49 protein-coding genes (1 of these 49 cut by a window edge) are annotated in these 56,698 nt (G+C 73.6%); 24 read left to right on the forward strand and 25 right to left on the reverse strand.

The features are described 5' to 3' along the window. Positions 1-125: 125 nt before the first annotated feature. Genes ACFWIA_RS06660 through speB form a run of 4 tightly spaced genes read right to left on the reverse strand, consistent with a single transcriptional unit; the run spans position 126 to position 4,428 of the window. Positions 126-1,088: a carbon-nitrogen hydrolase family protein gene (locus tag ACFWIA_RS06660; RefSeq protein ID WP_387001046.1), complete on the reverse strand. Its 963-nt coding sequence runs from the start codon at positions 1,086-1,088 to the stop codon at positions 126-128. Then, on the reverse strand, positions 1,085-1,990 hold the full coding sequence (locus tag ACFWIA_RS06665; protein WP_387001048.1) for a nitrilase-related carbon-nitrogen hydrolase: 906 nt from the start codon (positions 1,988-1,990) through the stop codon (positions 1,085-1,087). The genes ACFWIA_RS06660 and ACFWIA_RS06665 overlap by 4 nt, the downstream gene beginning before the upstream one ends. Beyond that, complete coding sequence (locus ACFWIA_RS06670; RefSeq protein ID WP_387001050.1) at positions 1,987-3,435, reverse strand: purine-cytosine permease family protein; 1,449 nt, start codon at positions 3,433-3,435, stop codon at positions 1,987-1,989. The genes ACFWIA_RS06665 and ACFWIA_RS06670 overlap by 4 nt, the downstream gene beginning before the upstream one ends. A gap of 9 nt (positions 3,436-3,444) precedes the next feature. Further along, on the reverse strand, positions 3,445-4,428 hold the full coding sequence (gene speB, locus ACFWIA_RS06675) for an agmatinase (protein WP_387001052.1): 984 nt from the start codon (positions 4,426-4,428) through the stop codon (positions 3,445-3,447). A 147-nt stretch (positions 4,429-4,575) separates the two neighbouring features. Between speB and ACFWIA_RS06680 the strand changes: the two genes are divergently transcribed. From ACFWIA_RS06680 to ACFWIA_RS06705, 6 genes are all read left to right on the forward strand, one after another. Further along, on the forward strand, positions 4,576-5,160 hold the full coding sequence (locus ACFWIA_RS06680) for a helix-turn-helix domain-containing protein (RefSeq protein WP_385492914.1): 585 nt from the start codon (positions 4,576-4,578) through the stop codon (positions 5,158-5,160). A 109-nt stretch (positions 5,161-5,269) separates the two neighbouring features. Next, complete coding sequence (locus ACFWIA_RS06685; protein ID WP_387001054.1) at positions 5,270-6,298, forward strand: 3-oxoacyl-ACP synthase III family protein; 1,029 nt, start codon at positions 5,270-5,272, stop codon at positions 6,296-6,298. Further along, positions 6,295-7,035, forward strand: coding sequence for a glycosyltransferase family 2 protein (locus ACFWIA_RS06690; protein ID WP_387001056.1), 741 nt, complete (start codon positions 6,295-6,297; stop codon positions 7,033-7,035). Before ACFWIA_RS06685 ends, ACFWIA_RS06690 begins: the two co-directional genes overlap by 4 nt. Then, positions 7,035-8,510 (forward strand): class I adenylate-forming enzyme family protein, encoded by a 1,476-nt coding sequence (locus ACFWIA_RS06695; RefSeq protein ID WP_387001058.1) that lies wholly within the window; start codon positions 7,035-7,037, stop codon positions 8,508-8,510. The genes ACFWIA_RS06690 and ACFWIA_RS06695 overlap by 1 nt, the downstream gene beginning before the upstream one ends. 74 nt (positions 8,511-8,584) lie before the next feature. Next, positions 8,585-9,742, forward strand: a complete 1,158-nt coding sequence (locus ACFWIA_RS06700; protein WP_387001060.1) for a cytochrome P450 — start codon at positions 8,585-8,587, stop codon at positions 9,740-9,742. Continuing rightward, positions 9,739-10,653 (forward strand): NAD-dependent epimerase/dehydratase family protein, encoded by a 915-nt coding sequence (locus ACFWIA_RS06705; protein WP_387001062.1) that lies wholly within the window; start codon positions 9,739-9,741, stop codon positions 10,651-10,653. Before ACFWIA_RS06700 ends, ACFWIA_RS06705 begins: the two co-directional genes overlap by 4 nt. Here the strand turns inward: ACFWIA_RS06705 and ACFWIA_RS06710 are convergent. Both ACFWIA_RS06710 and ACFWIA_RS06715 read right to left on the reverse strand, forming a co-directional pair. Continuing rightward, positions 10,626-13,400 carry a cation-translocating P-type ATPase gene (locus tag ACFWIA_RS06710; protein WP_387001064.1) on the reverse strand — a complete coding sequence of 925 codons (2,775 nt, stop codon included), beginning with the start codon at positions 13,398-13,400 and terminating at the stop codon, positions 10,626-10,628. The genes ACFWIA_RS06705 and ACFWIA_RS06710 overlap by 28 nt on opposite strands. Before the next feature lie 2 nt (positions 13,401-13,402). Further along, on the reverse strand, positions 13,403-14,362 hold the full coding sequence (locus tag ACFWIA_RS06715) for a polyphosphate kinase 2 family protein (RefSeq protein ID WP_387001066.1): 960 nt from the start codon (positions 14,360-14,362) through the stop codon (positions 13,403-13,405). Positions 14,363-15,056: 694 nt separating this feature from the next. Here ACFWIA_RS06715 and ACFWIA_RS06720 point away from each other — a divergent pair. The 3 genes from ACFWIA_RS06720 to ACFWIA_RS06730 all read left to right on the forward strand — a co-directional run bounded on the left by ACFWIA_RS06720 (position 15,057) and on the right by ACFWIA_RS06730 (position 19,749). Then, a complete protein-coding gene (locus ACFWIA_RS06720; protein WP_387001069.1) occupies positions 15,057-16,865 on the forward strand; it encodes an ABC transporter ATP-binding protein in 1,809 nt (602 codons plus the stop codon). Next, positions 16,865-18,730: an ABC transporter ATP-binding protein gene (locus tag ACFWIA_RS06725; RefSeq protein ID WP_387001071.1), complete on the forward strand. Its 1,866-nt coding sequence runs from the start codon at positions 16,865-16,867 to the stop codon at positions 18,728-18,730. Before ACFWIA_RS06720 ends, ACFWIA_RS06725 begins: the two co-directional genes overlap by 1 nt. Positions 18,731-18,846: 116 nt before the next feature. Next, positions 18,847-19,749, forward strand: coding sequence for an RNA polymerase sigma factor SigF (locus ACFWIA_RS06730; protein WP_387001073.1), 903 nt, complete (start codon positions 18,847-18,849; stop codon positions 19,747-19,749). An 87-nt stretch (positions 19,750-19,836) separates the two neighbouring features. On the opposite strand, the gene ACFWIA_RS06735 is transcribed toward ACFWIA_RS06730, so the two are convergent. The 3 genes from ACFWIA_RS06735 to ACFWIA_RS06745 all read right to left on the reverse strand — a co-directional run bounded on the left by ACFWIA_RS06735 (position 19,837) and on the right by ACFWIA_RS06745 (position 22,466). Continuing rightward, complete coding sequence (locus tag ACFWIA_RS06735) at positions 19,837-20,211, reverse strand: peptidase inhibitor family I36 protein (protein ID WP_387001075.1); 375 nt, start codon at positions 20,209-20,211, stop codon at positions 19,837-19,839. Positions 20,212-20,455: 244 nt separating this feature from the next. After that, complete coding sequence (locus ACFWIA_RS06740) at positions 20,456-21,457, reverse strand: hypothetical protein (RefSeq protein ID WP_387001077.1); 1,002 nt, start codon at positions 21,455-21,457, stop codon at positions 20,456-20,458. A gap of 337 nt (positions 21,458-21,794) precedes the next feature. Continuing rightward, positions 21,795-22,466, reverse strand: coding sequence for a TetR/AcrR family transcriptional regulator (locus ACFWIA_RS06745; protein WP_387001078.1), 672 nt, complete (start codon positions 22,464-22,466; stop codon positions 21,795-21,797). A 57-nt stretch (positions 22,467-22,523) separates the two neighbouring features. On the opposite strand from ACFWIA_RS06745, the gene ACFWIA_RS06750 reads away from it, so the two are divergent. Further along, a complete protein-coding gene (locus ACFWIA_RS06750; protein WP_387001080.1) occupies positions 22,524-23,273 on the forward strand; it encodes a 2-oxoglutarate/malate transporter in 750 nt (249 codons plus the stop codon). Positions 23,274-23,388: 115 nt separating this feature from the next. After that, entirely contained in the window at positions 23,389-24,282 is an 894-nt protein-coding gene (locus ACFWIA_RS06755; protein ID WP_387001082.1) for an aminoglycoside phosphotransferase family protein, read from the forward strand. A 59-nt stretch (positions 24,283-24,341) separates the two neighbouring features. Here ACFWIA_RS06755 and ACFWIA_RS06760 read toward each other — a convergent pair whose 3' ends face one another. Both ACFWIA_RS06760 and ACFWIA_RS06765 read right to left on the reverse strand, forming a co-directional pair. Next, positions 24,342-24,929, reverse strand: coding sequence for a hypothetical protein (locus tag ACFWIA_RS06760; protein WP_387001084.1), 588 nt, complete (start codon positions 24,927-24,929; stop codon positions 24,342-24,344). 330 nt (positions 24,930-25,259) lie between these two features. Continuing rightward, positions 25,260-25,880, reverse strand: coding sequence for a DJ-1/PfpI family protein (locus ACFWIA_RS06765; protein WP_387001086.1), 621 nt, complete (start codon positions 25,878-25,880; stop codon positions 25,260-25,262). Positions 25,881-26,016: 136 nt separating this feature from the next. On the opposite strand from ACFWIA_RS06765, the gene ACFWIA_RS06770 reads away from it, so the two are divergent. The 5 genes from ACFWIA_RS06770 to ACFWIA_RS06790 are packed head-to-tail and all read left to right on the forward strand — an operon-like array spanning position 26,017 to position 30,452. Continuing rightward, positions 26,017-26,610, forward strand: a complete 594-nt coding sequence (locus ACFWIA_RS06770) for an RNA polymerase sigma factor (RefSeq protein ID WP_387001088.1) — start codon at positions 26,017-26,019, stop codon at positions 26,608-26,610. Further along, entirely contained in the window at positions 26,607-27,569 is a 963-nt protein-coding gene (locus tag ACFWIA_RS06775; RefSeq protein ID WP_387001090.1) for a zf-HC2 domain-containing protein, read from the forward strand. Before ACFWIA_RS06770 ends, ACFWIA_RS06775 begins: the two co-directional genes overlap by 4 nt. Beyond that, entirely contained in the window at positions 27,566-28,471 is a 906-nt protein-coding gene (locus tag ACFWIA_RS06780) for an ABC transporter ATP-binding protein (RefSeq protein ID WP_387001092.1), read from the forward strand. Before ACFWIA_RS06775 ends, ACFWIA_RS06780 begins: the two co-directional genes overlap by 4 nt. Beyond that, positions 28,468-29,829, forward strand: coding sequence for a hypothetical protein (locus tag ACFWIA_RS06785; RefSeq protein ID WP_387001094.1), 1,362 nt, complete (start codon positions 28,468-28,470; stop codon positions 29,827-29,829). The genes ACFWIA_RS06780 and ACFWIA_RS06785 overlap by 4 nt, the downstream gene beginning before the upstream one ends. After that, the gene (locus ACFWIA_RS06790) at positions 29,826-30,452 is read left to right on the forward strand and encodes a hypothetical protein (RefSeq protein WP_387001096.1); all 627 of its coding nucleotides are present in this window, start codon (positions 29,826-29,828) and stop codon (positions 30,450-30,452) included. The genes ACFWIA_RS06785 and ACFWIA_RS06790 overlap by 4 nt, the downstream gene beginning before the upstream one ends. Before the next feature lie 37 nt (positions 30,453-30,489). On the opposite strand, the gene ACFWIA_RS06795 is transcribed toward ACFWIA_RS06790, so the two are convergent. Then, positions 30,490-30,885: a PPOX class F420-dependent oxidoreductase gene (locus ACFWIA_RS06795; RefSeq protein WP_387001098.1), complete on the reverse strand. Its 396-nt coding sequence runs from the start codon at positions 30,883-30,885 to the stop codon at positions 30,490-30,492. A 215-nt stretch (positions 30,886-31,100) separates the two neighbouring features. Next, entirely contained in the window at positions 31,101-31,550 is a 450-nt protein-coding gene (locus tag ACFWIA_RS06800) for a hypothetical protein (protein ID WP_387001100.1), read from the reverse strand. Positions 31,551-31,831: 281 nt separating this feature from the next. Here ACFWIA_RS06800 and ACFWIA_RS06805 point away from each other — a divergent pair, with 281 nt between their 5' ends. Next, on the forward strand, positions 31,832-32,908 hold the full coding sequence (locus tag ACFWIA_RS06805) for a methyltransferase (RefSeq protein WP_387001102.1): 1,077 nt from the start codon (positions 31,832-31,834) through the stop codon (positions 32,906-32,908). Positions 32,909-32,972: 64 nt separating this feature from the next. Here ACFWIA_RS06805 and ACFWIA_RS06810 read toward each other — a convergent pair whose 3' ends face one another. Together ACFWIA_RS06810 and ACFWIA_RS06815 are read right to left on the reverse strand one after the other, a co-directional pair. Next, a complete protein-coding gene (locus ACFWIA_RS06810; RefSeq protein WP_387001105.1) occupies positions 32,973-33,452 on the reverse strand; it encodes a hypothetical protein in 480 nt (159 codons plus the stop codon). Between the two features lie 122 nt (positions 33,453-33,574). Further along, positions 33,575-34,171, reverse strand: a complete 597-nt coding sequence (locus ACFWIA_RS06815; protein ID WP_387001106.1) for a copper resistance protein CopC — start codon at positions 34,169-34,171, stop codon at positions 33,575-33,577. 395 nt (positions 34,172-34,566) lie between these two features. Here ACFWIA_RS06815 and ACFWIA_RS06820 point away from each other — a divergent pair, with 395 nt between their 5' ends. The 4 genes from ACFWIA_RS06820 (at position 34,567) to ACFWIA_RS06835 (ending at position 39,046) form a co-directional block, all read left to right on the forward strand. Continuing rightward, entirely contained in the window at positions 34,567-35,883 is a 1,317-nt protein-coding gene (locus ACFWIA_RS06820) for a DUF1266 domain-containing protein (protein WP_387001108.1), read from the forward strand. A gap of 368 nt (positions 35,884-36,251) precedes the next feature. Then, entirely contained in the window at positions 36,252-36,869 is a 618-nt protein-coding gene (locus ACFWIA_RS06825) for a DUF4956 domain-containing protein (RefSeq protein ID WP_387001110.1), read from the forward strand. Next, the gene (locus ACFWIA_RS06830; protein ID WP_387001112.1) at positions 36,866-37,864 is read left to right on the forward strand and encodes a polyphosphate polymerase domain-containing protein; all 999 of its coding nucleotides are present in this window, start codon (positions 36,866-36,868) and stop codon (positions 37,862-37,864) included. The genes ACFWIA_RS06825 and ACFWIA_RS06830 overlap by 4 nt, the downstream gene beginning before the upstream one ends. A 573-nt stretch (positions 37,865-38,437) precedes the next feature. Then, positions 38,438-39,046: a LuxR C-terminal-related transcriptional regulator gene (locus ACFWIA_RS06835; protein WP_385492951.1), complete on the forward strand. Its 609-nt coding sequence runs from the start codon at positions 38,438-38,440 to the stop codon at positions 39,044-39,046. A 110-nt stretch (positions 39,047-39,156) separates the two neighbouring features. Here ACFWIA_RS06835 and ACFWIA_RS06840 read toward each other — a convergent pair whose 3' ends face one another. The 4 genes from ACFWIA_RS06840 to lanKC all read right to left on the reverse strand — a co-directional run bounded on the left by ACFWIA_RS06840 (position 39,157) and on the right by lanKC (position 45,742). Further along, positions 39,157-40,950 (reverse strand): ATP-binding cassette domain-containing protein, encoded by a 1,794-nt coding sequence (locus ACFWIA_RS06840; RefSeq protein ID WP_387001114.1) that lies wholly within the window; start codon positions 40,948-40,950, stop codon positions 39,157-39,159. Further along, positions 40,947-42,716: an ABC transporter ATP-binding protein gene (locus ACFWIA_RS06845; RefSeq protein WP_387001116.1), complete on the reverse strand. Its 1,770-nt coding sequence runs from the start codon at positions 42,714-42,716 to the stop codon at positions 40,947-40,949. Before ACFWIA_RS06845 ends, ACFWIA_RS06840 begins: the two co-directional genes overlap by 4 nt. 231 nt (positions 42,717-42,947) lie before the next feature. Further along, positions 42,948-43,076, reverse strand: a complete 129-nt coding sequence (locus tag ACFWIA_RS06850) for a SapB/AmfS family lanthipeptide (RefSeq protein ID WP_387001118.1) — start codon at positions 43,074-43,076, stop codon at positions 42,948-42,950. Between the two features lie 29 nt (positions 43,077-43,105). Continuing rightward, the gene (gene lanKC, locus ACFWIA_RS06855; RefSeq protein ID WP_387001120.1) at positions 43,106-45,742 is read right to left on the reverse strand and encodes a class III lanthionine synthetase LanKC; all 2,637 of its coding nucleotides are present in this window, start codon (positions 45,740-45,742) and stop codon (positions 43,106-43,108) included. A gap of 338 nt (positions 45,743-46,080) precedes the next feature. Between lanKC and ACFWIA_RS06860 the strand changes: the two genes are divergently transcribed. Next, entirely contained in the window at positions 46,081-46,929 is an 849-nt protein-coding gene (locus tag ACFWIA_RS06860; protein ID WP_387001122.1) for an alpha/beta fold hydrolase, read from the forward strand. A 99-nt stretch (positions 46,930-47,028) separates the two neighbouring features. On the opposite strand, the gene ACFWIA_RS06865 is transcribed toward ACFWIA_RS06860, so the two are convergent. The 6 genes from ACFWIA_RS06865 to ACFWIA_RS06890 all read right to left on the reverse strand — a co-directional run bounded on the left by ACFWIA_RS06865 (position 47,029) and on the right by ACFWIA_RS06890 (position 54,571). Next, positions 47,029-47,280, reverse strand: coding sequence for a hypothetical protein (locus ACFWIA_RS06865; RefSeq protein ID WP_387001124.1), 252 nt, complete (start codon positions 47,278-47,280; stop codon positions 47,029-47,031). Positions 47,281-47,506: 226 nt separating this feature from the next. Further along, a complete protein-coding gene (locus tag ACFWIA_RS06870) occupies positions 47,507-48,139 on the reverse strand; it encodes an isochorismatase family protein (protein ID WP_387001126.1) in 633 nt (210 codons plus the stop codon). Between the two features lie 141 nt (positions 48,140-48,280). After that, on the reverse strand, positions 48,281-49,540 hold the full coding sequence (gene dhbC / locus ACFWIA_RS06875; RefSeq protein ID WP_387001127.1) for an isochorismate synthase DhbC: 1,260 nt from the start codon (positions 49,538-49,540) through the stop codon (positions 48,281-48,283). Positions 49,541-49,605: 65 nt separating this feature from the next. Next, positions 49,606-50,442, reverse strand: a complete 837-nt coding sequence (locus ACFWIA_RS06880; protein WP_387001129.1) for a 2,3-dihydro-2,3-dihydroxybenzoate dehydrogenase — start codon at positions 50,440-50,442, stop codon at positions 49,606-49,608. Between the two features lie 309 nt (positions 50,443-50,751). Then, positions 50,752-50,970 (reverse strand): MbtH family NRPS accessory protein, encoded by a 219-nt coding sequence (locus tag ACFWIA_RS06885; RefSeq protein WP_387001131.1) that lies wholly within the window; start codon positions 50,968-50,970, stop codon positions 50,752-50,754. A 7-nt stretch (positions 50,971-50,977) separates the two neighbouring features. Further along, positions 50,978-54,571, reverse strand: a complete 3,594-nt coding sequence (locus ACFWIA_RS06890) for an AMP-binding protein (RefSeq protein WP_387001133.1) — start codon at positions 54,569-54,571, stop codon at positions 50,978-50,980. 640 nt (positions 54,572-55,211) lie between these two features. Here ACFWIA_RS06890 and ACFWIA_RS06895 point away from each other — a divergent pair. Further along, complete coding sequence (locus ACFWIA_RS06895; RefSeq protein ID WP_387001135.1) at positions 55,212-55,730, forward strand: GNAT family N-acetyltransferase; 519 nt, start codon at positions 55,212-55,214, stop codon at positions 55,728-55,730. A 482-nt stretch (positions 55,731-56,212) separates the two neighbouring features. Next, a protein-coding gene (locus ACFWIA_RS06900) for an MFS transporter (RefSeq protein WP_387001137.1) crosses the window boundary here: on the forward strand, positions 56,213-56,698 show its 5' end (the start). It continues 1,149 nt past the right edge of the window; 486 of the gene's 1,635 nt are visible here — the first part of the coding sequence; its start codon is at positions 56,213-56,215; the stop codon falls past the right edge of the window.

The following is a 56,698-nucleotide window of genomic DNA, read 5'->3' on the forward strand; positions in this document are numbered from 1 at the left end:
TACCCACCCCCCCACCCCCCCGGCCCGATCTTTTTTTTAAAACCCCCCCCCTCCCGCGCGGGGGGGGGGGGGGGGGCGCCCCCCCCCCCCCCCCCCCCCGCCCGCCCGTTCCGTCAAGCCGGGTGTCACTCCGTGAAGTCGACCCCGCTGCCGCGCCGGGACCGGTCGACGGAGAGCGTGAACACGTCGGGCCGGCCGTAGTGACCGGCCACGTCCAGGTCGAGGGCCTCCTCGTAGCGGCGCCCCGTGTCCAGGGTGGCCGTGATGAGGCGGGCCTCGTCGTAGACCGGTTCGACGATCCAGGAACCGTCCGGTCCCACGATGCTCGAACCGCCGGTGAAGAGCGGTCCGTCGGCCGGGGCGTCCGGGCCGACGCCCGCCCGGTAGGCGTCCAGCAGGTCGGCCGGCACGTCGTCGGTGGAGAGCACCAGCCCGGCCGAGACCACGAAGCAGCGGCCCTCCAGCGCGTAGGAACGCGCGGCGATCACATGGCTCTCCGGCATGTCGGGCCAGGCGGCGACGTGGATCTCCTCGTTCTGTGCGTGCAGCGCGTGCCGGGCCAGGGGGTGGAAGTGCTCCCAGCACACCAGGGACCCCACCCGTCCGGCCGGGGTGTCCACCACCCGCAGTCCCGCCCCGTCGCCCGCCGCCCAGACGATGCGTTCGGTGTGCGTCGGGGTGAGCTTGCGGTGCACGTTGAGCGTGCCGCCGTCGGGGCCGATGGTGACCAGGGAGTTGTAGAGGGAGCCGGAGGACCGGGCGGCCCGCTCGTTGAGTCCCAGGACGACGGTCACCCCGTGCTCCCGGGCCGCCGTCCGGACGGGCGCGAGCGCGTCGTCCCCGCCCTCGTGGTCCAGGACGGGGCTCTGTTCGAGCAGCCGTGCGTGCCAGTGCCGCGCTTCGGCGTCCCGCCAGCCCGCGAGGCCGAACACCCACGCCGGATAGCAGGTGAGCCAGGTCTCGGGGAAGACGACGAGGTCCGCACCGGCCTGCGCGGCCTCCGTCACATGGGCCGTGGCGCGGCGCAGGGACGTGTCGAGGTCCAGCAGGGCCGGCGGCTGTTGGACGATGGCGACCGTGGTGCTCATGGCTGCTCCTGTGCTCCGGGTCCCGGCGTTCCGGGGCGTCCGGGGGGTGGGGCGTACAGCGCGGGCCGACGGTCCGCGTGGACGTCGTTGCGTTCGCTGATGGCCTTGTTCCTGGCCTCGGCGAGGTCGAGCGTCGCGGTGACGACCGCTTCCTCGCCCAGGCGCAGCGGGGCCACCGGGTAGCCGTCGGCGTCGATGATCGCGCTGCCGCCGAGCCAGTCCTGTCCCCGTTCGGTGCCGGTGCGGTCGGCGACCGCGACGAACATCCGGTTGACGGCGGCGTCGGCCTGGACGCGGACGACCTCCCCGGGTCGTTCGCCTTCCGGGCGCGGGTACAGCGGCCAGTTGACGGGTCCGCAGAGCAGTTCGGCGCCGGCCAGGGCCGCCAGCCGCACCCACTCGGGGAACTCCAGGTCGTAGCAGACCATGAAGCCGATCCGGCCGTGGGCGGTGTCGACCACGGGCGGGGGCGCGTCCCCGGGGGTGAAGCCCCAGCTCTTCTCGCCGTTCCACAGGTGGGCCTTGCGGTAGGTGGCGCGCAGCCCGGTGGCGTCGACGAGGACGGCCGCGTTGTAGGCCCGGCCGTCCTCCCCCAGTTCCGCGAATCCGCTGACGATGACCAGGTCCCGGCGGGCCGCGAGCGCCTCCCACTCCCGGAGGGTGGGGCCGTCCAGCGGTTCGGCCGCCGCGAGCAGTTCGGCCGCGTCGGTGAAGACGTAGCCGGTGTTGGCCAGCTCCGGCAGGACCACGATGCGCGCACCCCGGTCCGCGGCCTCCTCGACGGCCTCGCGGATGCGTCGCCGGTTGCCTTCGGCGTCACCGACCTGCGGGGCGATCTGGCAGACGGCGACCGTGACCGCCGTGCGCTCGGGCGCGGCGGACCGGGGTGGGTGCTGGGTCATCGGGCGGGTCCCTCCAGTTCGGCTTCGCTGGCCACCCGGGCGGCGGCCTCGGCGTCACGGTCCAGGTTCCGCGAGAACAGCAGGTACAGCACGCCGGAGACGGTCAGACCGACGACGAACGAGAAGTCCGCGCCGCCGAGCGCGTCCGCGACCGGGCCGACGTAGAAGGTGGTGGAGAAGAACGGGATCATCGCGACGAACCCGAGGACGTAGGCGGTGACGCCCCGCCAGGCCCAGCGGCCGTAGATCCCGTCCGGCTTGAGGATCTCGGCGATGGCGTACTTGCCGCGGCGCACGAAGTAGAAGTCGACCAGGTTCACCGCGGTCCACGGGACGAGGAAGTACAGCATCATCAGCACGAAGTTGTTGAAGCTGCCGATGTAGTCGTCCGGGATCAGCAGGGCCACCACCAGCGACACGAGGCCGACGACCACCAGTCCGACGATCCTCAGCCGCACCGTCGGGCGGACCTTGCGGAAGCCATCGAGCGCGCTGGCTCCGGTGAGCATCGCCCCGTAGGCGTTGACGCCCATGATGGAGATCAGTGCGAGCACCGAGGTCATCACGACGATCAGGCCGAAGCCGGGGAAGAGCAGGTCGCCCACCTCGCGCAGGGCGAGGATCGGGTCCGGGTCGGGGAGGTAGCTGGCGAGGATCGCGCCGAGCGACATCAGCCAGACGGCGGAGAACGCGGCGCCCGCGTAGACGGCGGTGATCAGCTTGCGCGCGGGGGCGTTCGCCGGGAGGTAGCGGGTGTAGTCGGAGACGTAGACCGAGTAGCTGATGTTGTAGCCGGCGGCGAGGGAGAACTGGACCAGGAAGGCCGTCAGGTCCCAGCCCGCCGTGGCGGCGGGCACGTCCGCGCCCACGGGGTTGCCGCCGAAGTGGACGATCGCCACGACCGTGAGGATCGCGAACACCACGACCAGCAGGTACGTCAGCCAGCGCTGCACGAAGTGCAGCAGGTCGTGGCCGACCACGGCGATGACGATGGAGACCGCGATCAGCACCGGGTACCAGAAGAGCTTGCCGTCCGGCAGCAGCAGGCCGAGGCCCTGCTCGGCGAGGACCGTGTCGAAGACCAGGAAGCCGACGTAGACGAACACGGTGGCGGCGAACGGCACGGTGGAGCCGCGGCTGCCGAACTGGGCCCGCGACTGGATCATCTGCGGCAGGCCCATCCGCGGGCCCTGGTTGGCGTGGAAGGCCATGAAGAACGTGCCGGCACCGACGCCGAGCACGATGGCCAGCACGCTGTACCAGACGCTCAGCCCCATCGAGGCGCCGACGAAACCGGCGACCATCGTGGGGAGGACGAAGTTCCCGGTGAACCAGAACGGTCCCTGGTGCCACACCTTGCCGTGCCGCTCGGAGTGGGGCACGTAGTCGATCGAGTGCTGCTCGATCGCGGATTCGCGCTGGGTCGCGGTTTCCGAGGAGGACATCGCCATCCCCTATCGCTCGTGGTGCCGGGCGTCCGGCGGGGGCAGGTGGTCGGGCGTCATCGCGGAGAGGATCTCGTACGCGGCGTGGGCCGCGGCGACGGCGGTGAGCTGGGCGTGGTCGTAGGCGGGGGCCACCTCGACGACGTCCGCGCCGACCAGCCGCACGGCGCGCAGGGCACGGATCATCGCGAGGAGTTCACGGCTGGTCATGCCGCCGGCCTCGGGGGTGCCGGTACCGGGGGCGTGTGCCGGGTCGAGGACGTCGATGTCGATGGACAGGTAGACGGGGCGGTCGCCCAGGCGGTCCAGCATGCGTGCGATCGCGCGGGCCAGGCCCTCGGCCTCGATCTCGGGGCTGGAGATGACGGCGAAACCGAGGCGCTCGTCGTCCCGGAGGTCCTGGCGGGAGTACAGGGGTCCGCGGGTGCCCACGTGGAGGCTCGCGGTGAGGTCGATGAGCCCTTCCTCGGACGCGCGGCGGAAGGGCGTGCCGTGCGTGACCGGGGCGCCGAAGTAGGTGTCCCAGGTGTCGAGGTGCGCGTCGAAGTGGAGCACGGCGACCGGGCCGTGCCGTTCGGCGACGGCGCGCAGCAGCGGGAGCGCGATGGTGTGGTCGCCGCCGAGGGTGAGCAGGCGGGTGCCGTCCGCGGTCAGTTCCCGGGCGGCGGTGTGGATCTGGGTGACCGCCTCGTCGAGGCTGAACGGGTTGGCGGCGATGTCGCCCGCGTCGGCGATCTGCTGGGCGGCGAAGGGTTCCACGTCCTGCGCCGGGTTGTACGGCCGCAGCAGCCTGGACGCCTCACGGATGTGGGACGGCCCGAAGCGCGCGCCCGGTCGGTAGCTGACGCCGCTGTCGAACGGGACACCGACCACGGCGATGTCCGCGCGCGGTACGTCTTCGAGGCGGGGGAGCCGCGCGAAGGTCGCGAGGCCCGCGTACCGGGGGCTGGCACTCGCGTCCGGGGGGCCGATCGGGGGTTCGACGGAGTTCATCGGGATCTCTGATCTGTTCCAGGAGGGAAGTTACCTATACACAACAAAGAATGCTTATTAGGCAACTTGTATTCCGGGTAGTGTTGCCCTGGGTCACCACCCTGTCAAGGGTCGTCCGTGAGTCGTCCGAGCGACGCGAGGAGTTCGATGAGAGCGCTGCACCCGACGCCGTCCGGCGATCCGGTCCGCGTGGGGGCGCGTCTGCGGGCGTCCCGCAAGGCCCAGGGCCTCACCATCGAGCAGGTTGCCGCCGCCACCGGCCTGACCAGGGGTTTCCTCAGCCGGGTCGAGCGCGACGAGACCTCGCCGAGCGTCACCACCCTGGTCACCCTGTGTCAGGTGCTGTCACTGCCGGTCGGTTCGCTCTTCGAGGACGCCGACACCGAGGTCGTCCGACTGGCGGATGCCCCGCACCTCAACATGGGCGGCCAGGGCGTCGTCGACCGCATGGTCACGCCCCGCGCCCAGTCGAAGATCCAGATCCTGCGTTCCCGGCTCGAACCCGGCGCGCACGGCGGCGAACGGCTGTACACGATCAACTGTGACGTCGAGGTGCTGCACATCGTCAGCGGCGAGGTCGCGGTGCAGTTCACGGACCGCACGGAGACCCTGGCGGCCGGCGACACCCTGACCTTCTCCGGTCGCGAACCGCACACCTGGCGCAACGCGGGCCCGGGTCCCGCCGAGGTCACCTGGACCTTCGTGCCGGCCCCCTGGAGCGGCTCCCGCTGATCCGGCTCCCCACCGCCCCGGCCCCCAGGCGGACTACCGGATTCCCCCAGGGCCGATTGAGTACGACAGCTCACGCGCCCCGCCGCGGACGCTCCGTAGCGTTCCCGCCATGAACAGACCGAACGCCCACCGGGTCGGCGCACCGCGCGTGGGCATCACCTCCGTGGGCGCCTTCCTCCCGCACCGGGTCGTGGAATCCGAGGAGTTGCGGCACCGGGTGGCCGCGGCCAGTGGACTGCCGCTGCCCCACGGGGTCTTCACCCGGGCCACCGGGATCGCGACCCGCAGGGCCGCGGGCCCCGACGAGTTCGCCTCCACCCTGGCCTCGGCCGCCGCGCGGGTCGCCCTGCGCCGGGCCGCCCTGGACCCCGCGGACATCGACCTGTTGTTGTTCGCCTCCGCCTCGCGCGACGTGGCCGAGCCCGCCACCGCGCACATCGTGCAGGACGAACTGGGCTCCCGCGCCCACGCGCTGGACCTCACCAACGCCTGCAACAGCTTCGTCAACGGCATCGACACCGCCCGCGCGATGATCCTCGCCGGGCGGGCCCGGCGCGCCCTGGTGGTGACCGGCGAGACGCCCAGCCGCGCCGTGCGCCACGACCCCGCCGACCTGGCCGGGTTCCGGGACGCGTTCGCCGGCTACACCTTCGGGGACGCCGGTGCGGCGGTCGTCCTGGAGGAGGTGGCCTCGGGCGGCATCCTCGACGTGGACGCCGTCACCCACTCCGCGCACTGGCGGGTCGGCGGCATACCGGGCGGCGGCTCACGCCACCCGAGGGGCGACGAACACACCTACTTCCGCGGGGAGGGGAGCGCGTTGCGGGAGGTGTTCGAGGACGTCGGCACCGAGGTGCTGGACCGGATGCGGGCCCGGACCGGACTGGAGTGGACGGACTTCCGGCACGTCCTGGTCCACCAGGTCACCGCGCCCTACCTGGAGCGCTTCGCGGAGTTGACCGGGGTCCCCCGGGACCGGCTGGTGGTCACCGTCGGCGAACTCGGCAATCTGGCCAGCGCCACCCTCGGCGTGCAACTCGACCGCGTGCACGACGGGTTGTCGCCCGGCGACCGGGTGCTGTTCGTGGGCCTGGGCGGCGGCGTCAGCATCATGACGATGGTCTGGGAGAAGACGTGAGCGACCTGTGGGTGGTGGTGCCCGCCTACCGCGAGGCCGCGACGCTCGGCGGCACCCTGGAGGCGCTGGCCGCCCAACACGACCGGGACTTCGCCCTCGTGGTGGTGGACAACGCCTCCGGGGACGACACCGCCGTGATCGCCCGCGCCTTCGCCCGGCGCGCGCCGTTCGCCGTGCACGTGCTCCACGAGGCCGACAAGGGCGTGGGGTGCGCGGTGGACACCGGTTTCCGGTTCGCCATCGAGCGCGGGGCCCGGCTCCTCGCCCGCACCGACGCCGACTGTCTGCCGCAGCCCGGCTGGACGGCCGCCGCCCGGGCGGCGGCGGACCGCGGAGCGGGTCTGGTCTGCGGCCGGATCGTGGCCCGGCGCGACGAACACGGACCGCTCGGCCGGACCGCGTTCCGCGCGCTGGTCCTCGCGGCCGCGTTCTTCGGCCGGGTGCGTCCCGCGCACCGCCGCAGCCACGGCTACCGCTGCGCCTACCGGATGCACGCGGGCAACAACATGGCCGTCACGGCCGGACTGTACGAGGCGGTCGGCGGAATGCCCCGGCGACCCTCCCCCACGGACCGGCTCTTCCTCAACCGGGTGCGGCGCCACACCACGGCCATCGTGCACGCCCGCGACATGGTGGTGGAGAACTCCACCCGACGGCTGCGCGCCTACGGCGTCCTCGGCACCGCGCGCTGGTACCTCGACCGGGGTCCCGGCCGTCACGGAGAGGACCCGCGCTGATGCTCGACCGACTCGACCACGCACTGCGGGCCGCCCCGGACCGCCCCGCCGTGCTCGGCACCACCCGCCGCGGCACGGTCCGGACCCGGATCACCCGGGGTGACCTGGCGGACCTCGCCGACCGGTACGCCGCGGGCCTGGGGGCCCGGGGCGTCGGGCGGGACGGCACGATCGGGGTCGCCGTGCGCCCCGGGCCGAGGGCCCTGGCCGTGCTGCTGGCCGCGCACCGCGTCGGCGCGCGCGTCGCCGTGCTCGATCCGGGCGCCGGTCCGGACGTACTGCGGGCCCGGCTCGCCCTGGCCCGCCCGGACCTCGTCCTGGCCGATGCCGTCGCCCAGGCCGCCGCCGGGTGGGGCAGGGCCCTGGCCCGCCGGGCCCGTCTCGTCCTGCCGGAGCTGACCCAGTGGGGTCCGGTGGCCACGGTCGGCCTCCGCCTACCGGGCTGCGCCCCCGCCCTGGGCGGGGCGTCCGGCAGCAGCAGACCGCCCCGGCACGACGGGGGAGACGGGGACGCCGTGATCGTCTTCACCTCCGGCACCACCGACCGTCCGCGGGCCGTGGTGCACACCCGGTCCTCGTTGGCCGCGGGCATGGCGGCGGTCACGGACCTGGTGCGCCCCGCGCCCGGCACCCCGGTGCTCGGCGGGACGTTCTTCGTCCTCGTACCGTCCCTGGCCGCCGGCGCACCGGTCGCGCTGCCCGTCCGCGGGCCCCGGGCGCTGGCCCGACAACTGCGCCGGCTGGACCCCCAGGCCACCTATCTGACGCCGCCCCACCTGCGGGCCGCGCTCGCGGCCGGAGCCCGCTTCGGCGGGCGCGTGTGGACCGGTTCCGCCCCGGCCAGCGAGGATCTGCTCACCCGGGTCAAGGCCGCCGGGGCCGACCAGGCGTGGGGGGTGTACGCGCTCACCGAGCTGTTCCCCGCAGCGGCCGTGGAACAGGCGGACAAGGCCGCCTTCACGGGCTCCGGCGACCTGGTGGGCGCGCCGCTGCCCGGCGTGTCGGCCACCGTCGCGGCCGACGGGGAACTGCTGTTGGCCGGCCCCGCCGCACGCCACCGCTACCTCGGCGCCGAGCCCGACCCGCGGGTGGCGACCGGGGACCGGGCCCGCATGGAAGGCGGACGGATCGTGTTGGCGGGACGCTGCAAGGACATGGTGCTGCGCCGGGCGGAGAACATCTACCCCGGTCTGTACGAGCCCGCCCTGCACGTCCCGGGCGTCGAACTCGCCCTCCTCGTCGGCGTTCCGGCGGGGGACGGTGACGAACGTCTGGTCGCCGTCGTGCAGCCCGGTCGGGGAGCCGACCCGCGCCGGGTGCGCACCGCGCTCGCCGAGGTGTTCGACCGGATGGGAACCGCCCGCCCGGACGCGTTGCTGCTCACCGAGGTCCCGCTGTCCGGCCGCTCCCGCAAGCCCGACCGGGCGGCCACCGCCCGGCTCGCCGCCGACCACCGCGGGGTGCCCGTCCGATGACGGCGCCGGCACCCCGACCGTCCGCCCCGCGGGGGCCGGACGCTTCCCACCGACCCGTACGAGACGGACGTCCGATGACCACTTTCCCGACCGCCGCTCCCCCGGCTACCGCTCCCCCGGGAACCCGCGCCGCCCGACGACGCGACCGGCGCGTCTACACCCGTTCCCGTCCGGTGCTGTTCGCGCTGTTGGCCGCCACCCGTGGCCGCCCGGTCACCCGCCTGGGCCGTGCGGTCCTCGTCCAGGACGAGGACCGCTACCGGGAGGCGCTGACGCGCGTCCCCCTGGACCGGACCGCCGCCGGCACCACGGGCGGCGCCGCACGTGCACTCTCCGGCGGCGGCACGCTGTTCGACCAGACGGGGACGGAACACCGGGGGGCCCGCCGGGCCGTCGCAGCGGATCTCGGCGCGGCCGGGGTGGAGCAACTGCGGCCCGTGTGGCGACGGTTGCTGGAACAGGAGCTGGCCCCGCTCGGCGCCGGCGGGGCCGTGGACCTGGTGGACGTGGCGCGGGTCCTGTCCGGGGCGACGGTGTGCGCCCTGCTGGGGAGCACCGCCGACCCGCGGGACCTGGCCGCGGCGGCGACGGCCGCAGCCGCCGCCGCGGTCCGCGATCACCTCCCCGGCCCCCGGTTCCCCCACCGGACGCGGGCCGCCGCCGAGGCCGCCGCCCGGCTGGAGTCCCTGCTCCACCCGGGGGGCCACCGGTCGGACGCCGCGCTCCGGTCGGTGCTCGCCGTGGCCGCCGTCACCACCACCGTCGCCGCACTGCCCCGGGCGGCGGCGTGGTGCGCGGACGCCCGGCTGTGGGACCAGGCGGCCGACGACCGGCTGCGGCCCGCCCTGGTCACCGAACTGCTCCGGGTCACCGCGCCCTCCCCCGTGCTGCCGCGCGTGGCGGCGGCCGACGCCCGGTTGGACGGCCGGCCGGTACGAGCCGGGGACCGGCTGCTCCTGGTGGCCCGGCACGCGGTGCGCGCCCACAGCGCCCCGCCCGATGCCCACCGCCCGGTCGAACCCGCCGTGGCGCAGCTGGTGTTCGGGGCCGGACCGCACGCCTGCCCGGGCGCCCGGCTGGCCCGGACCCAACTCGACGACGTGCTCGCCGCGCTCGCCGTGCACCGGCCCGTCGTGGTGCGGACCCGGGTGGACCGGCGGGCCGCGCTGCCCGGCTGGCGCTCGCTCACCGTCCGGGCCGGCGCCCCCGACGGGCCCGGGGAGCAGCGGTGACGGTGGTCGCCGTGACCGGCGCGAGCGGGTTCTGCGGCTCCCACGTCGCCGTCGCCGCCGCGGCGCGGGGGATGGCGGTGCGGTGCGTGGGGCGCCGCCCGGGGCCGGTCGGTCGGCACCTCCCCTGGGACGCCACCCGCGGGGTTCCCGACCTCGGCGACGCGGAGCTCGTCGTCCACTGTGCGGCGGCGGTCGGCGACCCGGTGCCCGGCTCGCCCGCGGAGCGGCTGATGCGCGCGGTGAACGTCGACGGCACGGCCCGGCTGCTGGAGGCCGCCGCGGGACGCACGGTGGTCTGGGTGAGCAGCGCCAGCGTGTACGAACCGCGGGCCACCCGGTCCCCGATCACGGAGGACCACCCGGTGCGCGGGCAGCTCAACGCGTACGGGCGCACCAAGGCGGCCGGTGAGGCCCTGGCTCTCGCCGCGGGGGCGGTGGTGCTGCGCCCGCGCGCGGTCTACGGGGACGGGGACCCGCATCTGGTGCCCCGGCTGTTGGCCCGGGTCCGGCGCGGTCTGCTGCTGTTGCCGGGGGACGACGTACCGCTCAGCCTGACCGCGGTGGAGAACCTGGCCGAGGCGTGTGTGGTGGCGGCCGGGTGGCCGCCGGGCGCCTACAACATCGCCGACCCGGTGGCGTACCGGCGGGACGAGGCGGTGGCGACGGTGCTGCGCGCGCAGGGCGTGCGGGCGCGGATCGGCCGGGTTCCGCTGCCCCTGGCGCACGCCGCGGCGCTGGCGGGCGAGGCGCTGTCCCGGGTGCGTCGGGACACCGCGCCGCCGCTGACCCGGTACGCGGTGGACCAGCTCGCCCGGTCGGTGGTGCTCGACGTCCAGAAGGCGCAGCGCCAGGGGTGGACGGCCCTTCGGACCCTGGGCGACACCTACGGTCCGGTGGCGGCACCGCGCTGAGCGGGGCGGTCGGTGGGCCCGGGGCGGGAGGGGCGGCGGACTGCGCGCGCGATGAGCTTGCCCGTCTCCCAGGTCACGAACAGGACGAGTGCGGCCAGCAACGCCCAGCCGAACTGCCCCAGATCGAGCCGGGTGGTGCCGAGGAGCCGGCGGAAGCCGTCCATCTGGGTCACCAGCACGGCGAGCGCGAACTCGGCCAGGGCCGCCCAGTTCATCTGCTTGCTGTCGAAGGTGGAGGCGCGCAGCACCGACGCGGTCTCGCTGCGGCATTCGAAGGCGGCGACGATCAGGCACAGGGCGAACGCCGTGAACGCCATCGAACTGCCGGTCGCGACGCTGTCGAACCGGTGCTCGCCCAGCTTGATCAGGGCGAGCAGCAGGACGGTCACGACCAGCCCGGCGAGGGAGACGGTGACGAGCAGCGGCCGGGTCAGCACCGATTCGCCGCGGGGGCGCGGGAGCCTGCGCATCAGTCCGGGGCTCTCCCGGTCGAAGCCCAGGGCGAAGCCGAACGGGGCGTTGACGATGAAGTGGATCCACAACACCTGTGCGGGGGTGAAGGGTTGGCCGGCGGCGATGTTGAGGACGGTCGCACCGAGGAAGGTGAGCACGAACGCGACCAGCAGCAGGAGGACGAAGCGGATGTACTTGGTGAGGTTGTCGTAGAGCTTGCGGCCCTCCTCCACGGCGAACACGATCGTGGCGAAGTTGTCGTCGGAGAGGATCATCCGGCCGGCGTTCTTCGCGACGTCGGTGCCGCTGCCCATCGCGATGCCGATGTCGGCGGCCTTGATGGCGGGCGCGTCGTTGACGCCGTCGCCGGTCATCGCCACCACGTCGCCCTTCTTCTTCAGCGTTTCGGCGAGCAGCACCTTGTGTTCGGGGGCCACCCGCCCCACGACGCCGATGGATTCGATGCGGGCGAGCCGCTGTTCCTCGGGGAGGGCAGCGAAGTCCGCGCCGAGGACCGCCTCACCGGGGATGCCGAGCTGCCGGGCGATCGCGGCGCCCGTGGTGACGTCGTCGCCGGTCACCATGCGGACCCGGACGTGGGCGTCCTGGGCGCTGGCGACCGCCGCCCTGGATTCGGCGCGCGGCGGGTCGACCATGCCGACCAGGGCCGTCATCCGCAGGTCGGTGACGTTGTCCAGGAGGTCGCCCCCGGGGTCGAAGGCGGTGGGGTCGAGGTCACGGGTGGCGGCGGCCATCACTCGGTGGCCCTCGCCCCCCATGCGGCGGGTCTCCTCCTGGGCGCGCCGGTCGAGCCCCTCGTCCCACGGCACGTCCGGTCCGCCGGTGACCATCGCGCTGGCCGCCCGCGCGGTCACGGCCGGCGCGGCGCCCTTGACGAAGCAGCGCACCACCGGGCGGCCGGTGTCGTCGACCGCCGAGTTGAAGGTGGCCATCAGTTTGTAGTCCGGATCGAACGGCAGGGTCGCCAGCCGGGGGAACCGCGCGCGGGTGTCGTCGATCGTGAGCCCGGCCTTGTGTCCCAGGACGAGCAGGGCGCCCTCGGTGGGGTCGCCCACCACCGTGCCGTCGACGAGTTGCGCGTCGCTCGCGATCAGGAACGGGAGGATCGCGTCGTCGATGGTCGCGGTGGAACCGGCGGCGTGGTGGACCTTGCCCTCCAGTCCGTAGCCGGTGCCCGACACGGTGTACCGGTCGGTCGGGGTCACCACCTCCACGGCGGTCATCTGGTTCATGGTCAGGGTGCCGGTCTTGTCGGAGTTGATCGCCGAGGTGAACCCCAGGGTCTCGACCGAGGGCAGTTCCTTGACGATGGCGTGCCGTCGGGCCAGGTTGAGGCCGCCGACGGAGAGGATCACCTGGGTCACCGTGGGCAGCGCCTCGGGGATGGCCGCGATGGCGAGGGAGACCGCGCTGACGAACAGCGTGTCCCACGCCTGTCCCCGGGCGCGTCCGAGGGCGAACATCACGATCATGGTGAGGCCGGCCGCCGCGGCGATCCACAGGGTCAGGTTGTTCAGTTGCCGGGTGAGCGGCGAGTCCTCCGTCCGGGTGGCGGAGAGCATCCCGGAGATCTTGCCCAGTTCGGTGTCCGCGCCGGTGCCGGTGATGACCAGAACGCCGCTGCCGTGGGTGACGGGGGTGTTCATGAAGGCCATGTTGGACTGTTCGCCCGGCCCCGGGCTGCCTGCGGGGAGGGTGCCGGCGTCCTTGGTGGCGGGCACGCTCTCCCCGGTGAGGGCGGACTCGTCGATCTGGAGCGAGTTCGCCGTGAGGATGCGTCCGTCGGCCGGCACCTGGTCCCCGGCGGCGATGAGCACGATGTCGCCGGCGACGAGCTGTTCGGCGGGGATCTCCGACTCGGTGGCGTCGCGCCGCACCCGGGCGGTCGCCTTCATCATCGACTTGAGCGCGTTCATCGCGCTCTCCGCCTTGCCCTCCTGCCGCAGGCCGACCACCGCGTTGAGCAGGGTCAGCAGCACCAGCAGGATCGCGGTGCTCCACTGGGCGATCGCGAAGGACACGGCCGCGGCCACCACCAGGATGATCTGCATGTAACTGCGGTACTGGTCGAGGAACCGTCGCCAGGCCGGCGGCGGATGCTCCTCCGGCAGGGCGTTGGGCCCGTTCGCCGTCAGGAGCCCGGCGGCCCGGGCGGCGGTGAGCCCGACCGCGGGGTCCACGTCGAACGCCGCGACCACCTCCTGCGGGGAGCGCGCGTACCAGCCCGACGCGGTGACGGGGTGCGCGCCGACGGGTTCCGGCCGTGCGTCCATCGTCACTCCTCCGTCCGGGCGCGCCGGTCGCGTTCGGCGGCGTACGGGTCCGCCGGGGCCCCCTCGGGCGCCTGCTCCTCCAGCTCGCGGCGGGCGGTGCGCAGGTCCGCACGGGCCCGCTCACCGATCACCGGGTACTGGGGGTCGATCTCCATCAGGGTGTGCACGAGCACCGCCGATGCGCAGATCCGGGCGAACCACTTGCGGTCCGCGGGGACCACGTACCAGGGCGCCCGCTTGGTGCTGGTGGCCGACAGCATCTCCGAGAACGCCCGCTGGTAGTCGTCCCAGTAGCGGCGTTCGCGGACGTCGGCCGCGGAGAACTTCCAGTTCTTCTCCGGCAGGTCGATGCGTTTGAGGAAGCGGGTGCGCTGCTCCTCCCGGGACAGGTTGAGGAAGATCTTCACCACGGCGAACCCGTTGTCCGTGAGGTGGCGCTCCCAGTCGTTGATCTCGCGGTAGCGCCGCTTCCAGATGCCCTTGCCGCGCGCCTTCGGCGGCAGCTGCTGCCGGTCCAGGACGTCGGGGTGCACCCGGACGACGAGGACCTCCTCGTAGTGCGAGCGGTTGAACACCGCGATGTCCCCGCGGGCGGGCAGCCGCCGCGCGTACCGCCACAGGTAGTCGTGGTCCAGCTCCTCGGCGGAGGGCACCTTGAAGCTGCTGACGTGGACGCCCTGCGGGTTGATCCCGCTCATCACATGGCGGATGGTGCCGTCCTTGCCGCCGGCGTCGAGCGCCTGGAGGCAGAACAGGACGCCGTACGTGTCCTGGGCCGCCAACCGCGCCTGGTACTCGGCCAGGAGTTCCACCCCGACTGCCAGCAGTTCCCTGCCCTCGCGCTTCTTCAGGTGGGCCTTGTAGCGGGGGTCGTAGTCCCTGGCCAGGTCCACCTCGGTGCCCGGCGGCACCCGCAGGGGTGCGATGAGTCGCGCGATGCGTTCGGCCCGCTTGTCCGCCATTGCCGACCAGCCCTTCCGCCCACGCAGGGGGCATTCGCCACGATCCGGCGGGGCGCGGGGCGCGTCAAAGGGCGGGGAGCCGTTCGGGTGAGGGGGCGTGCGCGGGCAGGGGCCCCGGCCGGATCGCACCCAGCCGTCCGGCGGGCCGGTGACGTCCCGTCGGCTCGGCCGGTCGGCGGGCTCGGCCGACGGCTCACGGCATTGATTGAATTCACCTCCGGATTCACCATCGGGTTCGGCTTTTGTTTTTCGCTGAAAACAAGTACTTTCCCTAGGGCGACGACCCATCCGCCCGTCGCGTCCGCGGAGCATTTCGGCACGCCGACCCCTGACCCAGGAGACCACGCAGCCCCTTTCGCTCCAGCCCGCCGCCATACTGTCGGGACCACGAACTCGCTGGTCAGGCTGCCCGATGGCGCGGGCCGCGCCCGCTCACCGACCTGAGCGCCGGCGCCCACCCCGGCATGCCGTGAACACCGAACCGAATTCAATCGGGTCGACTCGCCTCACTTTCCCGAACCCTTTTTCGTGCTGTCGGGAATTTCGATGGCGCGGCCGAAAAGGAAATCGATGGACCATGACCGATGATCGATGCACCTCGACCGACGAAAACGTTTTCCCGACCCCGTCGTTAACCTCCCCGTACCGCGTCGGCCCCGACCCGGCCGGCGATCCTCCCGGCCGCCGGGACGGAGTGGCCCGCTGGCTCCTCGCCCGGGCACGGCCCTTCCGCGGGTTCATCGCCGTGCACCTCACGGGCAGTCTGCTCTGGCAGTCCCTCACCGCGGCGATCCCCGTCACGACCGGTCTGGCCTTCGACGCGGTCGTACCGCCCGACCGGGCGGGGACCGGACCCGGTGACGACCTGACCACCGTCGTCTGGGTGCTCCTGGCCCTCGTGGTGGTGCGGGGCGTCGCGGGCATCGCGTCCACCTACGCCCTGGAGTCCTTCGCCAGCGGCCTCGAACGTGCCGCGCGCGCCCAGGTCTTCGGCAGTCTGCTCCGCAAGGGGCAGGGTTACTTCAACCGGCGGCGGGTCGGCGACCTGTCGGCGCGGGCCACCTCGGACGCCGAGTCGCTGAACCTGATGGTGTCGCCCGGCTGGGACCTGGCCGTCGACCTGGCGCTGAACATCCTCCTGCCGATCGTCTTCATCGGCCTGATCGACCCGCGTCTGCTGTGGTCCCCGGTCACGTTCGTCGTCCTGTTCGCCCTCTCCGTGGTCGCCCACGGGCGGCGTCTGGGGCCCGTCTCCGATGCGGCCCGCGCGTCCTTCGGCGCGCTGACCGCGCAGGCCACCGAGAGCATCGCCGGGATCGAGGTGGTCGAGTCGACGGGCGGCGCCGACCGGGAACGGGCCCGGTTCGCCGAACTGGCCGCGCACCACCGCAGCGCCACGGTCCGCCAGGCGCGCGCCCAAGCGCTGTCCCTGCCGCCGCTGTTGCTGACCCTCGCCACCGCGGGCGTCCTGCTGCACTCCGTGACGCTGCTGCGCGCGGGCACCCTCAGCCTCGGTGAACTCGTCGCCGTACTGGGCCTGATGGGCACCCTGCGGGACCCGAGCCAACTCGCCTCGTTCAGCCTGGGCCTCCTGCACCTGGGCGCCGCGGGAGCCCACCGCATCCTGGAGGTCGTCAACGACCCCGGCGACCACGACGAACGGGGTGGTGCGCACACCGCACCGGTCGTCGGCGCACTCGCCCTGGAGGACGTCAGCTTCGGCTACGACCCCGACCGGCCGGTACTGCGCCGGGTGTCCTTCCGCGTGCCGCCCGGCGCGACCGTGGCCGTCGTCGGCGCCACGGGGAGCGGCAAGTCCACCCTGCTGCACCTGCTGAACCGCACCTACCTACCCGACTCCGGGCGGGTCCTGGTCGACGGGGTGAGCACCGCCGACTGGGACACCACCTCACTGCGCGCCCAGGTCGCCGTCGTCGAACAGGACGTGGTGCTCTTCTCCCGCAGCATCGCCGAGAACATCGGCATCGGGGTGGCGTGCGAGGTCGACCGGGACCGTCTGGAATCGGCCGCGCGGGCGGCCCGCGCCCATGACTTCGTCATGGCCACCGAGAACGGTTACGACACCGTCCTCGGGGAGCGCGGGGGCACCCTGTCCGGAGGGCAACGCCAACGCCTCGCCCTGGCCCGCGCCCTGCTGACCGATCCACGGGTCCTCGCGGTGGACGACGCGACGAGCGCCGTCGACAGCACCACCGCACACGAGCTCCAGCGCGCGCTGCGCCACGCCTCGGCGGGGCGCACCACCGTTCTGGTCACCCCCGGGCTGTCCCAGATCCGCGCGGCCGATCACGTCCTCGTGCTGGACGCGGGCCGGATCGTCAGCCAGGGCACCCCCGACCGGTTGATCCGGGAGTGCCCGTACTACCGGCGGATCTTCGCGCCGTACCGCGAGGAACCCGGCTGGTCGCGCACCGCGCACGACCCGGGCGTCCCGGCGCCGAGCGACCCGCGCGCCGCCCGCACGACGGAGGAGACCCCCTGATGGCCCATCTGCTGGACGGCCTCGACGCCCCTGAGGACATCCGTGCCGGCCGGGAACGTGCCGACGCGCCGGGCGATCGGCGGACCGGCGACGAGGAACGGCGCTACGGCGATCGGGAACTGGTGCGCCGCATCGCCCCGTACTTCCGCGGGGAGGGCCCCGCGGTGGTGTTCGTGACGCTCGCCGTGGTCGCCGCCGCGATCACGGGGAGCGCCCTGCCCGTCCTGTTGGCGCGCGCTGTGGACGCGGCCTGGACGGACGGCGGCAACGGGACCGTCGGTCTGCTGGTGGGGGCGCTGCTCGGCGCGGGGGGTGTGTCCTGGCTGTGCACGTTCCTCCAGGAACGCCGGACCGCGGTCGTGGTCGGCGCGGTGGTGCTGCGGCTGCGGGAGCACGCGTTCGCCGCGGCGCTGCGCCAGGGCATGGCCTTCCACGACGCCCGTCCCACGGGTGCGGTGGTCAGCCGGGTCGTCAACGACACGCAGGCGTTCGCGCTGCTCACCACCCTGGTCCTCGGGACCCTAGGGCAGGTGTTGATGGTCCTGTTGCTGATGGGCGCGCTGTTCGTCATCCATGTGCCGCTCGCCCTGGTCACGACCGCGGTGGCCACGCTGATCGTGGTGGTGAGCCTGGCCTTCCGGCGAGCCGCCCGCGATGCCTCCCGCCGCCAGCAGCAGGCCCTGGCCGATGTCCAGGGCTTCGTGCAGGAGACACTGCGGGGGGTCACCGTGGCACGGAACTTCCGGCAGCAGCAGGCCGCCGAGGCCGGGCTGCGCGTGGTGGACGCACGGTGGTTCCGTGCCAGCGTACGACTGAACCGGCTGTTCAGCGGGGTGTTCCCGCTGCTCATCTCCCTCACCGGGCTGGGCACGGTCGCCGTGGTGCTGGTGGGGGGCCGGTTGGTGGGCCGGGGCGGGGTGACGGTCGGTGAGTGGGTGCTGTTCCTGGAGGCCCTGGCACTCTTCTGGGCACCGCTCACCGGCATCACGGCCAGTTGGAGTCAGCTCCAGCAGGGGTTGGCCGCGGGCGAGCGGCTGTTCGCCCTCCTCGACCGGACCCCGACGGTGCACCGGACCAGTCGCGCGCCCGTGCCCCGGCTGCGGGGGGAGATCGTGCTGCGTGACGTCCACTTCGGGTACGACCGCACGCGTCCCGTCCTCAAGGGGGTCGACCTCACCGTGCGGGCCGGGGAGACGGTGGCCCTGGTCGGCCACTCGGGTGCCGGGAAGTCCAGCCTGGTCCGGCTGATCACCCGCGCCTACGAGTTCCAGCGGGGCAGCCTCACCGTCGACGGCCGGGACGTGCGCGATTTCGATCCGGTGGAGTACCGGCGTCACCTCGGTGTGGTCACCCAGACGCCGTTCCTGTTCACGGGGAGCGTCGCGGACAACATCGCCCGGGGTCGGCCCGGGGCCGGGCGGGGCGCGGTCGAGGCGGCGGCCCGGGCGGTGGCCGGCGGTGACTGGGTGGCCCAACTGCCCGCGGGGCTGGACACGTCCGTCGACGAGGGCGGGCGGAACCTGTCGGCCGGTCAACGCCAACTCGTGGGGCTGGCCCGGGTCTTCCTCCAGGACGCGCCGGTGCTGGTCCTCGACGAGGCCACGGCCAGCATCGACCCGCTGACCGGGGCACTCGTCCAGGAGGGGTTGGACGCGCTCGCGGCGCACCGCACCACCCTTGTCGTCGCGCACCGGCTCCCCACGGTCCGCAAGGCCGATCGGATCGTCGTCGTGGAGGACGGCCGGGTCGTCGAGGACGGCGACCACGTGACGCTGCTGGCGAACGGTGGGGCGTACCACCGCCTGTACGAGCGGTACTTCCGGTTCCAGCGGCCCGACGCGGACCCCGCTGACGCTTCGTCCTGAGGGCGGACCGGGGTGCCGGTGCTGTGAACCGTGCCATACGGAGGTGTGCGTTCGGGGTACGGGGGCAGGCGCAGCCTCACGTCCGGCCCGCCGACTTCCGCGAAGGGATCCACAAGATGCCGAGCAGCACCCCGACCGCGCACCGTGCCACCGACCGGTTCGCCACTACGGACGGGACGGCTCCGGAGCAGACGCAGGAGTTGCCGTACGTCCCCGACCCGGCCCGGGTGGCACCGAGGGACGCGAAGCAGTTGTCGAAGGTCTTCTTCGACCGGCTCGCGGTCCTGGAGGAGGGGACCCACGAGTACCAGTACGCGCGCAACACCCTCATCGAGATGAACCTCTCCCTGGTCCGCTACGCGGCAGGCCGCTTCCGCAACCGGGGCGGCGGGGAGATGGAGGACATCGTCCAGGTCGGCATGATCGGCCTGATCAAGGCGATCGACCGTTTCGACCTGAGCCGCGAGGTGGAGTTCACCTCGTTCGCGATCCCCTACATCGTCGGGGAGATCAAGCGGTTCTTCCGGGACACCAGTTGGGCCGTCCACGTTCCGCGCCGGCTCCAGGAACGGCGTACGGAGATCGCCCGGGCCAGGGACGAACTCGCCGGCGTCCTCGACCGGGAACCGACGGTGCAGGAGCTGGCGGGTGCGCTCGACCTCGACGAGGAGGAGGTCGTCGAGGGGTTGGTGGCCGCGAACGGGTACACGGCCAGCTCCCTCGACACGCCGCGGACCGAGACGGAGGACGGCCCCGGGGGCGGCAAGGAGACCCGCTCCTACGCCGATGTCCTCGGGGACACCGATCCGGCGATGGAGCTGGTGGAGGACCTCCGGGCACTCGCTCCGCTCCTGGAGCAGCTCGGGGACCGGGACCGTCTGATCCTCGAAATGCGCTTCGGCTGCGAGATGACGCAGGCCGCCATCGGGGAACGGCTCGGCATCTCGCAGATGCACGTCTCCCGGCTGCTCTCGCGCACCCTCAAGGAGCTCCGCTCCGGCATGCTCACCGAGCGCTGAGCGGCCGTCGTCCCGCCGGACGGGTACGACCGGACGCGCCCGGGGCGTCAACGGCAGGACCGTTGACGCCCCGCGTTGCCGGCCCCGTCAGCAGTGGACGGAGGACGCGGTGTCGTTCTCGGCGGCGCGGACGTTGACGCGGTAGCCGTGGTACATGAGGTGCGGGACGCCGCGCTGGTGCGCGTCCGACCACCAGGTGCAGGTGGCTCCGCTGTCGTTGGACCAGGAGGACATCCGGTCGTTGACGCCGTGCTCCCCGAGGAAGCCGATGTGGTCCCCGGCCCGGATGGCGATGCCACCGCCGCTGAAGTCGTGGTCGCGGTAGAGGCAGAGGCTCTTCGAGGGACAGTGGGAGCCGGTGAAGTGGCTGAGGGCCGTCGGCGCGGCGGACGCGGGGGCCGGCATTGCGGCCAACCCCGAGGTCAGCGCGGCAGCGGCGGCGAGGCGCGCGATTCGACGCATGGTGGTGCCTCCTGCGGAGAGTGGGGGACCGGGCTTCCCGGCCCGCAGGACACCATGGCGTGGCCCCGGTCGTCGCGGCCGAAGGCTCGCCCGGTCCGACGGGGGCGCGCAGGGGCTCGACGGCGAGCGACACACGGACGGCCCTGCCCGGCCGGACGACCGGCGTCCGCCCCGACCGCTGCGCGCCCGCCCGGTGACCGCGGACACCGGGCGGGTCACCAGGGGCGGGCTCGACCGTGCGCGGTCAGGCGTCCAGCGGAAGCGTGTCGAGTTCCGGCATCATGGCCTTCTGCAGTTCGGCCAGGTCCAGCTCGGTGGCGCCGGACGGGGCCGTCGGCGTCTCGCCCTCGCCGAGGCGCAGCACCAGTCCGAGCTTCTCGCCCTTGAGCTTCTTGTCGAGCTGGGTGAGGTCGAAGGACACCTCGGTCAGGTCGCCGTTCTTCAGGGTGAAGTCGGCGGAACCCTTCTTCTGGGGGAGTTCCTTGAGTTCCTTGGCCGTCGGCAGTTCGAAGCCCGCCGGGAACTCCTTCGCCAACGGGCGGATCTCGTCGATCAGCGAGGTGGCGAGGGTGCGGAGGGAGGCCGTGGCGGTGATGCGCTCGGCGCCGTCCTTGCCGTCCGCGGTGGTGAAGTCCACCTCGTGGGAGATGACGTCGCCCACGGCCTTGAGCAGCTTCTTCTGGGTCGAGGCGTCGAAGGTGGGCAGGTCGGTGGGGCGACCGGAGTCGGGGACACCGCCGGTGTCGGGCCCGCCGCCGAAGAGGCCGGCCTCCTTGAACTCCTTGGTGGAGATCTTGACCCAGTCCCCGTTGAAGAACTTCTCCAGGTCCTCGGCGCCCTTGGGCAGCTCGTCGCCGGGGGACAGCATCTCCACGGACGGCATCGAGGAGCCCGCCAGCTGGCCGAACTGCTCAAAATCGGCGCGGCCGTACACGTAGTCGCCGATCATGCGGTACTCCAGCAGGGTGCTGTCAGGACCGCTGACCTCCATGGCGAAGCCCTTGAGGTCCTTCTCGCCGGACTCGGCGAGCGGCTTCTTCGACTCCACGGAGACGGAGATCCGCCCCCCGCTGATCAGCTCGGCGATCTCGTCGGGTATCCGGTCCTCCGGCGCGGTGTCGGCGGCGTCGAGCCCCTTGAGCGTGGCGGCGTCGGTGTCGAGGTCGAGCTCGAAGGACAGCGAGTTCTCCTTGCCGATCCGGTCGAAGGCGCGGTCGAGCTTCTGACCTGCCGACAGGTTCTCCATGGTGCCGCAGGCGGCGGACCCGACGAGAACGAGGGGGACGACGGCGGTGGCGGCGAGGGTCTTGCGGACGGTGCTGATGACGGTCTCCTCGTGTACGTGATCACCGTGTGATCACTGAGGAGACGCACGGGGCCCTCGGATGGTTGTACGCCCCCCACGGTTCGCAGCGCGCGGACGTCGAGGTCGGCGCCCTCCGTCGAGCAACCGCCGTGCGGTGCGGGCGAGTCGTACGCGGAGGGCTGCCACGGTGGGAGGAGGGACGGGGGCGGGCCGGGTGCCCGGCGTACAGCGGATGAACCCCGGGGGGGGACGGGCCCCGGTGCGCGGGGCGCCGCCGTCATCCCCCGGTGGCCGCCGGCGCGTCCGGGGACTGCGCCAACAACTCGCGGGCGAGGGTCCCGGTCCACCACTGCTCGACGCGTTCGGCGCTCCAGCCGCGCTCGACGGTGAGCGTGCGGTACACGTCGACGGTGCACAGCGCCGCATAGACGTCGGCCGCGGTCCGCGGGTCGACCCCGGGCCGGAGGACCCCGGGCGGCCAGGAGGTGAACACACCCGTGCGGGTCTCGTCGGCACGTCGGCGCCCGTCGGCGTAGAACGTGGCCAACTCGGGCTCGCTGCGGCCCGCTTCGCGGACCAACACGATCACCTCGCCGGCCCGTTCGAAGAGTCGCCGGTCGAAGGCCGCCATCGCGGCGAGTTGGCCCGCCGGTTCGACGCCCGGCGCCTCCAGCGCGGCGAGGAGACGGCCCGGTTCCGCCGAGAGGTCCGCCGCATCGGCCAGGGCGCGGGCGAGCCCGGTCTTGTTCCCGTAGACCGCGTAGACCGTCGGGACGGAGACGCCGGCCTCGCGTGCGACGTCGCGCACGGTCGTCGCCGTCCACCCCCGGTCGAGGAAGAGGTGCCGCGCGGCACGCGCGATGTCGGCCCGGGTGACCTCCGCCTGTGCGGCCCGGCGCAGCGACCCGTACGGGCGCTTGGCCGGCTCCCCTTCGGGCTCCCCCACCATCCGTTCTCCCACTCCCGCTCCCCTCACCCTTCGCTTTAACGTGCTTATATTGAATACATGATACTTCTATCACGACGCGGCACCCCCTTCCCCACCTCCCGGGTCGGCGGGTTCGCCGCGATCGGCTTCGCCCTGTCCATCACCCTCAGCAATGCGGTCCTGGTGCCCGCGGGGCTCCCGCCGACGGGCTCCCCCACCGACGAGGTCACGGAGTTCTTCGCCACCGAAGGCACCAGCGTGGCGCTGGGTTCCTTACTCACCCCGACCGCTTGGCTGTTGGCGGCGTTGTTCGGCGCCGGCGTCGTCTCCGCGCTGCGCCACGGCTCGCGGGCCCGCTCGGAGCTGTGGTCCCTCTTCGGCTTCGCCGGCCTGATCCTCCAGAACGGCGCGTTCGCCGCGATCATCGCGATCCGACTGGCGCTCGCCTCGGTCGCCCTGCCCGTGGGCGCCCCCGCCACGGCGCTCTGGGCCGTGCACGACGCGCTGTTCACCCTCAACGGCACCTTCCTCGCGATGGCCCTGATAGGACTGTCCACCGCCGGGACCCGGGCCGGGCTCATCGCACGGTGGCACGGCGTGCTGGGGCTGGTCGCGGCGGCCCTGATGTTCAGCTCCGCGACGCTCACCCCCCTGGTCATCGACGGACGCGGCCCGCTGGGACTGCTCGGCCTGGTCGGCTGGCTGCTCTGGGTGGTGTGGACCACGGCGTACGGCGTCGCCCTGCTCCGCGCCCCGAACCCGGCACGGCCCGACCGCCCCGCGTCCCCGGTCCCTGCGGCGGGCGAGGCCGTCCCCGGAACGCCCTGACGGCGCGGCGTTCGGCCGGGCGGCTCCGGGAAATGCGCTCGACGGGCGCACCTGCGAGGTGGTGCCATGAAGGCATCGCCCACCGCCGGCAGTGGGCCCGCGACAGGAGCAGTCCTTGGGCCTCGGCGCCGTCCCGGACACCCGCCCGCTCATCACCACCGCACTGGTCGGGCAGTTGGTCGACACGCAGTTCCCGCAGTGGGCCGGACTACCGCTCGTCCCGTACGCACCCGCCGGTTCGGACCATGTCATCCATCGACTGGGCGACGCCCTGGCCGTACGGCTGCCCCGGCACCAGGACGCCGTCGGTCAGGGGGCCAAGGAGTCCGGGTGGCTGCCCCGGCTCGCTCCGCGGCTTCCGTTGGCGGTGCCCGTGCCGGTCGCACTCGGCGTGCCCGGCCTCGGCTATCCGTGGCCCTGGTCGGTGACGCGCTGGCTGGACGGCGAGGTGGCGACGGTGAGCGCGCTCGGGGACTCGACCGAGGCGGCCACCGAGTTGGCCCGGTTCCTGGGGGCGCTGCACCGGGTGCCGGCCGAGGCGGGGCACCCCGACCTTCCCGGCTGGTCCCTGACCGACCGCGACCGCGCGACGCGCGCCGCGATCGCCGCGGTGTCCGGGGCCTTCGACCGGACGGCCCGGACGGCGATGACCGCCCTGTGGGACGCGGCGCTGGCGGCACCCGGCTGGGACCGTCCGCCGGTCTGGTTCCACGGTGACTTCCACACCGGGAACCTGCTGACCTCGGCGGGACGACTCAGTGCCGTGATCGACTTCGGTGGGCTGGGGGTCGGCGACCCGGCCTGTGACCTGATGGTCGCCTTCACCCTGCTGTCCGCCCGGAGCCGAGCCGTGTTCCGCACGGAACTCGGGGTCGACGAGGCGACCTGGACCCGGGGCCGCGGCTGGGCCCTGGCCACCGGACTGAACGCCCACGCCGCGTACGCCGAGCACGACCCCCGGGTGGCCGCGCAGACGGTCCGTCAGATCACCGCCGCGCTCGCCGGCTGAAGCGCGGCACCCCCCACGGGCCGGCTAGTTCCAGGCCGGCACACATGCGAGGGAGTGCTTCACGCCGACCGGCGGCGGGTGCGGCGCTGGTAGGACCAGGCGGCGGCGCCGAGGGCGAGGCCGTAGGGGCCCATGCCCGAGTAGGCGATGTAGAACGCGGCGTTCGAGAACCCGCCGGTTTCGAAGCTGAAGAGGCCCAGGGCCGCGAGCACCATGCCGATCAGGGCGCCAACGCCGAACACCGGGGCCAGGATCGAGGCGGTGATCCAGGCCGGCGTCAGCGGCAGCCACCGGGGGACGGCTCTGCGGGCCACGAACGGCACCCAGCGGGGGAAGGTCCGCCCCCACCGGCTGACCAGCCCCAGCAGCAGGAAGATGCCCATCCCGGCCATGACGACCGTGATGTCCACCCCGTGCTGGTACAGCCACAGCGTCGCGGCGTTGAACGGGTCCAGGTCCTTGCCCTGGGCGTTGTGCTCCATCTCCGCCAGCACGCTCGGGAACCCGGCGGGGATGCCCCACGTGCCGCCGAAGGACCAGTACTGCTTCATCGCCGCGTACGGGAGCAGCGCGATCGCGCCGATGTGGGCGATCCGGCGGATGCGGGGCGAGGCCGGTTCCATGGCGGCGCTGCTTGTCGTCTTCATGGTGTTCATCCTGTTCGGCGGCCCGAACCGCCGAATCCGCCTGGAGTCTTCACCGCCTCCCCCGCCCGGGTGACCTCTCCTCGCCCGGTCTCATCACCTCGGCCGAAGGCCGTCCAGGACGCCCCTCGGAGGCGGGAGGATCTCCACGTGCAACGCACGCGGACCCGCCATCGACCGAGCCACCTTCAAGGCCACCATCAGCATCAACATGCTCACAACCGACCTTTGACGCCACCCAGCCCGCCCTGACTGAACGGCGTTGCACCTAGGGCGTTTCTCTCGATCATCCGATCGTTGGGTGATGCGCGTCGTCGGCTGACGCCCCGTCCCCTAGCCCAGGGTGCGGGCCAGTTCGAGCACCTCCGCCGGGGCCTTGGCCACCGAGCCGGTGTCGAAGGGGGGTTGCGGGTCGTACTCCGTGTACAGCTGGATCGCCTGTGCGGTCAGCTCGTCGGTGAGCAGGGCGGCCAACTGGACGGCCATGTCGATGCCGGAGGAGACCCCGGCCGAGGTGATCACCCTGTCCTGCCGGACCACCCGCTCGGCGGTGTAACGGGCGCCGTACGCCTCCAGATCCGCGACCGCGTCCCAGTGGGTGGTGGCGGTCAGGCCCTCCAACAGGCCGGCCGCGCCGAGCACCAGGGAGCCGGTGCAGACCGAGGTGGTGAAGCGGGTGCCGGCGTGGACCCGGCGCACCCAGTCCAGGAACTCGGTGTCGTCCACCATGGTCAGGAAGCTGCCCCCGCCCGGGATCAGCAGGACGTCGCACCGCTCCACCTCGGCGTAACCGGTCGGGACGTGCACCGGCAGGGAGCCCAACACGTCCTGCACCAGACCGGGTTCCTTCGTGACGAACCGCACGGTGGCTCCGGGTACGTAACCGAGGATCTCGTACGGCCCGATCGCGTCGAGTGGCTCGAAGTTGTCGAAGAGCGGTATCACGATGTCCATGCGCCCCAGCATAGTCACCGGCCGGTGGGCCCTCGCCGGGCCGGTGACGTGCGGGAACGCGGCCCCCGGGACACCCCCGGTGCCGCCGTCGGCGGGCGGGTGAACCGAAGGGGGCACCGCGAGCGATAGGGAGGGCATGAGGTCGATGCACCCCGGTGGGGCCGAAGCCGAGGACGACACGGAGTTGCTGCGGGCCGTCGCCCGTGGGGACGCCGACGCCCTCGGCCTGCTGTACGACCGGCACGCGGGCTGGCTCCACACCCGGCTGAGCCGCCGCTGTGCCGATGCGGAGACCGTGCGGGAGGTGCTCCAGGACACCTTCGTCACGGTGTGGCGCTCGGCGCGGTCCCACCGCGGGGGCGAGGCGGGCGGATGGCTGTGGGTGATCGCCGCGCGGCGACTGGTGGACGCACAGCGGGCGCGGTCCCGTCGTGAGCGGGCGGAGCCGCACCCCGCGACCCGCGCCGACAGCGCGCCGTCCGCCGAGGAACGGGTGTTGGCGGGGCTGGAGTACGGCGACGTGGGCGCCGCGTTGGAGCGCATCTCCCCCGAACTGCGCGAGGTGCTGCGCGCCACCGTGGTCGACGGGCTGACGGTCCGCGAGACCGCCCGGCTGCTCGGCATCCCCGAAGGCACCGTCAAGACCCGGGCGTCCCGGGCCCGCCGCGCGCTGCGGGCCGCACTGGCCGAGTGCGCCCCGCAGACCCGACCGATCGGAGGCACCGCATGAACGGCCGACAGGAGCACTACGGGGAGCGGTCGGACGTCGGCGGGACCTGGCACGTGAGCGGTGCGCTCGCCGCCCGGTACGTCGACGGCGGCGTCCCGGACGCCGAGGCGTGGTCCGTGGAGAAGCACGTGGAAGGGTGCGGAAGGTGCGCGGCGCGGGTTTCGGCGGCGGCACGGGAAGGCTCCGCGGCGGCCCTGCTCGCCGACGTCCGTACGGAGCTCCTCGCGACGGCCCTCGCCGAGGCGGGCGCGCGGCCCGACGTACCCGACGCAGAAACGGGTCGGGCACCGCAGCGGGCGCCGCAACCGCTCCGCGGGGCACGGGCCACGACCCGGATCCTGTGGGCGGCGGGGCCCGCGGTGCGCGGGTCGTGGCTCGTGGGGGTGGTCCTGGTCGCGGTGGCGGCCCTGGTGCTCGCCCACGTCGCCGGACTCGCGGCGCAGACCCGTCCGCTGCTGTTGGCCCTGGCCCCCGCGTTGCCGGTGATCGGGGTCGCCCTCTCCTACGGCCCGCGCAGCGATCCGCTCCACGAGATCACCGTGGCGACCGGTTCGGGGGGACTGCGGCTGTTGCTGACCCGGACCGTCGCGGTGCTCGTGGTGAGCGTGCCGCTGTTGACCGCCGTGGGGGCGCTGCTACCGTCCGCCGCCGGGGTCCCGGGGGCGGCGGCCTGGCTGCTGCCCGCGCTGGCCCTGACGGCGGCGACCCTCGCGCTCGGTTCGTTCACCGGCTGCCGGCCGGCCGCGGCGGTGCTGGGCGGCGCCTGGCTGGCGGCGGCCTTCCTGCCGCCGCTGCTGTACCGCTCCGCCGGCGTCACCGATCGCCTGTCCCTGTCCTTGTCCTTGTCGCGGTACGCCACGGAGCCCGCGCAGCAAGCCGGTTGGGCGGTGGCGGCACTGCTGTGCGCAGTGCTGGTCGCCGTGCGCCGCTCGTCCTTCGACCATCTGGAGCGCACATGAACACCACCCTTCGGGACCGGGCGGAGGACGGGCCGACGATCCGCTCGGTCGTGACCACCGGGCTGACCGTGCGACACCGCCGCACGGTGGCGCTCGACGGCGTGGACCTGGACTTCGGCACCGGAGTGCACGGCCTGCTGGGCCCCAACGGAGCGGGCAAGACGTCCCTCATCCGGGTGCTGGCGACCGTCGCCGCGGCCTCCACCGGCCGGGTCGAGCTGCTGGGCCGTGAGGTGTCGGACTCCGCGGGACGCACCTGGGTGCGGCGCCGGCTGGGTTACCTGCCGCAGGAGTTCGGCTACTACCCCGGGTTCACCGTCCGCGAGTTCGTCACCTATGTGGCGTGGCTGAAGGAGATGCCGCGGCGCACGGTCGCGGCGGCGGTGGAGGACGCGGTGGACCGGGTCGGACTGGGTGACCGCATCGACGACAAGGTGCGGACGCTGTCGGGCGGCATGGTCCGTCGGGTCGGCATCGCACAGGCCATCGTGAACGAACCCCCGCTCGTGCTGCTCGACGAGCCGACGGCCGGCCTGGACCCCGAACAGCGCGTGGACTTCCGTGCGTTGCTCATGGAGGTGGGCCGGTCGGCCACGGTGATCGTGTCGACGCACCTGGTCGAGGACGTGGCTGCGGCGTGCACCGAGGTGACGCTGATCGAGTCCGGCCGGGTGGCGCACCGCGGAACCACGGAGGGCCTGGCCGCGCTGGGCACCTCCGAGGTGACGGGCGACGGGGCGTGGGGGTCCGAGCGCGCGGAACCCGGCGGGGCCAGCCCGTGGGAACGCGGGTACACCGCGGCGCTGCGGCGCCACCGGGAACGGTCGGCCACCGGGGTGCCGAAGCACGGCGAAGCGTCGGAGCGCGGGCGGCTCCGCGGACGGATCGGGGGACGCCGGTGAGCGCCGTCGACACCCGTTCCCGGCCCGCCGCGGGACCTCCCGCCGGGCGCCGGGCGCCCCGGCACGTCCATCCGCTGCGGGTCGAGTCGCTGCGCGGGATCGCCCCGTGGACGGGCCTCGCGGTCGCCTCGGCGACCGGTCTCGCCCTGCTGCTCACCTCCTCCTCGTGGCAGGGCAGTTGGTGGGAGACCCAGATGGCGCTACGGCATGCGGCGGCCGTCTTCGGCGCCCCGTTGGCGGGGGCCGCGGGCTGTTGGCAGGGCGCCCGGGAGCACCGCAGGCGCACCGTCGAACTGCGGGCCGGAGCTGCCCGCGGGGCCTTGCCCCAACTGGCGCTCGCGGCGCTGCCCGGTGCTCTCTGGGCGGCCGTCGGCTACCTGGTCGCTGCGGCGGGGTGCCTGTGGGCGACCCTCCCGTACGCGGGGGCCGGCGCACCGCAGCTGGGCCCGGCCCTCACGGACGCGGTCTTCCTGGTGGCGGTGTCGGTGCTCGGCCACGTCGGCGGAGCGCTGGTCCCGCACCGACTGGCTCCCCCGCTCTTCGCCGTGCTGGTGCTGTTCGGCTCGTCCGTTCCGTCCGGGGCGCGTCATCTGACGCCGACGGGCGGGAGCCTGCTGCGGGTGGACTCCGTCGCCGTGTGGTGGCAGCCGTGGGCGGTGACCGTGTGGTGGGGCGCCCTCGTACTGACCGTCGTGCTGGCCCGCGGTGCCCGGCGCCGGTACCTGGCGCTGGTGCCGCTGGTCGCCGTGGTGGTGGCCGCGGTGCCGCTGGTGCGGACCGGTGACCGGGTGTGGCAGCCCGACCCGTTGTCCCGGCAGGCGGTGTGCGCCACCGCGACGGTGCCCCGGATCTGCACCAACCGCCTGTACGCGCAGGTGCTGCCGGAGGTGGCGCAGGCCCTCGCGCCGCTCGACGGGCGACTGCGCGGCGTCGCCGGAGTGCCCCGGCTGTGGGACGTCCAGGGCGGAGGACGGCCCGACGACGCGGTGCTGCCGCGTCTGGAGTCGGGCAACACGGTGCTGCGCGGGCGGCTGTCGGACCCCGAGGGGTATCTGACCACGGTCACCTACGAACTGACCGGTGATCCGGCGTCGTGCCGGGCCGGTCGTGCGGGCCGGTTGGCGACGGCGGGCTCGACGGTGGCGCTGTGGCTCCTGCCGAACCCGGCGCGGGCCCGGGAGACGGAGCGTCAGCGCGGCTGGTCGGCGAGCGCGCCGGAGGAGGTGGCCGCGCTCGATGCGCGCGAGGCGGCGGTGGCGCGGCTCGACGCCATGGCTCCGGCCGATCGACGCACCTGGCTGGCCGGCTACTTCGCCGCACGGGCAGCGTGCGCACCCGGGCGGGTGCCGCCGCTGTGAGCGCACGCCCTCACCTCGCAGTGCCCGGTGCTCGGCGCGGCGCTCCGGCCGGCGGGTGGCTGTACGCCCGCTCCCGGAAGCTGCCCGGGAGTCTCGGCGCGCTGGTCCTGATCGCCCTCGGGGTCCGGTGGGCGGACCAACACCTCGACGTGCGGGTGGCCCTGGCGCTGTTCGCCCCGCTGGCTGCGGCGAGTGTCGTCGGGACGAGCCTGTACGTGTACGCGGACGGGCTGGACCGGACCGCGGCGCGTGCGTGGTGGCCGCGCCGACTGGCCCATGTCACCCTGCTGTCCGCCGTCGCCGTGCTCCTCCTGGCAGTCGCCGTCCACGGCCCGGCGCAGGAGTACGGGACGGCGGTGCTGGCCCGCAACACGCTGGGGACGGCGGGGGTGGCGACCCTGTCCGCGGTGCTCCTGGGCGCCCGGCTGAGCTGGCTGCCCCCGCTGGTCTGGTTGTGCGGAGTGCACCTGGTGGCCCGGTCGGACGGCGGACGCGTCTGGGGCGCCGTCAGCTGGCCCGTGTCGCACGCCGAACGGGGCGGCGCCTGGGTGGCGGCCGTCGTCCTCTTCCTCTTGGGGGCCGTGGTGCACGCCCGGTGGGGAGTGAGGGCCCGGGAGACGTAGACCCGGGACAGGGGACGCTGGTGGCCGGGCGGGCCGGTCAGACCGAGAAGGAGGTGACCTTCAACGGGGTCACCCGGACGACGAGCCGCAGCACGTCGTCCGGCTCCGGCGGCGGGTCCGCACCGAGGTACTGCCGGGCGAGTTCCCTCGGCAGTACCTTGTGGGGGTCCTCGACCAGTTCGACCGTTCCCCGGATGTCCACGGTCCGGTACGGGTCCGCCTGGTCGAAGACGGTGAGGCTGATCCGCGGATCGCGGGCGAGGTTGCGCGCCTTGCGACGCCCGGCGGTGGTGGAGAACAGCACCGTGTCCAGGTCCCTGGTGACCCAGACCAACGAGGTGTGCGGCCCGCCGTCGGGGTTCAGGGTCGCGACGGTGGCGAAGTTCCTTCCGTCCAGCAACCTGCGGGTCTCCTGGTCGAGCACGACGGACACGGCGGCACCCCTGACGTCACGGTGTTCACGGACCTCCGGCACGGTGCCGACACCCCGCGCGGGGAGGGGCGGTCAGCATCCCATCGGGCCGGTGCCGGGTGAACGCGGCGGCCGGACATTTCACGGGGCCGACACAACGACGCGGCCGGGTACCGGAGTCGTTCCGGTACCCGGCCGCGGGTGGTTCTGCCGGCCCCCGGGTCGGGGGCGTGTCGTCAGACGAGGGGCGAGATCGCCACACAACCGGCGGCGCTGGCGACGCCCTTGCCGGACTCCTCCGCGATCGGCTTGCCCTTGTAGAGGATCTTGCAGGTCACGGCGCCGTCGCCGCCCGCGTCGAGGGCGAGGGGCAGCACGGAGGGCGGGATGATGCCGCGCAGCTTGACGGTCTTCGTCCAGGGGAGGGACGGCTTCTTCTCCGTCGTCGTCTTCGGGTTGCCCGCGGTGCCGCCGCCGGACGCGTACTCGATGGAGTCGACGCTCTTCCCGGTGACCTCGTAGGTGACCTCGTACTCCTCGTTCATCGCCTTGTCGACGGCCTCGTCGACGGCCTGGTCCTTCTTCTCCTTGACCGCGTCCGCGGCCTCGGAGCAGGCGCCGAGTCCGAACACGAGACCGGCGACGGTCACGGCCGACACGGCCGTGGCACGGATGGAGCGACGCATGGTGAAACCCCCGGGGTCTTGATGGTGAGACCCGCACACAATCGTAAAGACAGGGTAAAAGTCAAACCGTTACCTGCTGTGCGGACGACACCGAACAGCAGGTCAGAACGGTGCCACGCGCCGGGACCGAGCCGCGCCGGAGCACGGGGCGCCCGCCGGGGCGTGGGCGGAGATCGGCGCCCACGGCTCGTCCCGGCGGCGCACAACGACCCCACGCACACCAGCGGACATCACGGAGCGTGCCTGACTGCTCACTCGACGGGGTAGGCAAGGGCCTGTGCGTGCGGTACCTGACGCACGACGACCCCCACGAGGAGCCGACCGTGACCCACCCCTCCGCCGATCCTGCGGACGCCCCGCCGATCGACCACCTGATGCAACTCGCCTCCGGATTCATGGCCTCGAAGGTGCTGCTCGTCGCCGCCCGCGTGGGCCTCTTCACCGCCCTGGCCGAAGGCCCCGTGAGCGGCGACGAGCTGCGGGACCGGCTGGACCTGCATCCGCGCTCCGCACACGACTTCTTCGACACCCTGGTCGCCCTGGGCGCCCTCGAACGCGGTGCGGACGGCTACCGCAACGCCCCGGCCGCCGACTACTACCTGGTCCGGGGCAGACCGGCGTACGCCGGCGGCTTCCTGGAGATGAACGACAGCCGGACGTACGGGCTGTGGGGGAACCTCGAAGCGGCGCTGCGCAGCGGGGAGCCGCAGAACGGGAGCACCGAGAACGACGACGGCATGTACGCCCACCTCTATGCGGACCCCGAGCGGCTGGCCGTCTTCCAGGAGGCGATGACCGGCCTGTCCATGGGCTCCGCGCACGCCTTGGCGGAGACCTTCGACTGGTCCCCGTACCGGACCGTGGCGGACGTCGGCTGCGCCGAGGGCGCGGTCCTGACCCATCTGCTGCACCGCCACCCGCAGCTGCACGGCATCGGTTTCGACCTCCCGGCGGTGGCTCCCGGCTTCCGGCGCCGGCTCGACGCTTCGGGGCTCGGCGAGCGGCTGGACTTCCGGCCCGGCGACTTCTTCGCCGAGCCGCTGCCCCGCGCCGACGTGCTGATCCTGGGGCACATCATCAGCGGGTTCTCGCGGTCCAAGGCCCGGAGCCTGCTGGAGAAGGCGTACGAGGCGCTGCCGGCGGGAGGCAGCCTCATCGTCTACGAGTCCCTGCTCGACGACGAGCGGAAGGAGAACGTGCACGGCCTCCTGATGAGCCTGACGATGCTGCTGGAGACCCCCGGCGGCTTCGAGTACACGGGCCCCGAGTGCCAGGAGTGGCTGGCCGCCACCGGGTTCACCGAGAGCAGGGTCACCCATCTGTCCGGGCCCGAGTCGATGATCGTGGCCGTGAAGTAGCCGAGCGGCCGTGAAGTAGCGGGAACGGGGGGCCGCGCGGCGCCGGGCGGCGCGCGGCCCCGGGTCAGATGCCCGCGGAGGCCATCTCGATGATCGAGCGGTAGTACGCGGCGGTGGACACCACGCAGGCGCGATACGTGCGGTTGTCCTTCACCGCCAGGAAGTAGTCCTTCAGGTTCTTCCAGTACTGCACCAGATAGCCGAGGCCCGGGATGAACCCCGGGGGCCTGGGCACCAGCGCGAATGCGGCGGAACAGGTGAGGATGCGTTCCGTCGCCTGCGACAGCACGTGCGCGACCTCGGCGTTCATGTTCCAGCCGGCGGCGAGTTGCGGGGTCCAGATCGCACCCGCGATCTCCCGCAGTCGTTCCTGCTCCTGCGGTGTCGGATCGCTCTGGAAGGCCACCTCGAACCGGGTGCCGGCGGTCGCACCGGGGCGGGACTCGGCCGCCTGGGCCCCCGAAGCCAGTGCGCCGACGGCGAGGGTCGCCCCGGACGTGATCAGTGCCACCGTCGCGATCCATCCGGACCTGCGTGTCCTCATCGAGACTCCTCCCCGACCGGGCCGCCCCACCGGCGGTCACCGTGTTCGGACCGACGGTGACACGTGGGGCGGGCGGGGACAACGGAGCCTCCTCGGCCGACGGTTGTCGGACACGGGTGCGGTCAGGGCCCCTCGCCCGGGGTGTCCGACCGTCGCCGCAGGGCCACGCGGGCACCCACCGCCGTGACGGTCACCAGCGCCGCGCCGACCCCGGCGAGGAGGGGGACGGACCGGGCCGGGGACGCCCCTTCGCCCAGGGCCTGGTGCCTCGCGGTCCGCGCCACCGCAGCGGGGCCGCCGGGCGTGGTCGCACCCGGCCCGGGACGGGCGGAGCGCACGGTGAAGGTGTACGAGCCGGAAACGGGGTGGCCCTGCGCGGACAGCACCCGGTACCCGACCCGGTAGTGCCCGGCGGGGGCCATGCCCTCCAGCTCGACCGTGGCCCGCTCCCCCGACACCCGCGGCACACCGGTGGCGAGCGAACCGCCGTGCCGGGTGGAGACGGCGAGTTGGGCGTAGTCCTGGCTCATCGGGCCGCTGAAGGTCAGGGTCACCCGGTCCGGAGGGGTGGCGAGCACCGCGCCGGAGCCCGGGGAGCCGTGCACGAACCCCGGGTGGGCGAGGGCGGGCGATGACGTGCCGGTGACGGCGGCCAGGGGGACGGCTGCGACGAGGCAGCGGACCGCGACGCGCACGGACCTCCGGTCGATGACCTGCATGGGGGTGAACTCTCCGATGGTGCGTGGGGGGGTGTCGAAGGTCGGGCGGGGGCGGGCCCGAAGGTCGTCCGAACGGCGCGGCGACGGTGCCGCGTACGGTCCGGTCCGCCTCGACCCGGTTCCGATCCGGGCGAGAAGGGGGCCCGGACGCTGCCCGGGCCGACGCGGCGGACCCGACGACCCGCGCGCCCGCATCGTGAAGATCGTATACAAGGGGCGCTCGGCCACCGGACGGCCGGCCGACCACCCGCGGGGCGACGGGTCGGTGGCGGTCCGGGCCCCCGCCGTCCGGTGGTCGTGCGGGCCAACCGCCCTGAACGGGCCGCTAGCGTACGAACGGCCGGGCGAGCGACCGGAGCGGGGGCGCGGGGAGCGCCCGGGAAGAGGGGTTGGGCATGAGCAGGGGGGAAGCACCCGAGGAGTCGGGCGCCACGAGCGTCGCCGAACTCACGGGATTCGAGGAGGAGATCCACGAGGAGTTCTTCCCGAACGTGGAACCACCGTCCGACGGGAGTCGATGGATCGCTCCCACCGATGTCGAGCAGCGACTGTACGCACTGAGCCGGGTGGACAACGGCTACGCGTATCTCCGCACGCTGGCGTTGGAGGGCGTGTACTACCCGGTGCGACTCGACGCGGCGATGGCGCAAGCGAAATGCGGCACCGGGGACGTGCCGCTGCTGACGTTCCAAGTACCGGACGGACGGACCGTTGCCCAGGTGTACACGGGGGGCCTGTTGCCGCGCACACATCCGTTCCTCGTCTACGAGCACACCACATTGGGTGCCCTCGCCCATGGCCTTCCGGACCACGTCGACGTACTCGCGGTCAATGCCGCGACTCCGTGCGAGCAGTACTTCTCCACCGATTCCGAGGAACGGGACACCTGGCTGGATCTCCACCAGGAACTCTTCGAACCGGCGACGTTGGCGGACCGCGTGGTGACCCTGCGCACCGGCGGCCCCGGCCCGGGCGACCTGCTGCACGGACTCGCGTGCGGGGCGCACCTGTGCTTCCAGAACGGCGACGCCTGGAACACCGCGCACTGGCACGGCGGGACGGGGTACTCGGGCGAGGTGGACCGGATCGCCGACAGCTGGGGCGTACGGGGCCGGGAGGACTGGCTCGCGATGCAGGAACGGCTGCTGGCCCGGGAGGTGAGCCCCTGGGTGTGGGACTTCGTCCTCGAAGCACGTAGCGCCCTGCACGCCGACCGCGCGGACGGCTTGGTCGATCCGTCCCGGTGGCGGGACGAGGTGGAACGGGCGGTACGGTCCGGCGCGGCCCAGCAGGGGAAGGACGCCGAAGGCCCCGAGTTCAACGCACTGGTGTCCCACATGCGGTCGTTGGTCGGTTCGGTGCTCCGCTACGAGGCCAGGTTCCGGGCGGACGGTCTGCTGCCGCCGGACGGGACGGTACGGACCGTCGCCGCCTGGGACCTGGGGCGGGCCTCCCAGATGGCGCGCTGGGGGCGGGGCGCCCGCTACGCGGCGGAGGCGGAGATGCACACCGCCCTGGAGCGGGTCGCCCGGACCGCCCGGGCCGTGTACCGATCCTGGGCGGAGTTCTCCGCGGGCTACGTGCTCGGTCGGTGCCTGCACTTCGACGAGGAGGCGTTCGGCTCCTGGTACACCACGGTGCTGGCCGCGCACCACGAGTTGACCGCCCATCCGGAAGGACCCTGGCGGACGGTGCCGTTCACCGCCTCCTGACCGGGCGGCCGTCGCGGTGGCGCCGCTGGCCTGATACGAGCGCCGCCACGACGGTCCGGGAGGGCCGTCCAGGAATTCCTAGATCGAGTTCGCGAAATCCTCGCAGGATATCAGAGTCGAACTTCTTCACTTTCACGACGGCATTTCCTGCGACTTGTCGACAACCGGCCGAAAAAGCGTAGTGGATTTCGCCACGCAGATGAGAACACTCTCACCCGTCGGGCCAATAACAAGGCGTCCGCATATCGCGAATCACGTCCCACCTCTTTTCCATAGACAGAACTTCCCTTGCCGAATCGTTTACTCGATGTTCCCTTAGAGTTCCAGCATTCCGACCCCTCTCACATTCCCTTTGCTGGAAGGTTTCCATGGAGTCCCTACGACATCTGGCGGTCCATCTCGCCGTGGACCTCGCGGCGGTCAGCCTGTTGACGTTCGCCGTGTACTACCCGAGGCACCGGCGCCGCGATCTGCTGCCCGCGTACCTGGCCCTCAACGTCGCCCTGTTCACCGTGGTCGCGGCCCTCGCGCAGGTCGGCGGATCGGGGGGCATGGCCCTCGGCTTCGGGCTCTTCGGCGTGCTCTCGATCATCCGGCTGCGGTCCGACGCCATCCAGCACGAGGAAGTCGCCTACTACTTCACCACCCTGGTGCTCGGTCTCATCTGCGGACTGCCGAACCTGCGGCTCACCCACGCGGCGGCGTTCGCCGCAGTGCTCCTGGCCGTGGTCTACCTGGCCGACCACCCCCGGCTGTTCGCCCGCTCCCGACGCACCGTCGTCGTCCTGGACGCCGTGTACGACGGGCCCGTGGACCTGCGCGCCGCACTCGTCAGCAGACTCGGCGAACCGATGAACTGGACCGTGATGGAGGTGGACTTCGTGCGGGACCTCACCGTCGTGGACGTCCGCTACCGCGAGCCGTCGGAGCCCCGCGGGAAGATCGCCGCCGCGCCCGCCCCGGAGTCCGCCCTGGAGGCCGCGTGAGCCCGCCGGCCCCGCCCCTGGCTCCCTTGCCCACCCCGGTCACCCTGGCGGCCAACGACCCCTGCGCCGTCACCCGCAACAAGGTCACGCCGAACACGGGCACGTTCCGCCCGAGCCGCTACAACACCGACACCCTGGGCGTGTACGGCCCCGCGGAGGCCGTGGCAGTCCGGGAGGCCCCGCGCCGCTGCGACGACGCACCCGCCCCCGAACTGGCCCTCGTGGCGGACCCCGTGCTCGCCGCCGCGTCCATCTCCCTGCCCGAGGTGCTGGCGAGCGCCGAACTCCTGGCCCGCTTCGACCACGCCTATCTGGTGCCCGTCGAGGTGTTCGCCGAGCTGGCCGCCCACCTCACCGCCCCGGACCGGCCCGGGGGACCGTTCCGCGCCCTCACCATCGACGGCCGCCGCTGGTTCCGGTACCACTCCGTCTACTACGACACCCCGGAGCTGCGCTGTTTCGACGACCACCGTCGGGGACGCCGACTCCGCTTCAAGATCCGTGAACGCGTCTACCAGGACTCCGGGGAACGGCAGTTCGAGATCAAGCTCAAGAGCGGACGCGGCGAGACCGTCAAGCACCGCCGTCCGCTGGGCGAGGGCGCCACCCCGCTGGACGCCCCGTTCCGGGACTTCCTCGCGGACCGGCTGCGCTCCGCGTACGGCATCGAGGCCCCGCGGCGGCTCCATCCGTCGATCACGACGGACTACCGGCGGGCCACTCTGGTCTCCCGGGGCGAACGGGTCACCTGTGACGCCGGGTTGCGCTGCGCGGACGTGCGCACGGGCACGGCGGTGCGCTGCGATCCGGGATTGGTCCTGGTGGAGACGAAGAACGCGGGCAAGCTGACCGAGGCCGACCGGTTCCTGCACGCCCGGGGCATCCGTCCCGCGGTCTTCACCAAGTACTGCGGCGCGCTCGCCGCACTGCGCCCCGCGATACCCGCCAATCGTTGGCGCCGAGCGGCCCGGCTCGCGTTCACCGCGACCGACTGACGCGCGCACCGCGTCCCCCGGAGCACCGTTCAGCGTTCGCGTGCGGTCCTCAGCATCCTCGTACCCGCCCCCCGACCCGCGGGACCCCGCCGACGAAGCCGGGGTCCACCGGATCGTTGCCCGCTGCTCGCCCCGTACCGCCCACCGGGCCGGCACGGGGCGGTTCCGCGTACCGGGCCGGGGCGGCAGCAGCCCGTACCACCGCCGCCGCAGGGGCGCACCTTCGTCAATTCGCCACTGTCCCGAGGCGGTTCGCCCTGACTCGGCACCGTTCGTTCGACGATGACGCCGGCCACCGCGGGTGATCCGTGACCGACCGGAATCGAGTTCCCGCCAAAAGCGCCGCAGTATGCGCACCCCCTCCCATTCGGGGCAGGCGGTGACCGTAGGGGCGCACGGCCTGGTCGGGCACGCTCTTTCGTTGCGCCCTCGTGCATCCAGTCATCTGGCCACTCGCCGAAAACGGGAGATGCCCGGCGCGCGCCCCTGGTGTGCTGGGTGCGGATGATCGGGATCACGCGCGCGGCGGGCCCGGCCGCGGCGTTCGGTGGGAACGGCGTTGAGGAGCGGCTCATGACGAAGGTTCTGCTGGTGCACGCGGTGTCCCTGTGGCGTGCCTCCCTGGTTTCCCTGCTCAGCGAGGACAGCGAACTGTACATACACGCCACGGACAAGGGCGGAGTGCCGTCGGCACTGGCGGAGGCGTCCCTGGACATACTGGTCACGGACCTGGACTGTCCGGATTCCCGGGACGTCCTGAGACTCGTGGAATCGTTGCGCACGCCGCGCACGCAGAGCGAGATGGCACTGGCCGTCCTCGCCCGGAGCAACCGCACCGGTGATCTGCGGCGGGCGTTCGAGGCGGGCGCCACCGGCTACATCGACAAGTGCGGTCCGGTCGACCACCTCTGCGAGGTGGTGCGCAAGGTCGCGGCGGGCGGTCGACACATCGACGAATCGCTCGCTTTCAGCCTCCTCCAGGCCACTGACGTCCCCCTGTCCGCACGGGAGTTGCGGGTGCTCGCCCTGGCGGCGGACGGGGAGTCGGTGGCCTCCATCGCCCGTTCCCTGTGCCTGGCCAGCGGAACGGTGCGCAACTACCTCGCCGCGGCGATCCGCAAGACCGGGGCGCGGAACCGGCTCGACGCCATCAGGCTGTCCCGGGAGTTCGGCTGGCTGTGACCGGTCGGGGGCTGCGCCACGTCCGGGCACCACCGCCCGTTCCTGGTCGGCCGGCGCGGCCGGGGGCGGCCGGGCCGGCGTGCACCGCGGGTCCCCTCGTCCGACCGCCCTCACCCCGCCCGGTCGCACGTCGGCGCTCCGCCGATCAGGGGCACGACGTCCGCCGCCGTCGGTGCGGGTGCCCAGTGCCCGGTCAGGTCCCGGTACAACGCGGAGCGGCGCGGCATGTCGTGCGGCGGCCCGCACACCGCCGTTCCCCCGTCCAGGACGAGCACCCGGTCGGCCCGCTGGGCGGAGCCGAGCCGGTGGGCGATGACGACCAGGGCGCCGGGACGGCGGGCGAGCGCCTCCTCGGCCCGGATCTCGGCCGCGGGATCCAGTTGGCTGGTGGCTTCGTCCAGGATGAGCAGCGGGGCGGGGGACAGTCCGGCCCGCACCAGGGCCAGCAGCTGGCGTTCGCCCTCCGACAGCCGGGCCGGGTCGAGGGGTGCGTCGAGACCGCCGAGTCGGTCCACCAGCCGGGTCGCGCCCAGCTGGTCCGCGGCCTCGACGAGGTCCCGGTCGGCCGCCCCCGGGCACAGGTACCTGAGGTTGTCGCGGACCGTGCCGGTGAACACGTACCCGCGCTGCGGCAGCAGGGTGCGCACCGCACCGGGCTCGGGGCCGTCGGGTGCCGTCAACGGACGTCCGAGCCAGCGCACTTCGCCCCGGTCGGGTGTCAGGACCCCGGCGAGGAGGGCGGCGAGGGTCGACTTGCCGCTGCCGCTCGGCCCCACGACGGCCAGCCGCTCGCCCGGGCGCAGGGTGAGGTCGAGCCGGTCGACGACGGTGCGGGCGGCGGGCCCGTAGCCGAAGGTGACGGCCCGCAGTTCCGCGGTGGCCACACCGGTGGGCAGCGGGCGGCCGTACGCGGGATGCCGGGCCGGCGGGGGTGGTAGCCGCCCGGGAGCGGTGAAGCGGTCGAGCACCACGACGAGGCGTCCGCCGGCGGTGCCGAGGACGGTGAGCAGGGCGTGCACCGCCGGGGCCAGCGACTGGGTGAGGTAGGCGAACGCGCCGACCAGTCCCCCGGTGGTGAGTCCGTGGCGCAGCAGCCAGGGGGCGGTGAGCAGCAGCAGGAGGGGCGGCAGGGCTCCGCAGATCCCGAGCGCGAGGATGCGCACGGCGGCCCACCGGGCGAGGGAACGGGCCGCCCGGCTCTGTTCGCGGCTGAGGCGGCTCGCCCCGTCGAGGACGGTCGGGGCGCCTCCGGTGGCCGCGATGTCCCGCACGGCCGAGGCGGTGCGGCCGGTGTGGGCGGCGAACGCCTCGTCGGTGTCGAGATAGGCGCGCTGACGCGCGGCCATGGGGGCGAGGGTGGCGAGGAACAACCCGCATCCGATGAGCACCGGTGGCACCGCGACGAGCAGCAGTCGGGGCGACAGGACCGCCATGCCCGCCAGGGCGCCGACGGCGGTGAACACGAACGACCGCAGGGACAGGACGAGTCCGGCCCAGCCGTCGCGGGCGATCTCGCTCTGGTGGGTCACCCGGGAGACGGACCGGGCGGTGGTCGCGGTGGCGGGGGCGGTGAGCGCCCCGGCGATGCCGTGGGTGACGGCGCGGCGGACCAGTCCGTCGCGCAGGGGTTCCACCAGGTCGGCGAGTCCGCGGAAGACGCCGCGGGTGGCGAGGGCCGCGGGCAGCACGGCGAGTGCGGCGAAGGAGAGCCAGAGGAGTCCGGTGGTGGGGGTGCCGGCGAGGAATCCGCCGTCGAGCGCCCGGGCGACGGCGTAGCCGCCGATGAAGGTCTGGGCGAACTCCAGGAGGGACCAGGCGGACAGCCGGGCCACCGCCGGGAGCCGGGCGCGCAGGAACGGCCGTGCCTGCCCGCTCACCCGGGCGAGTGCGCCCCGGCCGCTCACCGTGCGTCCCCCGCGGCGGAGTGCCGGGCGGAGGGCGCGGCGGGGGCGGGCGGTGCGGCTTGTGTTCCGGGGCGGAAGACGGCCCGGTAGGCGGGGTCGCGCCACAGCTCGGTGTGGCGGCCGTGGGCGCGGACCCGGCCGCCGTCCAACCAGAGCACGCGGTCCGCCGCTGCGGCCGAGGAGATGCGGTGGGCGACGACGATCCTGGTGCGGTGTCCGGCCTCGCTGGCCAGCGCCCGCTGGACGAGGCGTTCGGTGGCGGTGTCGAGGCTGGAGGTGGCGTCGTCGAGTATCAGGAGCCGTCCGCGGCGGGCGAAGGCCCGGGCCAGGCCGAGGCGTTGGCGCTCGCCGCCGGACAGGGGCGCCTGGTCGAGGGGCGTGTCGTAGCGCTGTGGGAGGAGGCCGATGAATCCGTCGGCCGCGGCGGCCCGGGCCGCGGTGCGCACCCGGTGCGCGTCGGGTTCGGGTTCCGTGCCGAAGGCGATGGCCGCGGCGACGGTCGGGCCCAGGAGGGCCGGTCGGGCGAAGGCGAAGGCGACCTCGGCGCGCAGGGCGCGCGGGTCGACTCCGTCGAGGGGGACGCCGTCGAGGGTGACCGTCCCGGTGTCGGGGTCGAGGAGGCGGCCGGCGAGCGCGGCCAGCAGGGACTTCCCGGCGCCCGAGGGGCCGACGACGGCGACCGTGGTGCCACCGGGCACGACCAGGTCGACGCCGGCCAGCAGGGGCCGCCCGTCGCGGACGATGCCGACCCCGTGCAGGCGCAGTTCCCCGGCGCCCTCGGGGGGCAGGGAGAGTCCGCGGTGCGGTGGTGCGGGCAGGTCCCGCAGTGCGGTGAGGCGGGTGGCGGCGGCGCGGCCCCGGGACACCGCGGCGAGCGCGCCGGTCAGGGCTCCCAGGCCCACGGCGAGGACGGCGTAGCGGGCGACGGCCAGCAGGTCGCCGGTGCTGAGCGCGCCGTGGGTCAGGCGCAGCCCGCCGACGGCGAGCACCAGCAGGGTCAGCAGCGGCAGCAGGGCCCCGGCGCCGGCGGCGGCGCGCCCCTGGACGCGCCAGGTGCGCCGGCCGTGCCGGGCGAGGCGCCAAAGGGGTGCGAGGGCGCGGGCCCGCTCGTGGTCGGCGGTCCCCGCGGCGCGCACCGTGTCGATGCCGTCGATCGTCTCGGTGAGTCGGGCGGCGATCGCGGCCTGCTCCCGCTGGTAGTCGGTGGCCGCGCTGGCGGTGTCCCGGACGAGGGCCCGCAACAGCAGGACGAACAGCGGGAGTCCGGTGACCAGCGCCAATCCGGTCCAGGGGTCGATCAGGAACAGGCACAGGACACCGCCGAGCGGCAGCAGGACCGTGCCCGCGGCGGTGGCGAGGGTCACCGGCACGGCCGCGGCCTCGGCGGCGTTCGCCGTGAGTCGGGTGGTGAGGTCTCCGGCCGGGAACTCCTGGGCACGGCGGGGTTCGGCGTGCAGCACCCGGTCGAGGACGTCGATCCGCAGTCGGGCCGCGTACCGGGCCGTGGTGCTGCCGCCCACCACGGCGACCGTGCTGTCGAGCAGGACCTCGGCCGCGGTCAGGGCCGCGGCCAGCAGCAGGGCGGGCCAGGGGACGCGGCCGGAGTCGAGGAGCCGGTCGAGGGCGTGCCCGAGGACGGCGGGCAGGGCGAGCGCGGCGAGGGCGCCGCCCAGGGAGCAGAGCAGGACCACGGCGAGCGGCGGCCGGGCGGGCACGGGGAGGGCGGCCCGGGGACCCTCGGGGGCCGGGGGGTGGCTGGGGGGCACGCCGGGGTCCTTTCGCCGCGGATGGCGTTCGCCGTGCAGAGGCGGTGCCGGGTCGGCCGCAACGGGTCCGACGGCGGGGCGCCGGTGGGGCGCTCCGCCGGGGAACCGCCGTACGACGACCGGTCCCGGGCCCTGGTGGGCCCGGGACCGGCGACTCATGGCCGGGAGGGACGGGCGGACGCGTCGGCCGGACCGGCGCGGCGGCTCATCGAGCGGTCTCCCGGCGGAGCGTCACGGAGTGCAGAGGATGACACTCAGCGAGCTGTACTCACAGACCAGCAGGCTCACCTGGCTGCCGGTGGCCGGTCCCTCGAACTCCTCTTCGGGGGTGTCCAGGGACTGGAGGTCGAGAAGCGCCATGACGGGTCCTTTCTGGGGACGGATGGATCTCATTGGGGTACGGCCCCTGGCTGGGGCCGGTCTGTGGGCCGCGGGAGCGGCGGGAGGAAGGGCAGCGAGGCGGGGCGGTCGCCGAAGGCGGCGCCGAGGGCGAGCAGACAGCCGGCGGTGCCGGTGGCCAGGTCCATGGAGCGGCGCATCATCTGTTCGCCGGGGAAGGCGAGATGGCCCGCGTACGGTACGGAGTGCAGCCCGAGCAGTCGGGCGTGCCGTTCGCGGGTCCGTCGCCGTTCGGCCGGGTCGCCGCAGGGGGTGCGGGCGAGTTGCAGCAGGAGTCCGGCGGCGCCGCGGAAGAGTCCGGGTTGGATGTAGAAGGCGGACCGCAGTCCCGGTTCGATCTGCTCGCGGGCGGCGCGCAGTTCGGGGTCGTCGCGGTGGGTGAGGAAGTCGTCGAGGACCATGGCGATGCCGGCGCTGCCGCCGCCGAGGTAGGGCAGGGTGCGCTTGCCGTCGAGGACGAGCAGGGCGCCGTCGGTGCCGGTGCGGCAGCGGTCGAGGTCCTGGCGCAGTGCGGTGGCGGCGAGGTCGAGGTAAGCGGTGTCGCCGGTGGTCTCGTAGCGGCGCACGAAGAGGAGGGCCGGGCCGCTGGCGCCGTGGAGCAGTCCGGTGCGGCGGGTCGGGGAGGCGTCCCGGACGGTGTGCGCGGCGAGTTCGGTACAGCGTTCGGCGGCGGTGCGCAGGGCCGCGGCTTCGGCCCCGTCGGTGGCGCGGCCGAGGTCGTCGAGGGCGAGGGCGAGGCCCGCGTGTCCGCCGTGCAGATCGGCGGATCTGCCGTCGAGCGGCTCACGGGCGATCAGCCGGGCCAGGGCGAGGCCCTGTTCGCGGTGGCCGAGCCGGTGCAGCGTCCAGGCGATGCCGGCGAGTCCGTCGTAGAAGCCGATCGGGGTGCCGGACACGGGCTCCTTGGCGCGGTCCAGCAGCCACTCGGCGGCCTGGGGACAGGGGGTGGCTCCGGTCTCGTGCAGGGCGTGCAGCACGCCGGCGGCTCCGTAGCCGAAGCTCTGGCCTCCGACCGGGGTGAGGAACTGGGCGATGTCGCCCGGGAAACATCGGTCCTCGCGATCGGGTGTGCAGGCCGCGGTCAGGGCGCGGACCATCGAGTCCCGACTACGGGGCCAGTCAGCCGGTTCCGGTACGTCCGGGGCGTCGGGGTGCGCCGCTGCGGGTCCGCCGGACCTGACCGGGCGCACCGGTCGGGCGACGGGATCGGGGTCGCGCAGGATCTCCGCGAGCGCGGGGGCGAGCTCGTCCTCGGTGACGGGGAAGATCCTGGTGATCTCCCGTACCAGGTGGCGGGCCTTGGCGCGGTCGATGGAGAAGAGCACGGTCAACGGGGTCAGCAGGGCGAGCCGCAGACAGGCGAGCGCATAGGTGTCGATGTCGGTCCCGCGTCGGCCCGGTGGGGCGACGAACGAGGGATTGGCGACGATCTGACGGCGTCGCTCGACGGCGGGCGAGGCCGCCTCGAAGTCGAGGAGGACGACGCGTGTGCCGTCCTCGGAGACCATGATGTTGCTCAGGTGCAGATCGCTGATGACGAGCCCGCGCTCGTGCACGGCGCGCACCGCGTCCGCCACCCGTGCGTGCATGTCGCGGGCCCAGGCTGCGTGCTCGGCGAGTTCGGCGGCGGTGGCCGTCGCCCGGGACAGCGGGAAGCGGCGGGCGAGGACGGTGTTCAACGTGGTGCCGGGGACGTACTCCAGGGCGAGGAAACGGTGTCCCTCGACGGTGAAGGAGCCGAGCAGCTCGGGCACGCAGTCGAGCCCGGCGAGCTGTTCGAGCGCGGTGCGCTCCCGGTCGAGGCGTTGCACCGCGTCGGCCCCGTCGGCGGCGAGGCCGGCGTGCGGGCGCCCCTCCTTGAGGACGACCCGCCGGCCCGTGTGCGGGTCGCGCGCCCGGTAGACGCCTCCGCCGTTGGAGAAGTGCAGCGCGCCCTCCACGGTGTACGGCAGTGCGTCGGCGCCGGTGCGGGCGGCGAGGTGTTGGGCGAGGAAGGCCGGCGGGGTCACCCACGGGGGGACCCGGAAGGACGGTCCGCGCAGGTCCGGGACGAGGGTGCCGTCCGGGTCGGCGACCGCGGGCACCGTACGGCCTTCGGCGTCGAGGCAGAAGCGGCGGGCGAAGGCGCCGTAGCGGACGTACACCGGTCCGTCGCCCAGCCGCAGATCGCTGAGGACGTACGGCCCGTGCTCTCCGGCGAGCAGGTCGACCAGGGCCTCGGCCACGGCGGGGAACTGCTCTTCGGAGTGCGGGTAGACGGTGATGAACTTGCCGCTGCCGGCGCGGTCGGCGTACTTCGCGTTGCGCAGGAGCAGCAGCCGCGGGCCGGGGACGAACTTCAGCGGGAGCCGTCGTTCGACGCAGTGGGCGATGACCCGGTCGAGGACGCGTTCGGCGTTGTCGGCCGCGGCCGATATGTGGATCTTCCAGCCCTGGGCGGGCAACCGCACGCCCTGCGGGCTGAACGAGAGCCAGTCCCCGCGCCATTCTGTCTGCCAGCCCTCGGGCGCCGCAGCCCGGGCGGCGGCGAACAACTCGGGTCCCTCGGTGGACTTCCCCGCACCGTGCCGGGGGGAGTCGTAGAAGTCGGCGTCCGCTTGGGTGTACGCGGCGTACTCGGGGTTCACACACGCTCCTCACGGATTCGTTCGGCGGGGACGGGAGAAACGTTTCCACAGCCTGATCCGGGGCGGCCAGTCGCGGTTGTCACCATTCGGAGCCCCACCTTCCCCGTGCAAACCGCATGCCCGATCCGTGCGTCCGCCCGTGCACCGGGCCGCTCGGGCGAGGGCACGGGTACCTGCCGGCACTTGGCGGAAGTCGTACTGGTCGATCACCTACCCGCGTGCCACGCTGACGCTTGCGCCCCTCGTGTCCCTCCCACCCCGCCTGCAGCTGCCGACGTGTGCAGGTGGCCGCCCCGCGTCCGGGTGGACGGCCCGTCGGCGCCGCCGAAGGAGTCGTCGTGCCCACCGGTCCCGCCCCGCTGCTGTTCCTCCACGGCTCCTGGCACGGCACCTGGTGCTGGAGTGAGGTGATCGCCCGGGTGACGGCGGCCGGCCGCCCCGCCGTGGCCGTGGACATGGCCGGGCACGGACTGCGCGCGCGGCGCGCCCGCTGCCTGTCCGAACGGCCCTTCGACCCTGCCGGGTTGACCGGCGAGGTCTCTCCGGTGGCGGACGTCGACCTCGACGGGGCGGGTGCGTTGCTGGTCGACCAGTTGGCGCGGATCGGCGGCGGGCGCCCGGTCACGGTGGTGGCCCACAGCATGGGCGGCGCGGTGCTGACCCGAGCCGCCCAACGGGCACCGGAGTTGGTGGGGCGTGCCGTGTACCTGGCCGCGTTCATGCCGGGCTCGGACCTCGCCGGGGGCACCTACTACGGGGTGCCCGAGAATGCGGACAGTCTGGTCGGGGCCGTCATCAGGGCCGATGCCGCCGTCATAGGGGCGCACCGGATCGACCTCGCCTCCGCCGACGCGGGCTACCGCCGGCTGCTGCGGGACGCGTTCTACACCGATGTCGACCAGGGCCTCGCCGACGCCGCGATGGGGTTGCTCACGCCCGACGCTCCGGCGGGCATCGCCCGGGGCACGACCCGGTTGACCACTGACGGCTGGGGTTCGGTGCCCCGCACCTACGTGGTCTGCACCCGGGACAGGGCGCTGCCCCCGGCCCTGCAACGGAAGTTCATCGCCGACGCCGACGCCGCGTTCCCCGAGAACCCGACCTCCGTCGTGGAGCTCGACGCCGCCCACTCGCCGTTCCTGTCGATGCCCGAGCGGCTCGCCGACGTCGTCGCCGGACTGCGCTGACACGGCCGGAGCGGAACGGGAGCGCCGTGCGACCCGCCCCGGGAGCCCGGTCCGGGGTTCGGGCGCTCCCGTCGGAGGAGCCGTCCGGGACGGGCACGCTCAGGCGGCGTGGCTCTCGCACCCCGGCACGGAGACGTCGCCGGTGACGGCCCGGGGGTCCCGGGCGGGCGGGGACTGGCGGGCCGCCAGCCGAGCGGCGGACCACTCCATGACCAGGCACTGGTACTGCCGTCGCTGCTCGGTGCTGAGTCTGCCGCCCGCGCGCGCCCACAGCGCACGGATGTCCTCGTTGATGTCGTCGGCGGAGCGCAGGGCCGCGCCGGACCGGGCGGGGTCGGGGATCGTGGACATACGGTGAATCATACGTTTATGGGTGTGAGGATCTCGTCAGATTTATCACCGGGGACGGTCAAGACCGCGGCCCACCCCCGTACGCGCCCCTTCGGGCCCGCAACGGGGCGCGGACCGGCCCGCCGTGGAACGGATGACTCCGCCACGGTCCGGCGGGCCGGTCGGGGCCACGGGGGTCGGCAGCCGAAGCGGGCCGGGCCCGTGCACACGGTGGTGCGCAGCGCGGTCAGCCCTCCCTCAGGACCGCCCCGGTGGTGGTGACCACCGCGCACTTCCCGGCCGCCCAGCGCAGCGCGGCGGCGTGGTCGTCGGCCGAGAAGTCGGCCACCGCATCCGCGACCACGAACGCCTGCACGTCCTGCATCCAGGCGTCGCAGGCGGTCATCAGGACGCCGATGTGCGCGTAGACACCGGTGATGACGAGTTGGTCGCGACCGAGTTCCCGCATGCGCTCCAGGAGGTCGGTGCGGACGAACGCGCTGTACTTCCACTTGGTGAGGACCGTGTCACCGGGGCCGGGGGCCACCGCGTCGGCGATGGCGGCGGCGTGCGGGTCGGCGGGCAGACCGGGCCCCCAGAAGTCCTGCTGGAGTCCCCGCTCGGCGGGTGTCTGGCCGCCCGGCTGGGCGGTGTACACGACGGGGACCGACGCCTCGGCGGCCCACTGCCGCAACCGTGCCGTGTGGGAGAGGAGTTCGGTGACGGGCGACGCGGAGGTGTCGAAGGCCGAGAGGAAGTAGTTCTGGAGGTCGTGCACGAGCAGCACCGCGCGGGCGGGGTCGATCTTCCAGTCGACCCGGTTGGCGGGCAGCTCCCCCGGGGTGGGCATCGGATAGGGGGTGACGGCGGGCAGGGCCATGGTGTCGGTGGTTCCGTTCGAGTGAGCGACGGGGAGCGGAGGGAGGCGACGGGGATCAGCGGGCGGACACGGGGTGCGACCGGCCCTCCGTCGGGTGTCGGGCGGCGGACTCGGCGATCGGGTGCACCGGGTGACGGGTCGTCACAGTGTGGCCCCGACGGCGCTGAGGAAGGTGCGGAACTTCGCTCCGGTCTCCTCCGTCTCGGCCTGCGGCTGGGAGGCGGCGACCACTCCGGCGCCCGCGTACAGACGCAGCCGGTTGGCCTCGGCTTCGGCGCAGCGGATGGTGACGACCCATTCGCCGTCGCCGTCCGCGTCGCCCCAGCCGACCATCCCGGTGAAGTAGCCCCGGTCGAACGGCTCGGTGTCCGCGATGACGCGGCGGGCGAGCGCGGTGGGGGTACCGCAGACGGCGGGGGTGGGGTGCAGGGCGCAGGCCAGTTCGAGGGCCGAGGCCGTCGGGTCGGTGAGGGTGGCGGTGACCGTGCTCGACAGGTGCCACATGGTGGCGGTCCGCACGAGGGTGGGTCGTTCGGGGACCACGAGGTCACGGCAGAAGGGGGCGAGCGCGGTGTACACGGCGTCGACGACGACGGCGTGTTCGTGCAGGTCCTTGGCGGATTCGAGGAGGGCTGCGGCCCTGCGGACGTCTTCGGCGAGATCGGCGCCGCGCGGGGTCGATCCGGCGAGGGGGTTGGCGACGACCCGGGTCCCGCGGCGGGACACCAGGAGCTCCGGACTGGCGCCCAGCAGGGTGCGGCCGGGACCGACGGGCAGGGCGAAGGTGTAGCCGGAGGGGTCGCGGCGCGCCAGCCGGTCGACCATGCCGGGCAGGTCCAGCGGGCCGGGCGCGGTCAGTTCGAGGGTGCGGGCGAGGACGACCTTGCTGAACTCGCCCTGCCACATGCGGTCGACGGCGTCCGCGACCCCGGCGGGGTACTCGTCCGGTGCGGGTACCTGGCGTATCCCCCAATCGACGGGGTCGGGGCGCTCGGCGGGCAGCGCGATCATCGGGTCCGAGGCGAGGGCGGGTCCGGTGCGCAGTTCGGCGGGGATCGCGAGGGCGGCCGGGGCGTGTTGGTCGAAGGGGACGGCACCGAGCACCAGGGGCGCGCCCTGGCCGTCGGTGCGGGCCGCGGCCAGCGCCTCGGCGACCCTGACGGGCAACGGTCTGTCGTCGTGCGGGACTTCGGCGCGGGTGCCGTGGCCGAGGAGGGTGCGGGTGGGGGTGGCGAGGAATCTGGACCCCGTGCGGTACGCGTGGAGCAGGGCGGTCGCCGCACCGAGCGCGGGGTACGCGGGGTCGGGTGACGCGTCGGGGCGGACCGCGGCGTCAGCGGCCACGGTGAGGGCCTGTCCGGCCAGGGGGACGTGCGTGGCGACTTCGGATGCCGTCGACACGGGGGCTCCGTTTCTCGGGTGCTCCGTGCGTGCACGGAGGTGGGGTGGGGGGGACGGGGCGTCGTCTACCTGAGCGTGGCGCCGCCGTCGACGTACAGCTCCTGCATGGTGATGTGGCGGGCGCGGTCGGAGGCGAGGAAGACCACCGCGTCGGCGATGTCCTGGGGCTCGGCTATCCGGCCGAGGGGTATCCCGGTGCGGTACGTGCGGGGGTCCCCGGCGATGACCCGCCGGGGGGCGTCGCCGTCGGTCCACAGGGCGCGCTGCATGGCGGTGTCCGTGGAGCCGGGGGCGACGATGTTGCACCGGACACCGTTGCGGGCGACTTCCAGCCCGAGGCACTTGGTGAACATGGTGGCCGCGGCCTTGGAGGCGGCGTAGGCGGCCATGCCGGTGCGGGGAATGCCGGCGGCGTTGGAGCCGACGGTGATGATGCATCCGCTGCCGCGGGCGGTCATGGGTCCGACCGCGGCGCGGGAGGTGTGGAAGACACCGGTGGTGTTGACGGCGAAGGTCTGCGCCCAGTCGTCGTCGGTGAGTTCGGCGACGGGGCCCGGCCTCAGTACGCCGGCGACGTTCACGAGCAGGCCGAGCGGGCCGTGTTCGTCCTCGATGACCTTGACCGCGGCGTCCACGGCGGCGCGGTCCGTGACGTCGAGGACCATCGGGGTGATCGATCCGGGGCCGGCGTACGGCCCGCCCGTCCCGTCCGCAGTGCTTCGTTCCCGCCAGGAGGCGGCGAGTTCGTCGACCCCGTGCGCGGAGCGGTCGGTGGCGATCACTTCGGTTCCCAGCGTCGCCAGCGAGACCGCGACGGCGGCCCCTATTCCCTGTCCGGCGCCGGTCACGAGAGCGATGCGGCCCACGAAGTCCGTACGGTGTTCGGGTCGGTGTTCAGGCATGGGCAATCTCCCCCCTCACTTAGGCGAGCCTAACCTAACTCATTAAGCTTGCACACCCGAGCGATCCCCCAGTGAGCCGGCACACACATTCGGTGAGGCTAACCTCACTTGGCCGAAGCGAAACCCTCTGACGGGGCGACGGCCGACACCCAATCCGCCCCGATCGAGGGCGAATTGCCGGAGTGCGCACCACGCACCGGAGGGTGCACCACATGACGCACCCTCATGACCGCACCCGTCAGCGGCCCATAGGGGAGGGGGGCGGAACGGGTGCTCCCCGTTCCGCCCCCCTCCCCTTACGGCAGCAGCTCAGTTCGTGGACGGACCGATCCAGTGCTCGGTGATCCAGTCCAGGGCGTCCTGCCGGACGGCGGGCCCGTACACGGTGTGCCAACCGTCCGGGACCTCGGCGAAGACGGGCCACAAGGAGTGCTCTCCCCAGTCGTTGGCGAGGACCGTGAACTCCGCGGGCCCCGCGCCGCCGGGCTCGTCCTCGATGCCGAAGGGGTGGGTGGGGGCGTTGCTCATGTGGTCCTCACTGCTCCCGTTCGGTGAGTCGCTCGCTGACCGCGCGGGCGAGGTGGGCGAACGGCTCGGACGGGGTCGCGTTCCGGCGGGAGCGGGTGGCGTCGGCACGGACCGCCACGGCGGCGTCGACGACGATCCGACCGCCGTGCAGCAGGGCTCCCCACGACTCCCACACGGAGAAGTCGAAGGCGTAGGAGGGGAAGCGGGTCCACACGTCGTCGGGGCGGAAGCCGAACCCGTGGTCGGTGAGGGCGAGGAGTCGGGTGACGTCGTGGTGGGTGACGGTCACGCCCTCCGGTCCGTCCGCGGAGTCCGGGGCGTGGATGACGCACACGGGGTCGTACGGGGTGAGCGGCCGGGTCCGTTCGGCCTGGGTGAGCGGCCCGGTGGCGTACCGGTCGACGAAGGAGGAGTCGGTGCAGAGGATCGGCAGGTCGTGGTCCGGGAGCCGGGGGACGGTGACCGAATCGGTGACCACGGCCGCGGGGGCGACGTCGGCCAGCGCGCGGGAGAGGCGGCCGGCCGGGTGGTCGGGGTCCAGGGGGAGGTACGCGGCGCCGGCGAGGGTCACCGCGAGGAGCCCGGTGACGAGGTCGGTGGAGCGGGGCAGGGCGAGCGCCACCACCGATCCGGGTCCGATGCCCCGGACGGCCAGCATCCGGGCCAATGGGTGTGCACGTGCGGACAGTTGGGCGTAGGTGAGCGTGGCACCCCGGTGGGAGACGGCGATGCGCTCCGGGTACCGGCGGGTGACCGCGTCGTAGACCTCGGGGAGGGTGCGCCCGCCGCGGGCCGGGTGCGGCGCCGCCTCGGTACGGGGGTCGTCGGCGGGGACTTCGGGGGCTGCGGGGGCCCCGGGTCCTTCGGCAGCATCGGGTCCTTCGGCGGTCTCGGGCGCGAGGAGTTCCACGGTTCCGTCGGCGCGGCGGCGCGCCAGGTCGCCGGTGCGGTACATCCGGCCGCCCGGGTGGTCGTGCAGCGCTCCGAACGGGTCGGCCACGAACCGTTCCGCGGTGCGGTCGGGTCGACCGAGGTATCCGACGGCGAGGCACGGTCCCGCGAGGTACAGCTCTCCCGTCGTCCCGGGCGGCGCGGGGCGCAGCGCGGCGTCGAGGACGTAGGCACGGGAGCCCCGCACGGGCCGCCCGACCACGGGCCCCCGCGCGTCGCCCGGTCCACCGACGCGCCAGGAGTAGGCGAAGCCGGGGGCCCCGGTCGGGCCGTACTGGTGCACCGCGTGCAGCCCGGGTGCGGCGGGGACGTACCGCCGGAGCGGCTCCGGGTCGGACTCGCCGCCGATGGTCAGCACGGCCGGTTGGTGGTGGCCCTCGTCGAGCAGCCCCTCGGCGATCAGCGCGGCGGCGTGGGACGGGGTGACGGCCAGGTAGTCGATGCGCTCGCGGTGCACGTACGCGGTGAGGGCCGCCGGGTCGCGGTGGGTGGCCTCGTCCAGGAGGTGCAGTTCATGCCCGTGGACCATCCACAGCAGCGGGTCCCAGGCCGCGTCGGAGGCGAACGACGCACTGTGGGCGAGCCTCAGTCGGGCCCGCCCGGTGCGGGCGACCGCGGGCGCGATGTGGTCGGTCCCGTGGCCCTCGTAGCGGTTGGCGAGGGAGGCGTGGCTCACGAGGACGCCTTCGGCGCGGCCGGTGGAGGGGCCCGTCCCCTGACCGGGGTGGTCGGGGTGGACGAGGTAGGCGGGGTCGCGCGGGGTGGGCCGGGTGCTCGGCACGGCGGCGAGGTGCCGGGCGAGGAGGTCCCGGGTGGCCGGGTCGTCGAGGGCGAGCACGGGCAGCCCGTGCTCGGGGAGGGCCGCCAGGGTCTCGGTGGTGCCCAGGACGCAGACGGGACGGGCGTCCGCGAGGACGGCGCGGGTCCGGGCCGCGGGGTGTCCGAGGTCGAGGGGTTGGCAGACGCCGCCCGCCCCGAGCACGGCGAACAGCGCGACGATCATCGTCGAGGTGCGGGGCAGGGCGAGGGCGACGGGAGTGCCCGTGGTGACCCCGAGCCGGGCGAGTTCGGCGCCGAGGCCACTGGCCGCGGACTCCAGTTCGGCGAAGGTGAGGGTGGCGTCCACCGCGCGCACGGCGAGGGCGTCGGGGGTGCGGGCGACGCGGTCGGTGAGTGCGGCGGGGAGGGTGCGCCGGGCGGGGGCTTCGGCGCGCCCGCGGGTGGCGGCCCACACCTCGTCGCGGGGCAGGAGGTCGAGCGTGCCCACGGGGCGCTGCGGGTCGGTCAGCAGCAGGTCGGCGTAGGCGGCCAACAGGTGGCCGAGGGTGGCGCGGTGCCGGGTGGCCGCCGGCTCGTCGTACCGGCCGGCGTGGGCGTCTACGGACAGGCGCAGTCCGCCGTCGACGCCGGGGGCGGCTCCGATCGTCAGGTCCTCCACGGGCCCGGTGGCCAGGTGGTGCACGGTGCCGGGGGACGAGGCGAAGTCGAGTGCGGTACCGACCGGTTTGATGCTGATCACCGGGCCGGTCAGCGGGCGGTCGGCGCCGGTGCGGCCGAGGTCCTGACGCAGGTCGGACTGGGGGTAGCGCTGGTGACGGCGGACGGCGCGGATCTCCAGGACGACGCGACGCAGGAATTCGGCACCGGTGTCCTGCGGGTGGACGGCGAGCCGCAGCGGGAGGACGTTCACCGTCGTGGCGGGGGTGTGCAGGGCGGCCGGGCCGCGCCGGTTGGCCAGCGCCAGTCCGAGGACGACGTGCCGGGCGCCGGTGCTGCGGTGGAGGTGCAGGGCGGTCGCGGCGACGACGAGTTCGGCCCAGGTCGCCTTGGAGGTCGCCGCGGCCTCGGTGAGCCGGTGGAAGGTCCCGGGCGGCAGGTCGGTGTGACCGCGCAGGACGGTCGCGGACCTGCCGGTGGGCGGGCCGCCGAGGGTGGCGGGCAGCTCCGTGCCGGCCAGCCGTTCGGTCCAGAACTCCCGGTCGGCGACGCACTGTTCGCCGTTCAGATAGCGGGATTCCTCCTCGACCACCTCACGCAGCGGGGCGAAGCGGGTCGGCGGGGGTTCGTGGCCGGTGGCGAGTGCGGTGTACACCTCGGCGGTACGGCGTCCGATGAGTTGGAGCGCATGGGAGTCGGCGGCGATGTGGTGGGCCCGCTGGTACCACCAGTAGTGGTCGTCCGCGAGGCGGATGAGGGCCTGGGTCATCAGCGGGGCGGCGCCCGCCCCCCGACCGTCCGGGACTGCGGACGTAGCGCTCGGCCCGGGGGTGCCGGCCGCGTGGTCTGCGGGGCCGGCGGTCGGGGTCGGTGCGGCGCAGGGGCGGGTCAGGTCGGCGTGGGTCCAGGCCCGGGCGGCGGCGAGCGGGGCGGGGACCGCGCGCAGGTCGAGTCGGTGCAGCGGGGCGTCGGCGGGGGCGGGGGCGACCCGCTGTCGGGGCCCGCCGGCGTGCTCGCGCACGACGGTCCGGAGGGTCTCGGCCTCCCCCACGACGCGGGTGAGCGCGGCGCCGAACAGTTCCTCGTCCAACGGGCCGTGGATCTCCACCACGTCGGCCGTCTGGAATGCGGCGGAGCCCGGGGCGAGCCGGTCCGCGAAATGAACACCCGCCTGTGCGGCGAGGAGCGCGAACTCGTCCGGATCCTGATACATGTGTGTCAACTCCCCCAGAGGAATGGCTACCGCGGACGCAGACCGCCAGGGGCGGACATGCGAACTTAGGTAAGCCTAAGTTAACCTGCCGTCCGTCGTGGGGCGGGGCCGCCCCCCCACCGCCGCCCCATCCCCACCGCAGATCCGTCCGCCGCCGGGGAACGGGCGTGCTAGCGTTGATCGGGCAGGGACGACCGCGTCGACTGCGGGACCAGAAGTGGGAGGTGAGTTGATGGCCGTCGTAGAGGCCACTGCCGTGCGCAGTGCCCGCCGGACCATCCTCACGTCCCGGGCCCCGGTCTGATCTGACACCCACCCCCGGCCCCACGGCCCACGGGTGCGACCTCACGGTCACCGGGGTCCCTTTTCAAGGGTCTCCACGTTGTCCCCACCCCTTTCCTCCCCCGCTTCCACCGGGCCGCCCGGCATTCCGGGAGCGCCAGCCGCGCGGACGGCCGAAACGCCGGACCGCGCGCCCCGCACCGATGCGCCGACCGCTCCGCAGTCCGGCGCGCCCGAGACCCCGGCCGCACTCCGGCCGGAGATCGACGTGCCGTGCGGACATCACAGCCGCACCCGCGCCACCCCCGCCCCGGGCCCCCTCAACGACACCCCTCACCTCTTCGAGAACGAGAACACCATGACCATCTGGACCACCCGCCCCGAGGACACCCGGAGCGCCGAGGACGTCGCCGCCGTCCGCGAGATCAACCTCGCCGCCTTCCCCACCGCGCTGGAGGCCGACCTCGTCGACACGCTGCGCACCGATCCGCAGGCATGGATCGACGGCCTGTCCATGATCGCCGCCGACCCCGACGGGACCCCGGTCGGACACGCACTGCTCACCCGGTGCCACGTCGACGACGCACCCGCCCTCGCCCTGGCACCCTGTGCAGTACGCCCCTCGGCCCAGCGCACCGGCGCCGGTTCCGCCGCGGTCCGCGCCGCCCTGGACGCCGCCCGGACCATGGGCGAGAACCTCGTCCTGGTCCTGGGGCACGCCGAGTACTATCCGCGGTTCGGCTTCACCCCGGCCTCCCGCTTCGGCATCCGCAGCCCGTTCGACGTCCCCGACGAGTACATGATGGCCCTGGCCCTGGACGACACCCGAGAGGTTCCCACCGGCACCATCCGGTACCCGGCGGCGTTCGGCGTCTGACCCGCTCCGAGGTGACCCCGCACGGACGGCCACGGGCCGCACGTCCGGGCGGGGCGCCGACGGGACGTGACCGCGGGCACCCCGCCCGCTGACGGTTCCACTACGGCGAGGGCCCTCCTCAGGGACCGAACAGGAGGACACCCCGCCGCAGGTTCGTGATCCGGAGCGTCGGCCCGTCCTGACGCGACGTCAGGGCGGGCTCGTCGACGGCTCCGGATTCCCCCAGTGCTCCAGAGGGGCGCATCGGGCAGCACGGACACGGCCGCGCACCGCGCCCCCTTGCACACTAAGGTAAGGCTTACCTTACAACATCCGGGCAAGCGGTACGACTCACCGCCGCGCGAGCGGTCGGAAGTCCGCGCCCCGGGGGAGGGATCAAAGGCAAGGGATCAAGGCGAGGCACCGCCTCCGTCCGCGCTTGACCTCAACTTGACTTCAGCCCCTAGCGTCGCCCTCATTCCGACGCAAGGAGGCGCACGTCCATGGACGGCACGACACCCAGCCCGATCGACCCGGCACCCCCACGGGCGGGGCGACGGGCATGGACGGGGCTCGCGGTCCTGTTCCTGCCCACCCTGCTGATAGCGATGGACCTGACCGTGCTGCACCTCGCGGTCCCGTCGCTCACCGCCGACCTCAACCCCTCCAGCGCCCAACTCCTGTGGATCCTGGACATCTACGGGTTCCTGATCGCCGGATGGCTCATCACCATGGGGGCCGTGGGCGACCGGATCGGGCGGCGGCGACTGCTGTTGATCGGCGGCGCGGCCTTCGGCGCCGTCTCCGTACTGGCCGCCTTCTCCCCCACCGCGGAGCTGTTGATCCTCAGCCGGGCCCTCCTCGGCATCGCGGGCGCCACCTTGATGCCCTCGACCCTGTCGCTGATCCGTCAGCTGTTCCCCGACCCGGCTCAGCGGACCGTCGCGATCGGCGTCTGGATGACCGGGTTCACGGCCGGCGGCGCCCTC

The organism is Streptomyces sp. NPDC127068 (assembly GCF_042724695.1).
Lineage (GTDB): Bacteria > Actinomycetota > Actinomycetes > Streptomycetales > Streptomycetaceae > Streptomyces.

Coding starts and splice junctions, on each gene's coding strand:
- ACFWIA_RS06870 (WP_387001126.1), bottom strand. CDS start 48,139: ATGGCCCTGCCCGCCGTCACCCCCTATCCGATGCCCACCCCGGGGGAG.
- ACFWIA_RS06680 (WP_385492914.1), top strand. CDS start 4,576: ATGAGAGCGCTGCACCCGACGCCGTCCGGCGATCCGGTCCGCGTGGGG.
- ACFWIA_RS06850 (WP_387001118.1), bottom strand. CDS start 43,076: ATGGCGCTTCTCGACCTCCAGTCCCTGGACACCCCCGAAGAGGAGTTC.
- ACFWIA_RS06665 (WP_387001048.1), bottom strand. CDS start 1,990: ATGACCCAGCACCCACCCCGGTCCGCCGCGCCCGAGCGCACGGCGGTC.
- ACFWIA_RS06725 (WP_387001071.1), top strand. CDS start 16,865: ATGGCCCATCTGCTGGACGGCCTCGACGCCCCTGAGGACATCCGTGCC.
- ACFWIA_RS06895 (WP_387001135.1), top strand. CDS start 55,212: ATGACCATCTGGACCACCCGCCCCGAGGACACCCGGAGCGCCGAGGAC.
- ACFWIA_RS06810 (WP_387001105.1), bottom strand. CDS start 33,452: ATGAGGACACGCAGGTCCGGATGGATCGCGACGGTGGCACTGATCACG.
- ACFWIA_RS06880 (WP_387001129.1), bottom strand. CDS start 50,442: ATGCCTGAACACCGACCCGAACACCGTACGGACTTCGTGGGCCGCATC.
- ACFWIA_RS06765 (WP_387001086.1), bottom strand. CDS start 25,880: ATGGACATCGTGATACCGCTCTTCGACAACTTCGAGCCACTCGACGCG.
- ACFWIA_RS06740 (WP_387001077.1), bottom strand. CDS start 21,457: ATGGAGAACCTGTCGGCAGGTCAGAAGCTCGACCGCGCCTTCGACCGG.
- ACFWIA_RS06735 (WP_387001075.1), bottom strand. CDS start 20,211: ATGCGTCGAATCGCGCGCCTCGCCGCCGCTGCCGCGCTGACCTCGGGG.
- ACFWIA_RS06835 (WP_385492951.1), top strand. CDS start 38,438: ATGACGAAGGTTCTGCTGGTGCACGCGGTGTCCCTGTGGCGTGCCTCC.
- ACFWIA_RS06770 (WP_387001088.1), top strand. CDS start 26,017: ATGAGGTCGATGCACCCCGGTGGGGCCGAAGCCGAGGACGACACGGAG.
- ACFWIA_RS06890 (WP_387001133.1), bottom strand. CDS start 54,571: ATGTATCAGGATCCGGACGAGTTCGCGCTCCTCGCCGCACAGGCGGGT.
- ACFWIA_RS06775 (WP_387001090.1), top strand. CDS start 26,607: ATGAACGGCCGACAGGAGCACTACGGGGAGCGGTCGGACGTCGGCGGG.
- ACFWIA_RS06730 (WP_387001073.1), top strand. CDS start 18,847: ATGCCGAGCAGCACCCCGACCGCGCACCGTGCCACCGACCGGTTCGCC.
- ACFWIA_RS06865 (WP_387001124.1), bottom strand. CDS start 47,280: ATGTCCACGATCCCCGACCCCGCCCGGTCCGGCGCGGCCCTGCGCTCC.
- ACFWIA_RS06710 (WP_387001064.1), bottom strand. CDS start 13,400: ATGGACGCACGGCCGGAACCCGTCGGCGCGCACCCCGTCACCGCGTCG.
- ACFWIA_RS06660 (WP_387001046.1), bottom strand. CDS start 1,088: ATGAGCACCACGGTCGCCATCGTCCAACAGCCGCCGGCCCTGCTGGAC.
- ACFWIA_RS06760 (WP_387001084.1), bottom strand. CDS start 24,929: ATGAAGACGACAAGCAGCGCCGCCATGGAACCGGCCTCGCCCCGCATC.
- ACFWIA_RS06745 (WP_387001078.1), bottom strand. CDS start 22,466: ATGGTGGGGGAGCCCGAAGGGGAGCCGGCCAAGCGCCCGTACGGGTCG.
- speB (WP_387001052.1), bottom strand. CDS start 4,428: ATGAACTCCGTCGAACCCCCGATCGGCCCCCCGGACGCGAGTGCCAGC.
- ACFWIA_RS06670 (WP_387001050.1), bottom strand. CDS start 3,435: ATGTCCTCCTCGGAAACCGCGACCCAGCGCGAATCCGCGATCGAGCAG.
- ACFWIA_RS06825 (WP_387001110.1), top strand. CDS start 36,252: ATGGAGTCCCTACGACATCTGGCGGTCCATCTCGCCGTGGACCTCGCG.
- ACFWIA_RS06695 (WP_387001058.1), top strand. CDS start 7,035: ATGCTCGACCGACTCGACCACGCACTGCGGGCCGCCCCGGACCGCCCC.
- ACFWIA_RS06885 (WP_387001131.1), bottom strand. CDS start 50,970: ATGAGCAACGCCCCCACCCACCCCTTCGGCATCGAGGACGAGCCCGGC.
- ACFWIA_RS06780 (WP_387001092.1), top strand. CDS start 27,566: ATGAACACCACCCTTCGGGACCGGGCGGAGGACGGGCCGACGATCCGC.
- ACFWIA_RS06700 (WP_387001060.1), top strand. CDS start 8,585: ATGACCACTTTCCCGACCGCCGCTCCCCCGGCTACCGCTCCCCCGGGA.
- ACFWIA_RS06820 (WP_387001108.1), top strand. CDS start 34,567: ATGAGCAGGGGGGAAGCACCCGAGGAGTCGGGCGCCACGAGCGTCGCC.
- ACFWIA_RS06815 (WP_387001106.1), bottom strand. CDS start 34,171: ATGCAGGTCATCGACCGGAGGTCCGTGCGCGTCGCGGTCCGCTGCCTC.
- ACFWIA_RS06685 (WP_387001054.1), top strand. CDS start 5,270: ATGAACAGACCGAACGCCCACCGGGTCGGCGCACCGCGCGTGGGCATC.
- ACFWIA_RS06750 (WP_387001080.1), top strand. CDS start 22,524: ATGATACTTCTATCACGACGCGGCACCCCCTTCCCCACCTCCCGGGTC.
- ACFWIA_RS06800 (WP_387001100.1), bottom strand. CDS start 31,550: ATGCGTCGCTCCATCCGTGCCACGGCCGTGTCGGCCGTGACCGTCGCC.
- ACFWIA_RS06715 (WP_387001066.1), bottom strand. CDS start 14,362: ATGGCGGACAAGCGGGCCGAACGCATCGCGCGACTCATCGCACCCCTG.